Source organism: Saccharopolyspora sp. NPDC049357, assembly GCF_040677225.1.
Taxonomy (GTDB): Bacteria; Actinomycetota; Actinomycetes; order Mycobacteriales; family Pseudonocardiaceae; genus Saccharopolyspora.
The window spans coordinates 56,939-113,341 of record NZ_JBFAQJ010000014.1; the positions used below are offsets into that span (position 1 = coordinate 56,939).

The 56,403-nt window shown below is 70.1% G+C and carries 57 protein-coding genes (1 of these 57 running past the window's edge); 28 read left to right on the top strand and 29 right to left on the bottom strand.

The genetic code is table 11. From position 1 onward, the window contains the following. Positions 1-407 precede the first annotated feature (407 nt). Both AB0J91_RS14500 and AB0J91_RS14505 read right to left on the bottom strand, forming a co-directional pair. Positions 408-1,067, bottom strand: coding sequence for a response regulator transcription factor (locus AB0J91_RS14500; protein ID WP_363868269.1), 660 nt, complete (start codon positions 1,065-1,067; stop codon positions 408-410). Further along, on the bottom strand, positions 1,060-2,307 hold the full coding sequence (locus AB0J91_RS14505; RefSeq protein ID WP_363868272.1) for a histidine kinase: 1,248 nt from the start codon (positions 2,305-2,307) through the stop codon (positions 1,060-1,062). The genes AB0J91_RS14500 and AB0J91_RS14505 overlap by 8 nt, the downstream gene beginning before the upstream one ends. A gap of 162 nt (positions 2,308-2,469) precedes the next feature. Here AB0J91_RS14505 and AB0J91_RS14510 point away from each other — a divergent pair, with 162 nt between their 5' ends. The 3 genes from AB0J91_RS14510 to AB0J91_RS14520 all read left to right on the top strand — a co-directional run bounded on the left by AB0J91_RS14510 (position 2,470) and on the right by AB0J91_RS14520 (position 6,038). Continuing rightward, a complete protein-coding gene (locus tag AB0J91_RS14510) occupies positions 2,470-3,996 on the top strand; it encodes a glycosyltransferase family 39 protein (protein WP_363868274.1) in 1,527 nt (508 codons plus the stop codon). Positions 3,997-4,062: 66 nt separating this feature from the next. After that, complete coding sequence (locus tag AB0J91_RS14515; protein WP_363868277.1) at positions 4,063-4,560, top strand: PH domain-containing protein; 498 nt, start codon at positions 4,063-4,065, stop codon at positions 4,558-4,560. Beyond that, a complete protein-coding gene (locus AB0J91_RS14520; protein ID WP_363868280.1) occupies positions 4,557-6,038 on the top strand; it encodes a PH domain-containing protein in 1,482 nt (493 codons plus the stop codon). The genes AB0J91_RS14515 and AB0J91_RS14520 overlap by 4 nt, the downstream gene beginning before the upstream one ends. A gap of 52 nt (positions 6,039-6,090) precedes the next feature. Here the strand turns inward: AB0J91_RS14520 and AB0J91_RS14525 are convergent, their stop codons facing one another. Together AB0J91_RS14525 and AB0J91_RS14530 are read right to left on the bottom strand one after the other, a co-directional pair. Beyond that, on the bottom strand, positions 6,091-6,285 hold the full coding sequence (locus tag AB0J91_RS14525; RefSeq protein ID WP_363868283.1) for a DUF397 domain-containing protein: 195 nt from the start codon (positions 6,283-6,285) through the stop codon (positions 6,091-6,093). Continuing rightward, on the bottom strand, positions 6,286-7,134 hold the full coding sequence (locus tag AB0J91_RS14530) for a helix-turn-helix transcriptional regulator (RefSeq protein ID WP_363789702.1): 849 nt from the start codon (positions 7,132-7,134) through the stop codon (positions 6,286-6,288). It abuts the gene before it with no gap. 134 nt (positions 7,135-7,268) lie between these two features. Here AB0J91_RS14530 and AB0J91_RS14535 point away from each other — a divergent pair, with 134 nt between their 5' ends. Then, complete coding sequence (locus AB0J91_RS14535; protein WP_363868285.1) at positions 7,269-7,391, top strand: hypothetical protein; 123 nt, start codon at positions 7,269-7,271, stop codon at positions 7,389-7,391. A 246-nt stretch (positions 7,392-7,637) separates the two neighbouring features. Here the strand turns inward: AB0J91_RS14535 and AB0J91_RS14540 are convergent, their stop codons facing one another. Further along, complete coding sequence (locus AB0J91_RS14540; RefSeq protein ID WP_363868288.1) at positions 7,638-9,371, bottom strand: pyruvate dehydrogenase; 1,734 nt, start codon at positions 9,369-9,371, stop codon at positions 7,638-7,640. Between the two features lie 213 nt (positions 9,372-9,584). Between AB0J91_RS14540 and AB0J91_RS14545 the strand changes: the two genes are divergently transcribed. Both AB0J91_RS14545 and bcp read left to right on the top strand, forming a co-directional pair. Further along, positions 9,585-9,716, top strand: a complete 132-nt coding sequence (locus tag AB0J91_RS14545) for a hypothetical protein (RefSeq protein ID WP_363789699.1) — start codon at positions 9,585-9,587, stop codon at positions 9,714-9,716. A gap of 31 nt (positions 9,717-9,747) precedes the next feature. Then, a complete protein-coding gene (gene bcp, locus AB0J91_RS14550; RefSeq protein ID WP_363789698.1) occupies positions 9,748-10,221 on the top strand; it encodes a thioredoxin-dependent thiol peroxidase in 474 nt (157 codons plus the stop codon). 203 nt (positions 10,222-10,424) lie between these two features. Here bcp and AB0J91_RS14555 read toward each other — a convergent pair whose 3' ends face one another. The 6 genes from AB0J91_RS14555 to AB0J91_RS14580 form a co-directional block, all read right to left on the bottom strand. Further along, positions 10,425-11,183, bottom strand: a complete 759-nt coding sequence (locus AB0J91_RS14555) for a sulfite exporter TauE/SafE family protein (RefSeq protein WP_363868292.1) — start codon at positions 11,181-11,183, stop codon at positions 10,425-10,427. Positions 11,184-11,240: 57 nt separating this feature from the next. Continuing rightward, positions 11,241-11,846 (bottom strand): RdgB/HAM1 family non-canonical purine NTP pyrophosphatase, encoded by a 606-nt coding sequence (gene rdgB, locus AB0J91_RS14560; protein WP_363868295.1) that lies wholly within the window; start codon positions 11,844-11,846, stop codon positions 11,241-11,243. After that, positions 11,843-12,598 (bottom strand): ribonuclease PH, encoded by a 756-nt coding sequence (rph, locus tag AB0J91_RS14565; protein WP_363868298.1) that lies wholly within the window; start codon positions 12,596-12,598, stop codon positions 11,843-11,845. Before rph ends, rdgB begins: the two co-directional genes overlap by 4 nt. Positions 12,599-12,744: 146 nt before the next feature. Further along, positions 12,745-13,515, bottom strand: coding sequence for an MBL fold metallo-hydrolase (locus AB0J91_RS14570; protein ID WP_363868300.1), 771 nt, complete (start codon positions 13,513-13,515; stop codon positions 12,745-12,747). After that, entirely contained in the window at positions 13,512-14,327 is an 816-nt protein-coding gene (murI, locus tag AB0J91_RS14575; protein ID WP_210971966.1) for a glutamate racemase, read from the bottom strand. The genes AB0J91_RS14570 and murI overlap by 4 nt, the downstream gene beginning before the upstream one ends. Beyond that, positions 14,324-14,965 (bottom strand): rhomboid family intramembrane serine protease, encoded by a 642-nt coding sequence (locus AB0J91_RS14580; RefSeq protein ID WP_363868303.1) that lies wholly within the window; start codon positions 14,963-14,965, stop codon positions 14,324-14,326. The genes murI and AB0J91_RS14580 overlap by 4 nt, the downstream gene beginning before the upstream one ends. A gap of 178 nt (positions 14,966-15,143) precedes the next feature. Here AB0J91_RS14580 and AB0J91_RS14585 point away from each other — a divergent pair, with 178 nt between their 5' ends. After that, a complete protein-coding gene (locus AB0J91_RS14585) occupies positions 15,144-15,986 on the top strand; it encodes an SMP-30/gluconolactonase/LRE family protein (protein ID WP_363868306.1) in 843 nt (280 codons plus the stop codon). A gap of 115 nt (positions 15,987-16,101) precedes the next feature. Here AB0J91_RS14585 and AB0J91_RS14590 read toward each other — a convergent pair whose 3' ends face one another. The 4 genes from AB0J91_RS14590 to AB0J91_RS14605 all read right to left on the bottom strand — a co-directional run bounded on the left by AB0J91_RS14590 (position 16,102) and on the right by AB0J91_RS14605 (position 19,003). After that, positions 16,102-17,052 (bottom strand): cysteine synthase, encoded by a 951-nt coding sequence (locus tag AB0J91_RS14590; protein ID WP_363868309.1) that lies wholly within the window; start codon positions 17,050-17,052, stop codon positions 16,102-16,104. Positions 17,053-17,066: 14 nt separating this feature from the next. After that, a complete protein-coding gene (locus tag AB0J91_RS14595; RefSeq protein WP_363789690.1) occupies positions 17,067-17,345 on the bottom strand; it encodes a MoaD family protein in 279 nt (92 codons plus the stop codon). A 68-nt stretch (positions 17,346-17,413) separates the two neighbouring features. After that, positions 17,414-17,869, bottom strand: a complete 456-nt coding sequence (locus tag AB0J91_RS14600) for a M67 family metallopeptidase (protein WP_132679350.1) — start codon at positions 17,867-17,869, stop codon at positions 17,414-17,416. Between the two features lie 102 nt (positions 17,870-17,971). Further along, entirely contained in the window at positions 17,972-19,003 is a 1,032-nt protein-coding gene (locus AB0J91_RS14605) for a P1 family peptidase (protein WP_363868312.1), read from the bottom strand. 114 nt (positions 19,004-19,117) lie between these two features. Here AB0J91_RS14605 and AB0J91_RS14610 point away from each other — a divergent pair, with 114 nt between their 5' ends. From AB0J91_RS14610 to AB0J91_RS14625, 4 genes are read left to right on the top strand one after another with little or no spacing between them, the layout of a single operon-like run. Continuing rightward, on the top strand, positions 19,118-20,416 hold the full coding sequence (locus tag AB0J91_RS14610) for an MFS transporter (RefSeq protein WP_363868315.1): 1,299 nt from the start codon (positions 19,118-19,120) through the stop codon (positions 20,414-20,416). 41 nt (positions 20,417-20,457) lie between these two features. Next, positions 20,458-21,120 carry a response regulator transcription factor gene (locus tag AB0J91_RS14615; protein ID WP_363868318.1) on the top strand — a complete coding sequence of 221 codons (663 nt, stop codon included), beginning with the start codon at positions 20,458-20,460 and terminating at the stop codon, positions 21,118-21,120. Continuing rightward, on the top strand, positions 21,113-22,459 hold the full coding sequence (locus AB0J91_RS14620) for a HAMP domain-containing sensor histidine kinase (protein ID WP_363868321.1): 1,347 nt from the start codon (positions 21,113-21,115) through the stop codon (positions 22,457-22,459). Before AB0J91_RS14615 ends, AB0J91_RS14620 begins: the two co-directional genes overlap by 8 nt. Then, entirely contained in the window at positions 22,459-23,352 is an 894-nt protein-coding gene (locus tag AB0J91_RS14625) for a TAXI family TRAP transporter solute-binding subunit (protein WP_363868324.1), read from the top strand. The genes AB0J91_RS14620 and AB0J91_RS14625 overlap by 1 nt, the downstream gene beginning before the upstream one ends. Before the next feature lie 118 nt (positions 23,353-23,470). On the opposite strand, the gene AB0J91_RS14630 is transcribed toward AB0J91_RS14625, so the two are convergent. Both AB0J91_RS14630 and clpS read right to left on the bottom strand, forming a co-directional pair. Next, positions 23,471-24,034: a DUF2017 domain-containing protein gene (locus AB0J91_RS14630; protein ID WP_363868327.1), complete on the bottom strand. Its 564-nt coding sequence runs from the start codon at positions 24,032-24,034 to the stop codon at positions 23,471-23,473. Continuing rightward, a complete protein-coding gene (clpS, locus tag AB0J91_RS14635; protein ID WP_132625503.1) occupies positions 24,035-24,328 on the bottom strand; it encodes an ATP-dependent Clp protease adapter ClpS in 294 nt (97 codons plus the stop codon). 164 nt (positions 24,329-24,492) lie between these two features. Between clpS and AB0J91_RS14640 the strand changes: the two genes are divergently transcribed. The 8 genes from AB0J91_RS14640 to AB0J91_RS14675 all read left to right on the top strand — a co-directional run bounded on the left by AB0J91_RS14640 (position 24,493) and on the right by AB0J91_RS14675 (position 32,911). After that, a complete protein-coding gene (locus AB0J91_RS14640) occupies positions 24,493-25,779 on the top strand; it encodes a nicotinate phosphoribosyltransferase (protein ID WP_363868330.1) in 1,287 nt (428 codons plus the stop codon). A 45-nt stretch (positions 25,780-25,824) separates the two neighbouring features. Then, positions 25,825-26,397, top strand: a complete 573-nt coding sequence (locus AB0J91_RS14645; protein ID WP_363868333.1) for an isochorismatase family protein — start codon at positions 25,825-25,827, stop codon at positions 26,395-26,397. A gap of 209 nt (positions 26,398-26,606) precedes the next feature. Beyond that, complete coding sequence (locus AB0J91_RS14650) at positions 26,607-28,586, top strand: ATP-dependent DNA helicase (RefSeq protein WP_363789758.1); 1,980 nt, start codon at positions 26,607-26,609, stop codon at positions 28,584-28,586. A gap of 91 nt (positions 28,587-28,677) precedes the next feature. After that, positions 28,678-29,256 carry a biotin transporter BioY gene (locus AB0J91_RS14655; protein ID WP_363789680.1) on the top strand — a complete coding sequence of 193 codons (579 nt, stop codon included), beginning with the start codon at positions 28,678-28,680 and terminating at the stop codon, positions 29,254-29,256. Position 29,257: 1 nt separating this feature from the next. Beyond that, positions 29,258-30,532: an AMP-binding protein gene (locus AB0J91_RS14660; protein WP_363868336.1), complete on the top strand. Its 1,275-nt coding sequence runs from the start codon at positions 29,258-29,260 to the stop codon at positions 30,530-30,532. Continuing rightward, positions 30,529-31,638, top strand: a complete 1,110-nt coding sequence (locus tag AB0J91_RS14665; protein WP_363868339.1) for a thiolase family protein — start codon at positions 30,529-30,531, stop codon at positions 31,636-31,638. The genes AB0J91_RS14660 and AB0J91_RS14665 overlap by 4 nt, the downstream gene beginning before the upstream one ends. Continuing rightward, positions 31,635-32,309 (top strand): ABC transporter ATP-binding protein, encoded by a 675-nt coding sequence (locus AB0J91_RS14670; protein WP_363868342.1) that lies wholly within the window; start codon positions 31,635-31,637, stop codon positions 32,307-32,309. The genes AB0J91_RS14665 and AB0J91_RS14670 overlap by 4 nt, the downstream gene beginning before the upstream one ends. Beyond that, entirely contained in the window at positions 32,306-32,911 is a 606-nt protein-coding gene (locus AB0J91_RS14675) for an energy-coupling factor transporter transmembrane protein EcfT (protein WP_363868345.1), read from the top strand. Before AB0J91_RS14670 ends, AB0J91_RS14675 begins: the two co-directional genes overlap by 4 nt. 125 nt (positions 32,912-33,036) lie before the next feature. On the opposite strand, the gene AB0J91_RS14680 is transcribed toward AB0J91_RS14675, so the two are convergent. The 3 genes from AB0J91_RS14680 to ctaD form a co-directional block, all read right to left on the bottom strand. Then, complete coding sequence (locus AB0J91_RS14680; RefSeq protein WP_363868348.1) at positions 33,037-33,894, bottom strand: aminoacyl-tRNA hydrolase; 858 nt, start codon at positions 33,892-33,894, stop codon at positions 33,037-33,039. A 39-nt stretch (positions 33,895-33,933) separates the two neighbouring features. Continuing rightward, a complete protein-coding gene (gene serB, locus AB0J91_RS14685; RefSeq protein WP_363868351.1) occupies positions 33,934-35,160 on the bottom strand; it encodes a phosphoserine phosphatase SerB in 1,227 nt (408 codons plus the stop codon). Positions 35,161-35,498: 338 nt separating this feature from the next. Beyond that, positions 35,499-37,289, bottom strand: coding sequence for a cytochrome c oxidase subunit I (ctaD, locus tag AB0J91_RS14690; protein WP_363789674.1), 1,791 nt, complete (start codon positions 37,287-37,289; stop codon positions 35,499-35,501). A gap of 367 nt (positions 37,290-37,656) precedes the next feature. Here ctaD and AB0J91_RS14695 point away from each other — a divergent pair, with 367 nt between their 5' ends. Then, entirely contained in the window at positions 37,657-38,187 is a 531-nt protein-coding gene (locus AB0J91_RS14695) for a DUF305 domain-containing protein (protein ID WP_363868354.1), read from the top strand. Between the two features lie 144 nt (positions 38,188-38,331). Continuing rightward, positions 38,332-39,204 (top strand): SDR family oxidoreductase, encoded by an 873-nt coding sequence (locus tag AB0J91_RS14700; protein ID WP_363789672.1) that lies wholly within the window; start codon positions 38,332-38,334, stop codon positions 39,202-39,204. 271 nt (positions 39,205-39,475) lie between these two features. Here the strand turns inward: AB0J91_RS14700 and AB0J91_RS14705 are convergent, their stop codons facing one another. The 6 genes from AB0J91_RS14705 to AB0J91_RS14730 all read right to left on the bottom strand — a co-directional run bounded on the left by AB0J91_RS14705 (position 39,476) and on the right by AB0J91_RS14730 (position 46,890). Continuing rightward, positions 39,476-40,138 (bottom strand): VanZ family protein, encoded by a 663-nt coding sequence (locus AB0J91_RS14705; RefSeq protein WP_363868357.1) that lies wholly within the window; start codon positions 40,136-40,138, stop codon positions 39,476-39,478. Positions 40,139-41,015: 877 nt separating this feature from the next. Beyond that, entirely contained in the window at positions 41,016-41,759 is a 744-nt protein-coding gene (locus AB0J91_RS14710; protein WP_363868360.1) for a succinate dehydrogenase/fumarate reductase iron-sulfur subunit, read from the bottom strand. After that, entirely contained in the window at positions 41,759-43,672 is a 1,914-nt protein-coding gene (locus AB0J91_RS14715; RefSeq protein WP_363868484.1) for a fumarate reductase/succinate dehydrogenase flavoprotein subunit, read from the bottom strand. Before AB0J91_RS14715 ends, AB0J91_RS14710 begins: the two co-directional genes overlap by 1 nt. 7 nt (positions 43,673-43,679) lie before the next feature. Then, positions 43,680-44,480, bottom strand: a complete 801-nt coding sequence (locus AB0J91_RS14720) for a hypothetical protein (protein WP_363868364.1) — start codon at positions 44,478-44,480, stop codon at positions 43,680-43,682. 195 nt (positions 44,481-44,675) lie between these two features. Then, positions 44,676-44,963 (bottom strand): hypothetical protein, encoded by a 288-nt coding sequence (locus tag AB0J91_RS14725; RefSeq protein ID WP_363868367.1) that lies wholly within the window; start codon positions 44,961-44,963, stop codon positions 44,676-44,678. A 115-nt stretch (positions 44,964-45,078) separates the two neighbouring features. Beyond that, positions 45,079-46,890, bottom strand: a complete 1,812-nt coding sequence (locus AB0J91_RS14730; protein ID WP_363868370.1) for a hypothetical protein — start codon at positions 46,888-46,890, stop codon at positions 45,079-45,081. Between the two features lie 234 nt (positions 46,891-47,124). On the opposite strand from AB0J91_RS14730, the gene AB0J91_RS14735 reads away from it, so the two are divergent. The 4 genes from AB0J91_RS14735 to AB0J91_RS14750 all read left to right on the top strand — a co-directional run bounded on the left by AB0J91_RS14735 (position 47,125) and on the right by AB0J91_RS14750 (position 51,814). Continuing rightward, positions 47,125-49,383 (top strand): xanthine dehydrogenase family protein molybdopterin-binding subunit, encoded by a 2,259-nt coding sequence (locus tag AB0J91_RS14735; protein ID WP_363868374.1) that lies wholly within the window; start codon positions 47,125-47,127, stop codon positions 49,381-49,383. A gap of 56 nt (positions 49,384-49,439) precedes the next feature. Beyond that, positions 49,440-49,913: a (2Fe-2S)-binding protein gene (locus AB0J91_RS14740; protein WP_363789665.1), complete on the top strand. Its 474-nt coding sequence runs from the start codon at positions 49,440-49,442 to the stop codon at positions 49,911-49,913. Further along, positions 49,910-50,731 carry a xanthine dehydrogenase family protein subunit M gene (locus AB0J91_RS14745; protein ID WP_363868377.1) on the top strand — a complete coding sequence of 274 codons (822 nt, stop codon included), beginning with the start codon at positions 49,910-49,912 and terminating at the stop codon, positions 50,729-50,731. Before AB0J91_RS14740 ends, AB0J91_RS14745 begins: the two co-directional genes overlap by 4 nt. Positions 50,732-50,986: 255 nt before the next feature. Beyond that, positions 50,987-51,814, top strand: a complete 828-nt coding sequence (locus tag AB0J91_RS14750) for a DUF72 domain-containing protein (protein ID WP_363868380.1) — start codon at positions 50,987-50,989, stop codon at positions 51,812-51,814. A gap of 146 nt (positions 51,815-51,960) precedes the next feature. Here the strand turns inward: AB0J91_RS14750 and AB0J91_RS14755 are convergent, their stop codons facing one another. Both AB0J91_RS14755 and AB0J91_RS14760 read right to left on the bottom strand, forming a co-directional pair. Beyond that, complete coding sequence (locus AB0J91_RS14755) at positions 51,961-52,692, bottom strand: protein phosphatase 2C domain-containing protein (RefSeq protein ID WP_363868383.1); 732 nt, start codon at positions 52,690-52,692, stop codon at positions 51,961-51,963. Next, entirely contained in the window at positions 52,693-53,145 is a 453-nt protein-coding gene (locus AB0J91_RS14760) for a MarR family transcriptional regulator (protein WP_363868386.1), read from the bottom strand. It abuts the gene before it with no gap. Positions 53,146-53,290: 145 nt separating this feature from the next. Between AB0J91_RS14760 and AB0J91_RS14765 the strand changes: the two genes are divergently transcribed. Further along, positions 53,291-54,478 carry an MFS transporter gene (locus AB0J91_RS14765; RefSeq protein ID WP_363868389.1) on the top strand — a complete coding sequence of 396 codons (1,188 nt, stop codon included), beginning with the start codon at positions 53,291-53,293 and terminating at the stop codon, positions 54,476-54,478. A gap of 47 nt (positions 54,479-54,525) precedes the next feature. Here AB0J91_RS14765 and AB0J91_RS14770 read toward each other — a convergent pair whose 3' ends face one another. After that, positions 54,526-54,972 (bottom strand): hypothetical protein, encoded by a 447-nt coding sequence (locus AB0J91_RS14770; RefSeq protein ID WP_363868392.1) that lies wholly within the window; start codon positions 54,970-54,972, stop codon positions 54,526-54,528. 227 nt (positions 54,973-55,199) lie between these two features. Here AB0J91_RS14770 and AB0J91_RS14775 point away from each other — a divergent pair, with 227 nt between their 5' ends. Next, positions 55,200-55,955, top strand: a complete 756-nt coding sequence (locus AB0J91_RS14775; RefSeq protein ID WP_210971936.1) for an SDR family oxidoreductase — start codon at positions 55,200-55,202, stop codon at positions 55,953-55,955. Positions 55,956-56,102: 147 nt separating this feature from the next. Next, positions 56,103-56,403, top strand: partial view of a LysR substrate-binding domain-containing protein gene (locus AB0J91_RS14780; RefSeq protein ID WP_363868396.1) — the beginning only. Its footprint extends 578 nt past the window's final position; the window shows 301 of its 879 coding nt (coding positions 1-301); the start codon lies at positions 56,103-56,105; its stop codon lies beyond the right edge, outside the window.

Below are 56,403 nucleotides of genomic sequence, written 5' to 3' on the forward strand. Positions count from 1 at the left end.
CCGCGGGTTCTCAGACGTTCTCTGGGGAGGACGCCGCGACGCCGCGTAATTCACATACTCAAGGAGTGGCGCCCGGACCCAGAGGACGTCTGAGGTTCCGCCACCCGCACCACCGAGCAAAAGGACCCCGGCCCAGGGCCACAACAAAAAGATGCCCTCGGCGCACCCCGATTGCGCCGAGGGCACCCTCGTTGCGGCCGGACCCCTCCGACCGGTGCGCCATCGATCCCCGAACCGACGGCGCTGACGCGTTCCCGGCCCCGACAACCGTTCGGAACGCGTCACCTATGGTGTACCGATCTTGGGTGGAATATTCCAGAGCCAATCGGTGGAGCTCACTCGATTGATCGTTAAACCTGTTGGCCCAATCCACCCGGATGGCCTAACGATCATGGAGGTCCCGGGCGTCACCGGGGCACGAGGCCCGCGTCGTAGGCGAGGAGCCCGGCCTGCAAGCGGTTCTCGCACTCGAGCTTGACCAGCATTCGCGACACGTAGCTCTTCACCGTCGCCTCCGAGAGGTGCAGCCGCGCGGCGATCTGCGCGTTGGACATGCCGCGACCGAGGCAGGTGAGCACCTCGATCTCCCGCTCGGTGAGCTCGCGGGTCAGCCCGACAGCGCGTTCCCGGGCGCTCTGCTCCCCACCGGTGGCGGCCAGCAGGCGCCGCTTCGCCTCCTCCGAGAGCACCGTGTGCCCGTCCGCGGCGACCCGCACCAGCCCGATGAGGTCCTGCGGCGGCGTGGACTTGACCAGGAACCCGACCGCCCCGGCTCGCAGCGCGCGCAGCACGTACTTGTCGGCGTCGAACGTCGTCAGCGCGACCACCGCGGGTGCGTCGGGCATGGTGCAGATCCGCTCGGTGGCGGTGAGCCCGTCGACGCCGGGCATCCGCAGGTCCATCAGCACCACGTCGGGCCGGTGCCGCACGACGGCTTCCACGGCGGCGGCACCGTCCCGCGCCTCGTCGACGACCTCGATGTCGGGTGCCGATCCGAGGATCGTGCTCAGGTGCGCGCAGACCATCGGCTCGTCGTCGACGACGAGCACCCGGATCGTCTCAGGCATCGGCGGTCTCCTCGGTGGGCACGTACCCGGGCAGTATGGCCTCCACCTCGAACCCGTCGCCGTCGGTGGCGCCGGAGCGGAACGTCCCACCGACGAGCTCGACGCGCTGCTGCAACCCGAGCAGCCCCACTCCCCCTCCGCTGTCGGCGAGTTCGGGCACGGGCCCGGTGGGCGCGGTGTTGCGGACGCTCACTCGCACCCGGTCGTCGCTGTAGAGCACGCGGACGTGCACGTCGGCTCCGGGCGCGTGCTTGTGCGCGTTGGTCAGCCCTTCCTGGACCACGCGGTAGGCGGTCCTGCCGACGGCCGGGGTGACCGGCCCGGGGTCTCCCTCCGCCGTGAACCGCACGGACATGCCCACGGCCTCGGACTGACCGATGAGCTCGCGGAGATCCGGCACGTCGCTGGGCGTGTCCGCGCCGGCATCGCTGCGCTCGTCGTCGCTGCGCCGCAGCACGCCGACCAGGTCGCGCAGTTCGGCGAGCGCTTCCCCACCGCTGGAGCGCAGGTCCTCGGCCGCGCGGTGCACCGCCGGGTCGTCGCTGACCACACCGAGCGCACCGGCCTGCAGCACCATCAGGTTGACGCGGTGGGTGACCACGTCGTGCATCTCCACGGCCAGCCGGGCGCGCTCGTCGGCGCGGGCCTGCTCGGCGAGCAGTTCGCGCTCGTGCTCGGCGCGTTCGGCGCGTTCCCGCAGCGCATAGGCGAGCCTGCCGCGCTCCGCGGCGTAGAGCCCGAGCACGATCGGGAAGATCGTCCAGGCCACACCGGTGATCACCACGTCCGGGTGGGGCGTGTGGCCCAGCCGCAGGCCGACCGCGGTCACCACGGCGATCAACGCCCAAGCGAGGTAGCGGTGTCCGCGCCCGTGGACGATCACCGCGTAGAGCACCCAGGGCGTGACACCGGGAACCCAGGGATCGGTGGACACGTTGATCTGCAACAACGGCCCGGGGCCGAACTGGATCAGCAACATCTGCGCGACCGAGAGCAGGGCGACGCCCCACAGCAGCACCATCGAGCAGCGGCGGCGCACCAGCAGCCCCAGGCACAGCAGGTCGTTGGCGACGTCGCTGAACCACAGCCCGCCGATCCAGTCGTAGGTGCCCGGCAGCGCGTCGGTCGGGTAGTAGCCCGCCAGCACGCGCGGGAACACGAACAGCGCGACGACCAGGCAGATGTCGAAGACGGCCTCTCGCTGGGTGTTCCAAAGAAGCTGCCAGAGCGGTCGTTTCACCAGGCCCACGTTAGGGCCGCCGAGCCCGGTTGCGAAGCCGGACCCCACCGCACGTCGCCCAGGTCTAGACGAAAGTTGCACCGGGCGTGAGCGGGCACAACCTTCGTCGCCCGAGCACTCGACCAATCGCGGTGTTGATCAGAGCACGATCCGGGTTGACTGGTGGCACAACGACGGTTCCTGGGGGAATTCATGCTCATCGATCAACCGGGCACCCGGCGCACAGCGCCGCGCGCGCTGCACCCGCTGGCGAAGTGGCCGGTGTTCGGCATCGCCGGTGTCCTCGCCGTGGCGCACGCGATCGCGGGCGCCTTCGGGGACTACTGGGTCGACGAGGCCTACATGCTCGCGGCCGGCAAGTACCACCCGAACTGGGGCTACGTCGACCAGCCGCCGCTGACGCCGATGATCGCCGCCGCTATGGACTTCATCGCGCCGGATTCGATGTTCGTGCTCCGGCTGCCCGCCGCGCTCGCCTCCGGCGGTGCGGTGGTGCTGATCGCGCTGCTGGCCCGCGAGCTGGGGGCGGACCGCCGCGCGCAGAGCATCGCGGCGCTCGCCGGCGCGACCGGGCTGTGGAGCAACCTGATCGGGCACTGGGTGGCTCCCTACACCTTCGAGCCGCTGCTGTGGACGGCTCTGCTGCTGCCGCTGGTGCGCTGGCTCCGGCAGCACGCGCAGGGCGTCGCCGACGACCGGCTGCTGCTGGCGTTCGGGGTGCTGCTGGGCATCAACCTGCAGCTGAAGTTCCAGGTCGTGGTCCTCTGCGCGGCACTGCTGGTCAGCACCCTGGCGGTGGGCCCGCGGGCCGTGCTGACCCGGCCCATGCTGTGGACGGGCGCCGGGATCGCCCTGCTGATCGGTTCGCCGACGCTGATCTGGCAGGCGCTGAACGGGTGGCCGCAGCTGGCGATGTCGTCGATCGTCGCGCAGGAGTCCCCGATGCTCTCCGGTGGTCGTGGCGGGACCGCCGTGCAGCTCGTCCTCTTCGCCGGGGTGCTCGGGACCGCGCTGGTGCTGGCCGGGCTGTGGCTGCTGCTGAGCAAGTCGTGGCTGCGCCCGTACCGGATGTTCGCGATCACCACGATCCTGCTGTGGGTCTTCTTCGTCGTCACCGCCGGTCGGCCCTACTACCTGATCGGGATGTACGGCCTGCCGATCGCGGCGGCGACGGTGAGCCTGCAGCGGCGCAGGGAGGCCAAGCCGCCCCGCTGGGGGTGGGCGGCTTGGCCCGTCTACGCGATCTCGCTGGTCACGGCCGGATTGCTGATCCACTCCGGCGCGGAGATCAACAGGGGGTTCTCGGCCGCGATCACCAAGGTCGACAGCGACCGGATCAGCGACACCATCGCCCAGGACGTATCCCGGGCCTACCTGTCGCTGCCCGCCGAGCAGCGCACCCGCACGGCGGTGATCGGCGAGAACTACATCTCCGCCGCGATGCTCGACGTCGGCGGCGCGCACCACCCGCTGCCCGACGTGTTCAGCCCGCACCGCGGCTACGGCTACTTCGACGAACCGTCCGACGAGATCGACACGATCGTCTACTACGGACACGACGCCGAAGAGCTCCGCCCGTACTTCACCGACATCCGGCCCGCGACCCCGGGCGAGAACCTCAAGGGCTGGATCGCCACCGGCAAGACCCAGCCCTGGTCAACGATCTGGCCAGCGCTGAAATCCCTCTAAACCGCACTTACCTGCGGGAGATTCGGAACAATCCGGGGGGAACAGCCCACGAAAGGGGCCTCGACGATGCCTGAAGACGGACTGCGGCTCCGCCCGCCGCGCAACCGGGTGGAACGCCGGGCGATCGCCTGGTGGACGGCGCAGGCGCTCGCGCTGGTGCTGCCGCCGGTGATCGTGCTGGTGGTGCTGGGGATCCTCATCGCGCCGGCCCGCTTCTGGCTGCTGCTGCCCGCGGTGCTGATCGCCGTGCTCGGCGCGGTCTACACGGCGGTCATGCCGCAGTGGCGCTACCGGGTGCACCGGTGGGAGATCACCGACGACGCCGTCTACACCTCGGCGGGGTGGCTGCGGCAGGAGTGGCGGATCGCGCCGATGTCGCGGATCCAGACCGTCGACACCGTGCGCGGGCCGCTCCAGCAGCTGTTCGACCTCTCCAGCGTCACCGTCACCACCGCGTCGGCGGCCGGACCGCTGAGCATCGACGGCATGGACCGCGAGCAGGCGGCGGCCGTCGTCGAGCAGCTCACCACCGCGACCCAGGCGACGCCGGGAGACGCGACGTGAGCGCCGTCGACGGGCAGTGGCACCGGCTGGACGCCAAGTCGATCCCGGCGGCGGGAGCGGTCGTGGCAGCGCCCGCTCTGGCCACGCTGCTGGTCATGGTCATCGCGGGCGCCGGGACCACGCCGGTGCTCATCACGTTCCTGATCGGTCTGGGCACCGCGCTCCTCGTCGCGGGCGCCGCCGCCTACCAGTGGGTGTTCTACCGGTACCGGATCACCGAGGAGCGCTTCGAGCAGCGGCTCGGCGGCCTGTTCCGCAACCACCGGTCCCTCGCGCGCGACCGCATCCGCACCGTGGACCTGACCGCGGCGCCGCACGAGCGGCTGTTCGCCCTCACCACGGTCAAGATCAGCACCGGCGCTCAGGGCACCGAGGCCACCATCCGGTTGCAGTCGATCAGGCGCTCGGCCGCCGAGGCGTTGCGCCGCGACATGACCCTCGGTGGGTCCACTGTGGAGGAATCGCCGGACGAGGGCGTGCTGTCGCGGCTCGAACCGAAGTGGCTCGGCTACTCGGCGCTGACCGTGTCGCTGATGCTGGTGGTCTGGGGTGCCATCGGGTCGGCGGTCGGCTCCTTCGACCAGCTGCTGCGCAAGTGGGGCGTCTTCGACGCGCTCGGCGGCGCCGTCGCATCGCTGGGCATCGCGGTGTTCGTGCTCGTGGTGGCCGCGATCGCGCTGGTCGTCGGGGTGGTCGGGGCGTTCCTGCTGTCGCTGGAGATGTGGTGGGGCTTCCAGCTCACCCGCGAACCGGGCACCCTGCGGGTCAAGCGCGGCCTGCTGACCACCCGGTCGCTGTCGCTGGAGGAGCGCAGGCTCCGCGGCGTCGAGCTGTGCGAACCGCTGCCGCTGCGGCTGGCCGGCGGCGCCAAGCTGGCGGCGGTGGCGACCGGATTGCAGGAGCAGAAGCAGGACAACAAGCAGCCGGACAGCAAGGTCCTGCTGCCGCCCGCGCCCCGCGCGGAGGCCTGGCGGGTCTCGGCGGCTGTGCTGCGCGATCAGCCCTTCGACATCGCCCTCACCCCGCACCCGAGGGCCGCGCTGCGGCGCCGGATCGGCTGGGCGCTGTTCAGCGCCCTGGCCGTCGCGGTCGTGGTGGCGGTCCCGGCGGTGCCGGGCTGGCTCCCGGTCACCTCCGCCGTCGCCCTCGTGGTGCTCGCGCTGCTGGCGGGCCTGGGCTTCGCCGTCGACGCCCACCGCGCTCTCGGGCACGCGATGGACGATCGATATCTGGTGGCGCGCAACGGAAGCGCGGTTCGCCGCACCGTCGCGCTGCAACGCGAGAACATCATCGGCTGGCGGATCTCCCGCACGGTGTTCCAGCGCCGCTCGGACCTGATGACCGTCGGTGCGACCACGGCGGCCGGATCGAGCCTCTACCGGATCTACGACGTCCGCACCGGTGACGGCTTGGCGCTGGCGGACGAAGCCGTCCCGGGGCTGCTCACACCGTTCCTGGAACGCGTTGCAGTGGAATAGGTTTCGAACCCTGGCGGGGAGCGCCCCCCGAATCAGCGCGCTCCCCTCTGGTTCAGTCCAGGTCGAACCGGCCGTTCTTGAGACCCCCGACGAACTCCTGCCACAACTGCGAGGCGAACTCGATGCGCCCCGCCCCCCGGTTCTTGGTGTCCCGCACACCCACGTGATCGGACCCGAAGCCGATCTCAACGCACTGGCCCTGCCCCTGGGAGCGGGAACTGGTGCGCCAGCCGGATATTTCCGCCATCTAAAGCTCTCCTATGCGTTGTTGGATGAAATCGACCGAACCTTCCGGGTCTACCGCATGCGCTCTCAAATGGTCCATCATCGTGGCGTAGTTCGTCAGCTCGATCTCGCGCTCCAGGTACAGCCCACCCACATGGGTCTCCAGATACACCACGTCCGGGTCAATGTGGTTGGAGTAGCGCAGGATCACGAACGGACCCGCCTGCGCCGGATGCGCTCCGGCGCCCAGCGGCATCACCTGCAACGTCACGTTGGGCAGCTGCCCCAGCTTGAGGATGTGCTCCAGCTGCCTGCGCAGCACGCCGTCACCGCCGACGGGACGGCGCAGCGCCGCCTCGCCGACCACCGCCCACAGCTCCAGCGGGTTGTCGCCGGTGACCCGCTCCTGCCGCTGGATCCGCAGGTCCACGCGCCGTCCGATCTCCGCGTCGTGCGCGCGGATGAGCGTGGATTTGGTGATGGCGTAGGCGTATTCACGCGTCTGCAGCAATCCGGGGATCGCCTCCGACTCGTAGGTGTCGATGCTGGACGCCTCCGCCTCAAGACCCACGTAGGTCTCGTACCACTCGGGCAGCACGTCGCTGTAGGAGTGCCACCAGCCGCGCTTGCGGGCGTCGCGCGCGAGGTTGATCAACTGCTCGCGCTCGGCGTTGTCCACCCCGTAGAAGTCCAGCAACGCGGACACGTCGCCGACCGACGGGGATCTCTTCGCGGTCTCGAAGCGGCCGATCTTCGCCTGCGTGCAACCGAGATGGGTGGCCGCCTGCTGCTGGGTGACCTCCGAATGCGCGCGCAGCCTGCGCAATTCGGCGGCCAGCCTCCGGCGACGCACCGTGGGACTGACTGTCATGGCCTCTATCCTGCCCGGCCCACCACAACGAGTCACATCGTGATCACCCGTACGACATCTTCACGGGAAGCTTCTGCGGCGGGATGCTTGTCGGGGCGGCCCGCGCGGAGGGCCGGACCGCCAGGTCATGGGGGGTGACATTCCAGGTGTATCTGCTGATGGTCGTGTCGGTGCTGGTCTGGGCCGTGTTCTTCGGAATGGGCCTGCTGCTCTGGCTACGAGCAGGCCACCTAACCCCCCGCCGCAACCGAGACTGAAGCAATCTGTGGACATCCGTGGTCGTCCTGCGTAGCGGTGCGAGTAGCGGAACCTGAGACGCCGCCTGGCTCCGGGCGCCACTCCTGATGTATGCCAATCCACGGCGTCGCGGCGTCCTCCCCAGACGACGCCTCAGAACCCGCGGCGGTGCCTGTTGCGAGAGTGGTTCTCACTGCTCGCGGCTTCGCCGCTTGCAGGTCCCGGGGTTTTCGTTGTCAGGGCTGACCACAGACATCGAATACCGGTCAGGGTCTCGGTACGTTGCGTAGGTTGCTTCTGGCTAGCTGCACCATCTTTCCGACGCCTCCCGAGAGGACCGTGCGGCTGACGGCGAGGGCGAAGCCCTTGACCTGCTCGCCGGTGATGTGCGGCGGCAGCGACAGCGCGTTCGGGTCGGTCACCACGTCCACCAGCGCCGGGCCCGGACGCGACAGCGCGTCGGAGAGCGCGTCGCGGACCTCGCCGGGCTTCTCCACCCGGACCGAGTTGATCCCGGCCGCGCGGGCGATCGCGGCGAAGTCCACGCCGTCGTGATCGGTGCCGAAGTCCGGCATCCCGTCGACCAGCATCTCCAGCTTCACCATGCCCAGCGACGAGTTGTTGAACACCACGGTCTTCACCGGCAGCCGGTGGGTCCGCAGGCTCAGCAGGTCGCCCAGCAGCATCGCGAGGCCGCCGTCACCGGACATCGACACCACCTGGCGGTCCGGCGCGGCCAGCTGCGCTCCGATGGCCTGCGGCAACGCGTTGGCCATCGACCCGTGCACGAAGGACCCGAGCACCCGGCGACGCCCGTTGGGCGTGATGTAGCGGGCCGCCCACACGTTGCACATCCCGGTGTCCACTGTGAACACCGCGTCGTCGGCGGCCAGGTCGTCGAGCACGTCGGCGACGTACTCGGGGTGGATGGGCACCTGCGACTCGACGTTGCGGGTGTAGGCGTCGACGACCTTCTCCAGCTGACCGGCGTGCTCGCGCAGCATGCGGTCCAGGTAGGAGCGGTCGGTCTTGGCTCTGACCTTCGGCAGCACCGCGCGGATCGTCTCGGCGACGTCGCCGTGGACCGCCAGGTCCAGCACCGTGCGGCGGCCCAGGTGCGTCGGCTCGATGTCGACCTGCACCGTGTTGGCCTGCGGCAGGAAGTTGTCGTAGGGGAAGTCGGTGCCCATCAGCAGGACCAGGTCGGCCTTGTGCATCGCCTCGTGGCAGGCTCCGTAGCCCAGCAGTCCGCTCATGCCGACGTCGTAGGGGTTGTCGTACTGGATCCACTCCTTGCCGCGCAGCGCGTGCCCGACCGGCGCCTTGATCTTCTCCGCGAGCTCCATCACATCGGCGTGCGCACCGCGAGAACCCGCTCCGCAGAACATCATCGGCCGCTCGGCCCGGTTGATCTTCTCCGCCAGCGCCGCGACCTGCTCGGCCGAGGGCAGCAGCGTCGGCGGGTCCCAGTCGACCACGCCGTGGCCGGTCGGCTTGGCCGCCGACTCCTCGGCCACATCACCCGGCAGCACCAGCACCGACACCCCGCGACGGCCGACCGCGGTCTGGATCGCCGAGCGCAGCAGCCTCGGCATCTGCGCGGGCTGGGAGAGCAGCTCGCAGAAGTGGCTGCACTCGTTGAACAGCTCCTCCGGATGCGTCTCCTGGAAGAAACCGGTGCCGATCTGCGCCGACGGGATGTGCGAGGCCAGCGCCAGCACCGGCGCGCCGCTGCGGTGCGCGTCGTAGAGCCCGTTGATCAGGTGCAGGTTGCCCGGACCGCAGCTGCCCGCGCACACCGCGAGTCGGCCGGTGACCTGCGCTTCGGCACCCGCGGCGAACGCCGCCGCCTCCTCGTGCCGGGTGTGCACCCACTCGATGCCCTCGGTTCGGCGGACGGCGTCGACCACCGGGTTGAGGCTGTCGCCGACGATCCCGTAGATGCGCTTCACACCGGCCTGCACGAGGACTTCGATGAACTGTTCGGCGACGGTCGGCATGCGCTTCCTCCGTGAACCACGATCGAATCGGCCACCCTCCCGTCTACGCGGGGCACATCACCCCCGCAACCCGGTAGCCCGATCGAGCGAACCGGGTAACGTTCCACGCGATACCGGCGATCACCACCATGTCCGCCTCGAATGCGGATTTCCCGCTCTGCGAAAGGAATTTCGACGGTGTCCGTCCGCGTCTACACAAGGTGCGCCATTGCCGTGACGACTTCGGCGCTGGCCGGACTGATCCTCGGCGGATTCATCGTCGCCCAGCAGCAGCCGGCTCAACCGGCCATCGAGCAGGTGTCGCAGCTCACTCCCGCCGCGGGCGGCGCGGCGCTGCCCGAATGACCCGTCCGGCCCATCGGCTAGCGTCGCGGGCATGAGCGAACAGAACCGACTCTCCGACGGCGACGCCGCGCCCGAGTTCTCGCTGCCGGACGCCGACGGCAACACCGTCTCGCTGAGCGATTTCCGCGGCCGCTCCGTGGTCGTCTACTTCTACCCCGCCGCGAGCACCCCGGGCTGCACCAAGGAGGCCTGCGACTTCCGCGACAGCCTCGCCGAGCTCAACGACGCCGGTTTCGACGTGCTGGGCATCTCCCCGGACAAGCCGGCGAAGCTCGCGAAGTTCCGCGACGCCGAGGGGCTCACGTTCCCGCTGCTGTCCGACGAGGACCGCGCCGTCATGACCGCCTGGGGCGCCTTCGGCGAGAAGAAGAACTACGGCAAGATCGTCCAGGGCGTCATCCGCTCGACCTTCGTCGTCGACCCCGACGGCAAGATCGCCAAGGCCCTCTACAACGTCAAAGCCACAGGCCACGTCGACAGGCTCCGCAAGGAGATCCTTCCTTAGCGATCACCTTGCTCGGCGTGTGCGGGTAGCGGAACCTCAGACGTCTTCTGGCTCCGGGATCCGGGACTTGTGTATGACCAGTACACGGCGCTACGGCGGTCCTCCCCAGAAGACGTCTGAGAACCCGCGGCGGTGCGAGTTTGAGTCCCTCACTTGAAACGGCGGCTACCGCCGCCGAGCAGGACGAGTCGAGGAACAGCAGGTCAGTCCAGGACCATGTAGATGGCCACGCCCGCTGCGATGACCACTACCAGGTAGCGGAGCAGGGTCGATGGGAGGCGTTGGGCGAGCTTGCCGCCGGCGTAGCCGCCGATGACCGTGGTGGGGACCAGCATCGCCACCGCGATCCAGTCCACCGGGGCGATGAGCGCGTAGACGACGAGCGTGGCGGCGCTGCCGATCATGCCCAACCAGCTCTTGAGCGCGTTGAGCCTGCGCATGCTGTCGGTCGCGGCCAGCACCAGGATCGCGATCAGGATCACGCTGCGCGCTCCGCCGAAGTACCCGCCGTAGATCGAGGCGAGGAAGATCCCGACGGTGAGCAGCACCGTGCGGTCCGGGGCGCCCTCGGCCGGTGAGCCGAGCCACTTGCGGATGGTGTTCTGGAAGGCCATCAGCACCGCCGACAGCCCGACCAGCGCCGGGACCACGGCGTCGAAGACCTCGCCCGGCAGCACCATCAGCAGCGCGCAGCCGAGAGCCGAACCCGCGCACGCCGCGATCGAGGTGGTCCACAACCGGCGCGGACTGCCGGTGAGGTCGTCGCGCTGGCTGACCGCCGCGCCGACGAAACCGGGTCCCTGCGCCACCGAGTTGGTCACGTTGGCCACCAGCGGCGGCATCCCGGTCGCCAGCAGCGCCGGGAACACCAGCAGGGATCCGCCACCGGCCACCGCGTTCACCGCGCCGGACAGGAATCCGACGACGACGAGCAGGACCAGTTCAAACCAATCGGTGAACACGCACCGAAGTTAACCGGCGATCCCGGTCAGACCCCCACCGGGGCGAGCGACATCACGTCAGCCGGCGAGCTCGCGCAGCGACGGGAGCAGCAGGCGCAGCGCCCGGCCGCGGTGCGAGTCGGCGTCCTTCTCCTCCGGGGACAGCTCCGCGCTGGTGCGGGTCCCGCCCTCGGGGACGAAGATCGGGTCGTAGCCGAAACCGTTGGTTCCCCGGGATTCCCGGATGATCGTGCCGCGCCACTCGCCGCGCACCACGGTCTCGCCGCCGTCGGGCAGCACGAGCGCGGCGGCGGAGACGAACGCCCCGCCGCGCCGCTCGTCCGGCACGTCCTTGATCTGCCCGAGCACGAGGTCGAGATTCGCCTGGTCATCGCCGTGCGCACCGGCCCAGCGTGCCGAGAGCACTCCCGGCATCCCGTTGAGCGCGTCGATCTCCAGGCCCGAGTCGTCGGCGACGGCGGGCAGTCCCGTGGCCCGAGCCGCGTCGGCGGCCTTGGCGAGGGCGTTGTCCTCGAAGGTGGCACCGGTCTCCGGAGCCTCCGGGAACTCCGGCACGTCGGCCAGCCCCACGACCGCCAGGCCCGTGACGCCCTCGGCTTCGAGGATGCGGCGCAGCTCGACGAGCTTCTTCTGGTTGCGGGTGGCCAGCAGCAACCGGCTCATGCCGCGCCCCCGGGCAGCTCACCCGGGTACGGCTCGGCGAGCGCGGATTCCTGCAGGCGAGCGAGCTCACCGCATCCGGCCAGCGCGAAGTCGAGCATCTTGTCCATGGTCGACCGCGTGTAGGTGGCGCCCTCGCCGGTGCCCTGCACCTCGACCAGCGTGCCGTGGTCGGTGGCGACCACGTTCATGTCGACCTCGGCGCGCGAGTCCTCCTCGTAGGGCAGGTCCAGGCGCACGCGGCCGTCGACGACGCCCACGCTGACCGCCTGGATCGCGCACGACAGCGGCTTCGGGTCGGACAGCCGACCGGCAGCGCCCAGCCACGTCACCGCGTCGGCCAGCGCCACGTAGGCGCCGGTGATCGCGGCGGTGCGGGTTCCGCCGTCGGCCTGGATCACGTCGCAGTCCAGGGTGATGGTGTTCTCGCCCAGCGCCGCCATGTCGATGCAGGCGCGCAGGGACCGGCCGATCAGTCGGGAGATCTCGTGGGTGCGGCCGCCGATGCGGCCCTTCACCGACTCGCGGGAGCCGCGCGTGTTGGTCGCCGAGGGCAGCATCGCGTACTCGGCGGTGACCCAGCCCAGTCCGGAGCCGGTCCGCCAGCGCGGAACGCCCTCCTGCACGCTGGCCGCGCACAGCACCCGGGTACGGCCGAACTCCACCAGCACCGAACCCGCAGGCCAGTCCTGGTATCCCCGCGTGATCTTCACATCGCGAAGCTGATCGTCACTACGCCCATCCGCTCTAGCCACGGCTCAACCCTAAGCCCAGGCCCCGACCGACCGTCGAAGGCCCCGGCCGCACCGGCACGCCCCGCCGACGAGGGAGCCGTTCCAATTTCGCGCGAAATTCGAGTCCGGAATCTCGCACTCGAATTTCGCGCGAAATTGGAATGCCCTCACACCTCGTAGGTGGCGCCCGCCTGGACGAGCTGGGTGGGGCCGTCGAAGGTGGCTCGGGCCTCGGCGTGGATGGCGCTGTGGTCGGTCCAGGGCACCAGGTGGGTGATCAGCAACCGCTCGGCGGCCGCGGTCTTGGCGACCTCGGCGGCCTGGCGGCCGGAGAGGTGGACGTTCACCGGAGCGTCCTCGTGGTGCTCCCAGGACGCCTCCGCGAGCAGCACGTGGGCACCGGCCGCCAGCTCGTCGAGCTGGCCGCACGGCCCGGTGTCGCCGGTGTAGGCGAGCACCCGGCCCTCCGCCTCGACGCGGAATCCCCAGGTCGGGCACAGGTGCGCGACCTCGACCGCGCGGATGGTGAACGGCCCGACGGTCACCGGCTCGGTGCCGACCGGGCGGAAGTCGAAGACGTCGGACAGGTCGGTCTCGGCGAGCTCAGCGGCCGTGGGCGCGTACAGCGCGGCCAGCCGCTCCGGGGCGTTGTCCGGGCCGAACACCGGCAGCCGCCGGGCGCGCGGGTCGTACGGCGGGTGGGGCCGGTAGCGCCGGTAGACCGTCAGCGCGCCGAAGTCGGCGCAGTGGTCGGGGTGCAGGTGGCTGAAGAACAGCGCGTCGAGGTCGAACGGGTCGATGAAGCGCTGCATCGCGCCGAGCGTGCCGTTGCCCAGATCCAGCGCGATGCGGGTGTCACCGGATTCCAGGAGGTATCCGGAGGCGGGCGAATCTGGCCCGGGAATGCTCCCGGCGCAGCCGAGGACCGTCAGCTTCATGCGACAGAGCCTGACACGCGAAGCGGCAGTACGGCATCGGCCGAGGGAGCCGGACCGAGAAAGCGGCGGGCCAATCGGGCGAAGCGCTCGGGTTCGCCGGTGACCCGGAACTCGTGCTCGGGCAGGTTGTCCGGTTCGGCGAGGCGGTCCTGCTCGGTGAGCACCCTGACGACGTCCTTGGCGGTCTCCTCCGCGCTGGACACCAGCGTCACCTGCTCGCCCATCGCGAGTTGCAGCACACCGGTCAGCAGCGGGTAGTGCGTGCACCCCAGCACGAGGGTGTCGACGCCGGCCTGCTGCAACGGGTCGAGGTAGTTCTGCGCGAGCCCCAGCACCTGCCGCCCGCTGGTGATGCCGCGCTCGACGAAGTCGGCGAACCGCGGGCAGGCCGCAGTGGTCAGCTCGATGTCCGGCGCCGCGGTGAAGGCGTCGTCGTAGGCCCGGGAGCGGATGGTGGCGTCGGTGCCGATGACGCCGACGCGCCGGTTGCGCGTGGTGGCCACGGCCCTGCGAACCGCCGGCAGCACGACCTCCACCACGGGGATGGAGTAGCGCTCGCGGGCGTCGCGCAGGCAGGCCGATGAAGCGGTGTTGCAGGCGATGACCAGCATCTTCACGCCCTCGTCGACCATCGCGTCGGTGATCGCCAAGGTGCGGGAGCGGATCTCGGCCAGCGGCATCGGCCCGTAGGGGGCGTTGGCGGTGTCACCGACGTAGTGGACGGTCTCACCGGGCAGCTGGTCCATGATCGCTCGGCTCACGGTCAGCCCGCCTACGCCGGAATCGAAGATCCCGATCGGAGCGTTGGTCACCCGGCCAGTGTGCCAGGCTCCGCGCCCGAAACCCGCCGCCTAGTGCTGCGCGCCACCAGCCACGTGGCCATCGCCCCACCGACCGCGCCGAAGAGGTGGCCTTCCCAGGAGATGCCGGGCTGGCCGGGCAGCACGCCCCAGAGCATGCCGCCCCAGTAGAAGAACAGCACCACGGCGACCAGGATCTGGGCGATGCTGCGCTGGGCGAATCCGCGCAGCAGCAGGAACACCATCCAGCCGAAGATCACGCCGGAGGCGCCGACGTGGTAGCCGGAAGCTCCGATCAGCCACGTCCCGAGGCCGGCGACGATCCACACCATGGCGGTGACGCCGATGAACTGGCGGATCCCGCCCGCGAGCAGCAGCCAGCCGAGCACGAACAGCGGCAGCGAGTTGCTGATGAGGTGCTGCCAGCCGAAGTGCAGCATCGGCGCCCAGAGGATGCCGTCGAGACCGTCGACGGTGCGCGGGAGGATGCCGTTGGCGTCGAGGTCCATCGCCGGAGTGGGCGCCGGGGTCGCCGCGTCGTAGAACTCGATGCCGAACAGCACCGCGATGCAGACGAGCATGCCGAACGCGGCCCGCAGCGGATTCGCGGGCAGCACTCGCGGACGTGGGCGTTCCATCGGGCGTGTCACGCCTTCGAGCGTAGCGCCAGGAATGACCCCGGGGATCGGGATCGACCCTGATTCCGACCGCGCCGCGATTGAGCATCGAGTGGGTTTCGGATCATCGGGGTTTCCGCCATCTGGCCCCATCGGATGATCTTCGCGGTAAGGTTCGGCCCCGTTGCGTCCGGTGGTCGAAAGGTGAAGTGTGCACGCCCAGGTCGACATCGCAGTTCAGGCGACGGCGCGTTCCGGACAGGCGCCGACCTGGGACGTAGGCACCGAAACCCTGCTGTGGACGGATCCGCGGGCGGGCGCGGTGCACCGCTACCGCCCAGGCCACGCGAACGCGACGATGACGTTGCAGCAGCGGACCGGCGGCGCGAAGCCCCGCAGCCGAGGCGGCCTGGTGCTGCACCTGCAGGAGGGCATCGCGCTGTTCGACGCCCACGGCGAGCAGCGCACCTGGCTGGTCTACTGGGCCCGCGAGGGCGTGCAGGCCGGCGCCACGATGGTCGACCGCAAAGGTCGGCTGTGGGCCACGACGATGCGCGAGGACGAGTCCGGCGAGGGCTGGCTGGCGCGGGTGAACCCGGACGGCTCGGCGGGTGTGATCATCAAGGACCTCAGGGCCGGGTTCGGGCTGGCCACCAGCCCGGACGACTCCCGCTTCTACGTCGCCGACGCGGGCACCAGCCGCATCGAGGTCCTCGACTTCGACGTCAACGCGGGCCTGATGGGCAACCGGCGCACCCTCTGCGAGGTTGGCGGCCAGCCTTCCGGCCTGGCGGTGGCCACCGACGGCTCCCTCTGGACGGCGGTCCGCGACAAGGGCGAGCTCCACCGCTACACCCCCACCGGCGAGCTCGCGGAGACGATCCCGCTCCCGGCGCAGCGCCCCACCAACCTCTGCTTCGGCGGCCAGGACCTCCACGACCTCTACATCACCACGGCCCGCGAGGACCTCCCGTCCCCCACCAGCACGGACGGCACGGTCCTCACCCTCCGCACGACCGCGGAAGGCCTGCGAGCCTTCGCCTTCACAGGCTGACCCCCACCCCAGGCCGACCCGGTCCTGACCCGGATTACGGCGGTATTCCGGGTTGCGGTGGGCCGGGTGCGAAAAACCCCGCCTCCTTTGGGGAGGCGGGGTTCTTCGGTGGTGGTTACGCCCAGAGTTGGCCTTCGAGGCGTTGGGCTGCTTCGTCGATGGTGCCGCTGTAGGCGCCGGTGGAGAGGTACTTCCAGCCGGCGTCGGCGACGACGAAGGCGATGTCCGCGGACTCCCCGGCCGCGGCCGCCTTCTCGGCGATCGTCAGGGCCGCGTGCAGGACCGCGCCGGTGGAGATCCCGGCGAAGATGCCTTCGCTCTCCAGCATCTGGCGGGTCCGGCGCAGGGCGTCGTAGGACCCGACGGAGAACCGCCGCGTGAGCACGTCGGGATCGTAGAGCTCCGGCACGAAACCCTCGTCGAGGTTCCGCAGCCCGTAGACGAGCTCGCCGTACCGGGGCTCGGCTGCCACGACCTGAACGCCGGGCTTGTGCTCGTGCAGGTACCGGCCCACGCCCACGAGGGTCCCGGTGGTGCCGAGGCCGGCCACGAAGTGGGTGATGCTCGGCAGGTCCCGCAGGATCTCGGGCCCGGTGCCCTTGTAGTGGGCGTCGGCGTTGGCGGCGTTGCCGTACTGGTAGAGCATGACCCAGTCGGGGTTCTGCTCGGCCAGTTCCTTGGCCATCGCCACGGCCTGGTTCGACCCGCCGGCCGCGGGCGAGGAGATGATCCGCGCACCGTATGCCTGCAGCAGCTGGCGCCGTTCCTCGGAGGTGTTCTCGGGCATGACGCAGACCAGGCCGTAGCCCTTGAGCTTGGCGGCCATGGCCAGCGAGATGCCGGTGTTGCCCGAGGTGGGTTCGAGGATGGTGCAGCCGACGGTGAGCCGGCCTTCCTTCTCGGCGGCCTCGATCATGTTCAACGCCGCCCGGTCCTTGATCGAACCGGTCGGGTTGCGGTCCTCCAGCTTCGCCCACAGCCGCACGTCGGGCGCGGGCGAGAGGTGCGGCAGCCCGACGAGCGGGGTTTCACCCAGCGCGTCGAGCAGCGAGTCGAATCGAGCCACGGGGTCCTCCCGCGTCAGCTCATGCCGCCGGCGACGGCCGGCAGGATGGTGACGTTGTCGCCGTCGGTGACCTGGGCTTCCAGCCCACCGGCGAAGCGGACGTCTTCGTCGTTGACGTAGACGTTGACGAACCGGTGCAGGTTCCCCTCCTTGACCAGGCGGTCCTTGAGGCCGTTGTAGTTGGCGTCGAGGTCGTCGATCACCGCGGCGAGGTTGTCGCCCTTGGCCTCCACGGACTTCTGCCCGTCGGTGTGGGTCCGCAGGATGGTGGGGATGGAAACGTTGACTGCCATGGGGAATCCTCCTGTCCACAAAGGACTACATAGGGAACGCGAACAACGGTCTTCGGGCGAGCCGCGGATCAGTCGCGGTCGGGAACCTCGTCGCTACCGGTGTGGGCGAACATGTACGACTCCACGACCTCCACCGGCTCCTCGGTGACCTGGCCATCGAGGATGCGGTAGGAGCGCAGCTCATGGGTCTGCGGGTCCCGCGTGGACACGAGCACGTAGTGCGCGTTGGGCTCCGAGGCGTAGGAGACGTCGGTGCGCGACGGGTAGGCCTCGGTAGAGGTGTGCGAGTGGTAGATGACCACCGGCTCTTCATCGGCGGCGTCCATGCCCCGCCACACCTTCAACTGCTCGGCGGAGTCGAACCGGTAGAAGGTGGGCGAACGCTCGGCGTTGATCATTTCGATCAAGCGTTCCGGACGGTCGGACCCTTCCGGTCCGGCAATCACGCCGCACGCCTCATCCGGGTGGTCCCGTCGGGCATGCGCGACCATCGCATCCACGAGGTCGCGTCGGATCACCAGCACAGCAACCATCCTAGTAGGTGGGGCACCGGCCTCCCAGCATCTGGAAACCGCGGGCGAACCGGTGCGGGTTCGTCGTTTCGGCAAACGACGTTCCACGATGATTCATTCCCGCGCGGAGGGGTAGAGCCGCGTGTAGCACGTCACCTCCCCGACCGGCTCGGCCGCGAGCATCCCGCGGACGATGGCGCGTTCGACGACGTCGGCGGCCACCGCGCTGAGCTGGTCCAATCGTCCTGCCCAGCCCGGCTCCCCCGGCTCCGGGAGGGCGTGACCGGTGCCCGTGGCCAGGCCGAACACGGTGTCGCCGTCGACGAGCAGGTGCGCGGGCCGGACGGCGCGTGCCAGCGCGTCGTGACCGGCCACTGCCAGGCGCCTGCACTCGGACTTGCTCAGCTTCAGATCGGTGGCCACGACGCCGAGGGTGGTGTTGAGCGGCCGCTCGACTGGTCCGTTACGGCCGGGTCGCCCCTCGTAACGCGGCCGCGCGGCTTCCACTTCGCGGGAATCGGGTGCGCGGAGCCCCGGGGTGGACGTCCAGGGCAGCCCGGTGTCGGGATCGATGGCCGATCCGGCGGCGTTGACCACCACCAGCGCGGCGACGGTGGTGCCGTCGGGCAGCACGGCGCTGGCGGTGCCCACACCGCCCTTGACCGGCCCGACCACGGCTCCCGTCCCGGCCCCGACGTTGCCCTGGCGGGTCTCGGTCCGGGTGGCGTTGTCGCAGGCCCGGTAGCCGAAGTCGGCGTCGGGCCGGTTGCCCCAGTCGTTCATCGGCACGTCGAAGATCACCGCCGCGGGCACCACCGGAACGACCTGACCGGGTCCGCCGACGGGGACGCCGTGGCCGCGCTCGCCGAGCCAGCGCATCGCGCCGTCGGCGGCGGCCAGCCCGTAGGCGCTGCCGCCCGCCAGCACCACGCCGTTCACGCGCTGCACGAGGTGGCTGGGTTCGAGCACGTCGGTCTCGCGGGTGCCCGGCCCTCCCCCGCGCACGTCGACGGCGGCGGTGGCACCGCCGGGCGCGATCACGGCGGTCGCACCGGTCGCCCAGTGCTCGTCGAGCCGCTGGTCATGGCCCACCAGCAGGCCCTCCACGTCGACCAGCGCGTCCAGTTCACCCGGCTGCAACGGCATCGCGCACCTCCCGTCGATCACGTTAGCTCGATGTAAAGGAAGCGCGCCGACCGTTGTCCTGCCGTCTCCGCCTGTTCATCGTCACTTCTCAGCTCGCAAGACCTGGAGGCTGAGATGACGACTGCAAACCGCGATGTGGCGGTTCGCTCCGAACGCCGAGTGATCGGCAACGTCGTGCGAGGTTCCATCGGAAACCTCATCGAGTGGTACGACTGGTACGCCTACACGGCGTTCAGCATCTACTTCGCCGCGACGTTCTTCCCGAAGGGGGACTCGACCGCGCAGCTGCTCAACACCGCAGCGGTGTTCGCCGTCGGGTTCCTGATGCGCCCGCTGGGCGGGTGGATGCTGGGCCGCTACGCCGACCGCTTCGGCAGGCGCGCGGCGCTGACCCTGTCGGTCACGCTGATGGCGTTCGGCTCGCTGATCATCGCGCTGACCCCGGGTTTCGACTCGATCGGCCTCGCCGCTCCGATCCTGCTGGTGGCGGCTCGCCTGCTGCAGGGCCTCTCGGTCGGCGGCGAGTACGCGACCTCCGCGACGTACCTCTCGGAGGTCGCCACCGAGGGCAAGCGCGGTTTCTACTCCAGCTTCCAGTACGTGACGCTGGTGTCCGGTCAGCTGGTCGCGCTGGGCGTGCAGATCATCCTGCAGCAGCTGCTCACCGGCGACCAGATGGACGCCTGGGGCTGGCGGATCCCGTTCGTCATCGGCGCCGTCGGCGCGCTGGTCGTGCTGTGGCTGCGGCGCGGCATGGACGAGACCGAGAGCTACAAGTCCTCGTCGGAGTCCGGCGCCGAGCAGGGCACGGTCAAGGCGCTGCTGCAGTACCCGAGGGAATGCCTGCTGGTGGTCGGCCTGACCCTCGGCGGCACGGTGGCGTTCTACACCTACACCACCTACCTGCAGAAATACATGGTCAACACGGGAGGAATCGACAAGCCCACGGCCGCGTGGATCAACTTCTTCGCCCTGCTGGCGTTCGGCGTCCTGCAGCCGCTGGCGGGTGCGCTGTCGGACCGGATCGGCCGTCGCAAGCTGCTGATGTTCTTCGGCGTCACCGGCACGCTGCTGACCGTTCCGCTGATGACCGTGCTGGGCGGCACGCAGAACCCCTACGCGGCGTTCCTGCTGATGATGGGCGGTCTGATCATCGTCACCGGCTACACCTCGATCAACGCGATCGTGAAGGCCGAGCTGTTCCCGACCAACATCCGCGCCCTCGGCGTCGGACTGCCCTACGCGCTGACCGTGGCGATCTTCGGCGGCACCTCGGAGTACGTGGCGCTGTGGCTCAAGCAGGCGGGCATGGAGAGCGTGTTCTTCTACTACGTCTCCGGCTGCGTGCTGATCTCCCTGCTGGTCTACCTGCGGATGCGGGAGACCTCGAAGGATTCCCGGATGGGGAGCTGATGACCGGCACCGGCCATACTCTGCCCTCGGAGGTGTGGCCGGTGCGGGTTCTGCTCGTCGAGGACGACGACGGCGTGGCTGACGCGCTCGTCGACGTCCTCGACTCCCACGGACACCGGACGACGCGCGTCAGCCGCGGTTCGGATGCCCTGCTGCGGCACCGGGACCACGACCTGGTGCTGCTCGACCTCGGCCTGCCGGACACCGACGGCCTGGAGGTGCTGCGCAAGCTCCGGCGCATCGGCCCGGTGCCGGTCGTGGTGCTCACCGCGCGCGGCGAGGAGCGGATGGTCGTGCGCGGCCTGCGCTCCGGCGCCGACGACTACCTGGTCAAACCCGTTCGGATGGCCGAGCTGCTGGCCCGCATCGAGGCCGTCGTCCGGCGCGGCAGGCGCCCCTCCCCCGGTTCCGAGCAGGTCGAGGTCGCCGACGTGCGGATCGACCTCCGAACCCGGCGGGTGCAGGTCGCCGGATCCGAGGTGGAGCTCACGCCCAAGGAGTTCGACGTCCTGGCGATCCTGGCTGCCGAAGCCGGCACGGCGGTGAGCAGGCAGCGGCTGATGGACGAGGTGTGGGGCGACGCCTACCTGGCGGTCTCGCGGTCGCTGGACGTGCACATCGCGCAGCTGCGCGCCAAGCTCGACCGCCCGGAACTGCTGGTGACCATCCGCGGCTTCGGCTACCGGCTGGGCGACGATGCGTAAGCGGCTGCTGCTGGTGCTGCTGACGTTCTCGGTGCTGGCGGTGGCCGGCTTCGCGGCGCCGCTGCTGCGCGCCACCGCCGCCGAACGCACCCAGCAGCTGGTGCTGGCCCGCAACGCCGACCTGGACCGCTTCGCCGGGCTGGCCGATCACGCCTTCGGCACCGGTGACGCCGCGGTGCTGCGCGCCGAGGCCCGCCGCTACACCGATCTCTACGGAGAGCCCCTGGTCGTGGTCGACGCCGCCCGCGCACCCGTGGTGGAGACCGGCGGGGTGCGCGCCGCCGACGTGGCCGGGCCGATCGACAAGGCCCTGCGCAACGAGCCCGCCGGGGCGGTGCAGTGGCTGCGCCCGTGGTCGCGGGAGCAGCTGGTCCGCTACCGCCCGGTCGGCGACGGGACGCGGGTGACCGGTGCGGTCGTGCTGGAGGCCTCCGTGCGGCGGGCCACCGCCGACATCGCCGCGCACTGGGCGCTGATCGCATCGGGCGCGTTGACCGCGCTGGTGGTGTGCGGGCTGCTCGCGCTGGTGCTGGCGCGCTGGGTGCTGCGGCCGCTGGCCGACCTGGGCGCCGGGGTCCGGGCGATCAGCGCGGGGTCCCGGCGTTCCCGCGTCCCGGTCGATGCGGGCCCGCCTGAGCTGCGGGAGCTCGCCGCGTCGTTCAACCGCATGTCGGAGGCGGTGGCCGAGGCCGACGAGCGGCAGCGGCGCCTGGTCGCCGACGCCTCGCACCAGCTGCGCAACCCGATGGCGGCGCTGCGGCTGCGGGTCGACGCGCTGGAGCGGCGCATCACCCCCGACGGCGAGGGGACCTACCGCTCCACCGTCGGCGAGGTCGATCGGCTGGAAGCGCTGCTGGACCGGTTGCTGGCGCTGGCCAACGCCGACCAGGCACCGGCGTCCGGCGAGCCGGGGGACGTGGCGGCGGCGATCGCCGACCGCGTGCGGGCGTGGCGCTCCGCGGCCGAGGACGCCGGGATCTCGCTGACCGCACCCGAGGCGATACCCGCGCGGGTGGTTCTGTCCACTGAGGACTTGGCGCAGGTGCTGGACGTCCTGCTCGACAACGCGGTGAAGTACGCGCCCGGCGCCTCGGTCGAGGTGAGCTGGGACGGGCGCGCGCTCACCGTCGCCGACACCGGACCCGGGTTGTCGGATGACGAGATCTCTCTTGCGCCGCAACGCTTCTGGCGGGCCGATCACCACCGCGGCAGCCGGGGCAGCGGGCTCGGGCTGGCCATCGCCGGGCAGCTGCTCGCCGCGCACGGCGGCGAACTTCGCATCGGGCGCACGCGACCGCACGGGCTGACCGTGCACCTCGACCTGCCGGAGGTGCGGTGATGCGACGGCGCGCGTTCCTCGGACTGGGCCTGCTGACCGCGTGCGGACGCACCGAGCCGGTGCGCGAGCTGCGCATCGCCTCGGGTGAACCCGGCGGTTTTTACACGGCTTTCGGCAGGCTGCTCGGCGCCGAGATCGCGGCCGCGGAACCCGACGTGCACCCGGTGGTGCTGCCCAGCCAGGGCAGCGTGGACAACCTGGAGATGCTGCGCGACGGCCGCGCCGACCTGGGCATGGTGCTGGCGGACGCCGCGCACGCCGCCCTCGCCGGGGAGCTCGGACCGCAGGTCCCGCTGCAGGCCGTCGGCCGGGTCTACGAGAACTACACGCAGCTCGTGGTGCCCGCCGACTCCCCGGTGCGCGACCTCTCCGAGCTGCGTTCGGTGTCCATCGGCGCTCCGAGGTCCGGCACCGCGCTGATGGGGGCGCGCCTGTTCGCCGACCGGCCCGAACTGCGCACCGAGATGCTCCCGCTGCTGGAGGCGGTCACGTCGCTGGAGCAGGGCCGCATCGAGGCTTTCCTGTGGTCGGGCGGACTTCCGACTCCGCTGCTGAAGACCCTCGACGACCGGATCGGGATCCGCCTGCTCCCGCTGAACGCGGCGGCCGCCCGCTGCACCCCCGTCTGCGACCAGCTCCAGGTGCCGCCGGGCGCGTACCGGAACACCTCGGGGACGGCCACCATCGGCGTCCCGAACATCCTCGCCTGCACCCCGAACCTGCCCGATGACCTCGCGGCGGCGGTGGTCCGGGTGCTGGTGCGCCGGGCTCCGTTCCTGGTGCCGCGCGAAACCGTCGGGACCCAGTTCCTGGACGTCCGCAACCTCATCGGAACCGGCGAGGTCCCCCTCCACCCCGGCGCCACGGCCACCTACCGCGACCTGCACGGCTAGCACGTCGGTTCCCCATGGCGGTTTTGGTCTGAATCGACCCGGCAGACCGGCATCAATCCCGGGCGGTTCGGACCAAAACCGCCCGCTGGTGAGGCTTCCGCGCCGAAAGCCCGCGGCCTCAGCCGAGCAGCGCCCCCACGAGGGAGTCCTGGACCCAGGTGAGCCACTGGTAGACGCCGAGGTGCTCGCGGCGGAGGTCGTCCTCGGGGAGTTCCTCGGGCATGTCGTCCTCGACGTCCAGCGCCGTGCCCAGCGCCAGGCGGACGTCGTTGAGGGCGGTCAGCCAGTTGTCGGCCTGCTCGCTGGTCAGCTTGACCTTGCCGCCCATCGGCGGGCAGGTCTCCAGGACGAGCTGCGCCGCGCCGGTCTTGGCCTCCAGCAACGCCGGTTCGTGCAGCGAACGCATCGCGCCGGCGGCGTCGGTCTCCTCCTCGTCGGTGTCCCCGGTGACCGGGTCGCGCCGGTAGAAGTCCGGCAGCAACCGCGCGACCACCCGATCCTCCGGAGGCGTGGACGGTCCGGTGCGGATACCGGTCAGCTCGGCGAGCTCATCCTTGGGGGCCTCGTCGGCGCGGGCGGTGAGCATGTCCTTGATCTGCCCGACCAGCCCGCGGATGACGGCCGCCTCCTGCTGGGAGAGCTCGGCCTGCACGTGACCGTTCTTGGGGGTCCAGCCGTCCACTCACGAATCCTTCTGCATCGTCGCCCACAAGCCGGCGGAATGCAGCTTCGCCACATCGCCCTCGACCTTCTCCTTGGAACCCGAGGAAACCACCGCCTTGCCCTTGTGGTGCACGTCCAGCATCAACTTCGTAGCGTGATCCCGGGAATACCCGAAGATCTTCTGGAGCACGTAGGTCACATAGGACATGAGGTTGACCGGGTCGTTCCAGACCACGGTCACCCACGGCTTGTCCGTCGTGCCTTCGGCGTCCTGCTCGAGTTGCGCGCGCTCGATTTCAGCGGGCGAGGTCATGCCCCCATCGTCGCACGACCCCATAACACCCGTGCCCACCGCACGAACAAATCTCGACAACAGCTCTGGTCGTGGTCCTCCTGCGCAGCGGAACCTGAGTCACCGCCGCCACTGCTCGCGCACGCCGCTCGGATCCCCCACACGCACCACGTAATCTCGTGCTCATGAGCTCTAGCACCGCGCTGCTGACCGACCACTACGAGTTGACGATGTTGGCCAGCGCTCTGCGTGACGGGACCGCGCACCGCGAGTGCACGTTCGAGGTGTTCACCCGGCGGCTGCCCAACGGGCGCCGCTACGGCGTGACCGGCGGTATCGGCCGAGTGCTCGACGCGGTGCAGAACTTCCGGTTCGGCGAAGCCGAGATCGCCCAGCTCGCCGAGCACGACGTGGTCGACGACCTCACCTTGGAGTGGCTGCGCGACTACCGGTTCAGCGGGCAGATCGACGGTTACCCGGAGGGCGAGCTGTTCTTCCCCGGCTCGCCGCTGCTGACGGTGCGCGGCACCTTCGCCGAGGCCGTCGTGCTGGAAACCGTGGTGCTGTCGATCCTCAACCACGACAGCGCCATCGCCGCCGCTGCCGCGCGCATGGTCTCGGCCGCCAACGGACGGCGGATCATCGAGATGGGCTCGCGCCGCACGCACGAGGAATCGGCTGTCTCGGCGGCGCGCATCGCCTACCTGGCCGGGTTCACCGCCACCTCCAACCTGGAGGCAGGGCGCCGCTACGGCATCCCCACCGCGGGCACGGCCGCGCACGCCTTCACGCTGCTGCACGACTCGGAGCAGTCCGCGTTCGAGTCGCAGATCGCGGCGCTGGGCACCGGCACCACGCTGCTGGTCGACACCTACGACATCAGCCGGGGCATCGACCTGGCCGTGCGGACGGCCGGGACCGGGCTTGGGGCGGTGCGCATCGACTCCGGTGACGTGGGCGTGCTGGCCCGCCAGGCGCGCGAGCAGCTCGACCGCCTCGGTGCCACCAACACCCGGGTCGTGGTCTCCGGCGACCTCGACGAGTACGCCATCGCCTCGCTTCGCGCGGAGCCCGTGGACGGCTACGGCGTCGGAACATCGCTGGTCACCGGCTCGGGGGCGCCCACGGCGGAGATGGTCTACAAGCTGGTGGAGGTCGACGGCCGCCCGGTCGCCAAGCGCAGCTCGCACAAGGAGTCGCGCGGTGGCCGCAAGGCCGCGATCCGCCGCTACAAGGAGACCGGCACGGCCGTTGAGGAGGTCGTCCACCGCGTCGAGGTCGAGCCGGCGCTCGGACCGCACGACCGCCACCTGCAGATCCCGCTGATCCGCGACGGCAAGCTCGTCGACGACCTGCCGACGCTGGAGCAGGACCGCGAGCGGCTGCGCCGTGCCCTGGTGACCTTGCCGTGGGAGGGCCTGAAGCTGTCCCACGGCGAACCGGCCATCCCCACGACCTTCCTCGGAGCCTGACATTACGAAAGAATCGGGCATCGAATCCGCACGAGGGGAGGCGCGATGAGCAGGGCGTTGATCATCGTGGACGTGCAGAACGACTTCTGCGAGGGCGGAGCGCTCGCGGTCGCCGGGGGTGCCGGGGTCGCGGCCGCGATCTCGGAGTTCCTGGCCGACTCCGAGCACGAGCACGTCGTGGCCACCCGCGACTACCACGTCGACCCGGGAACGCATTTCAGCGACGAACCTGATTTCGTGAGCTCCTGGCCGAAGCACTGCGTGGCGGGCACGGCGGGCGCCGCGTTCCACCCCGAACTGGACGTCAGCCCGGTGACCGCGGTGTTCTCCAAGGGCCAGTACAGCGACGGCTACTCCGGTTTCGAGGGCGTGGACCGCACCGACATGGACCTGCTGACCTGGCTGCGGGAGCGGAACGTGCACGAGGTCGACGTCGTCGGCATCGCCACCGACCACTGCGTCCGCGCCACCGCGCTCGACGCGCTGAAGGCGGGCCTGGACACCACCGTTCACCTCCAACTCACCGCCGGCGTGTCGCGCGCGACCGTCGAGCAGGCCCTCAACGACCTCGACGAAGCCGGTGCCACCCTCCTGGGAGAACCCGTGGTGGTCTCCTGACTCGTAGCGTCGGGGGTCGGCGGTAGATTTCCCGGGTGCCCACCTCTGTCCCGCGATGGTCCGACCCGGTCGCGTTCGAATCCGATGACGCCGACGAGCTCCCACCGGAGCTGGTCGCCGACCTGGAGCGCGCGAACCGGGCCGACTCCGAAGAGCCCTCGCTGCCGCTGGGCAGAGCCCGCGAGGACATCCCCGACCTCGCGACCCTGATGAAGGTCGCCGTCGAGGCCGTCGGCGGCGTGCCGCGCGAGGGCCAGGCGCAGATGGCCGAGGCCGTGGAGCACACGATCACCACCGGTGAGCACCTCGCCGTGCAGGCGGGGACCGGCACCGGCAAGTCGCTGGCCTACCTGGTCCCGGCGATCCGGCACGCCGTTGCCGACGGCACCACCGTGGTCGTGTCGACCGCGACGATCGCGCTGCAACGGCAGCTGGTGGACCGCGACCTGCCGCGGCTGTCCGACGCGCTGGCCGAAACCCTGGGCCGCAAGCCGACGTTCGCGATCCTCAAGGGACGCCGCAACTACCTGTGCCTGAACCGCATCCACGGCAACGCGCCGTCGGAGCCGGACGAGGACGCGCTGTTCGACGCCTTCGCCGCCTCCGCGCTGGAACGCCAGGTGCAGCGGGTGCAGGAGTGGTCGACCGAGACCGAGACCGGTGACCGCGACGAGCTGGTTCCCGGCGTGACCGATCAGGCGTGGCGGCAGCTGTCGGTCACCGCGAAGGAATGCCTGGGTGTGCACCGCTGCCCGGTCGGCACCGACTGCTTCGCCGAGCGCGCCCGCGCCACGGCCGGTCGCGCGGACATCGTGGTCACCAACCACGCGCTGCTGGCCATCGACGCCCTCGACGACCGCCCGGTGCTGCCCGAGCACGACGTCGTGCTGGTCGACGAGGCCCACGACCTGGTGGACCGGGTCACCTCAGCCGCCACCGGCGAACTCACCGCGAGCGCGGTGAAGCTGGCCGCGCGGCGCTGCGGCCGGGCCATCGACGAGGAGACCGCCGACCGCCTCGACGAGGCCGCCGAAGGTCTGGAACTCGTCCTCGAAGACTCCTCGCCGGGCCGGTTGGAGGAGCTCCCGGAAGCCCTCGGCCGCGCGGTGACCGTGGTCCGCGACTCCGCGTGGGCCTGCATCTCGGCGCTGGGCCCGGAGCGCAAGGAGGACGTCGAGGGAAGCACCGCCCGCAAGCTCGCGCACGCGCTCACCGAGGACGTGCACGACACCGCGGTCCGGCTGCTGGAGGCCTTCGACGAGGCCCAGCAGCACGACGTCGTGTGGGTCTCCAACGAGCCGAACCGGCCCAAGGCCGTGCGGGTGGCGCCGATCGGCGTCGGCGGCCTGCTGCGCGACCGGCTGTTCGGCCAGCGCACGACGGTGCTGACCTCGGCGACGCTGTCGCTGGGCGGATCGTTCGACACGCTGGCCCGCCAGTGGGGCCTGCCCCCGCAGCAGCAGGTCGAGTCCGCGGCGGGGATGGCCACCGCGAAGGAGGCCCCCTCGGACGGCGGGACGCTGAAGTGGACCGGGATGGACGTCGGGTCGCCGTTCGAGCACCAGCGCAGCGGCATCCTCTACATCGCCCGCCACCTGCCCCCGCCCGGCCGCGACGGGCTCCCGCCGCAGGTCCTCGACGAGATCACCGAGCTCGTGCAGGCCGCGGGAGGCCGCACGCTGGGCCTGTTCTCGTCCCGCCGCGCCGCCGAGCAGGCGGGTGAGGAGCTGCGCAAGCGGCTGTCGACGCCGGTGCTGTGCCAGGGCGACGACACCACGGCGCTGCTGGTCAAGCGCTTCGCCGAGGACCCGGAGACCTCGCTGTTCGGAACCCTGTCGCTGTGGCAGGGCGTGGACGTGCCGGGCGACTCGCTGCAACTGGTGATCATGGACCGGATCCCGTTCCCCCGGCCCGACGACCCGCTGGCCTCGGCACGCCAGCAGCGGATCTCCGAGCACGGCGGCAACGGATTCCTCACCGTCGCCGGGACGCACGCGGCGCTGCTGCTGGCCCAAGGCGCCGGTCGGCTGCTGCGGTCGCCGAACGACCGGGGCGTGATCGCGGTCCTGGACCCGCGCCTGGCCACCGCCCGCTACGGCGGTTTCCTCCGGGCGTCGCTCCCGCCGTTCTGGACCACCCACGACCCCGACGTGGTCCGGGGCGCGCTCAAGCGCCTCACCGCGGGCTGACCGAGCGGGTTGTGCTGCCCACAGTCGCTCACGCCGCGCGCTCGACTGCGGGTAGGTTCATCCGGTCCCCTCGACCCTTGGGAGCGTTGCCGTGTCCGAACGCCCGTCCTCGCCGGCCGCGAACCTCGCGCGCACCGTGGTGTTCGCCGCCTTCATCGCCGTGCTCGGGATCTTCCCCGGCTTCTACCTCGCCGGTGCCGCGGTGCCGGTCGTCCTGCAGAACGCCGGACCGCTGCTCGCGGGCAGCATCCTCGGCGCCCGGCGCGGAACCGCGTCGGTGCTGCTGTTCGCGGCGCTGACCGCGATCGGTCTGCCGCTGCTGTCCGGCGGGCGCGGCGGCATCGCCCCGTTCCTGGGCCCGAGCGGCGGGTTCCTGCTGGGCTGGATCCTGTCCGCGCTGGTCGTGGGCCTGATCGTGCAGCGCGCGGCGAAGCCGGGGCTGCCGGTGCTGCTGCTGGCGAACCTCGCGGGCGTGGCCGCCGATTACCTGATCGGCATCCCCTACTGGGGCCTGATGATCGGTGATCTGCCGTCGGCGGCGGTGCAGTCGCTGGTGTTCCTGCCCGGCGACGCGGTGAAGCTGGTGGCGGTGTCGCTGGTGGCGGTGGCCGTGCACCGGGCCGTCCCGCAGGCGCTGGCAGGTGCGGCGCGGCGGCCGGCCGAGAGCTGACGTGCTGCCGATCCTCGGGCGCGAACCCGCTTCGCGCGTCGGTGACCTGACCGGGCCGGAGCTGGCCTCGGCCGCGCACCGGGTCGCCCGACGGCTGCCGCCGGGCTCGCGGGTGGCCATCTCCGGATCGGACGAGACCGCCAGGCTGATCCACTTCCTGGGCGCTGACCTGGCCGGATGCGCGTCCCTGCTGGTCGACCCGGACTGGCCGGACCTCGACGCGGTGCTGGACGACGCCCGCCCGGAGGTGTTCCTCGACGCCGACGCGCCCCTGGGCGAGGACCTGGGCACCGAGGTGCCGGTGGGCGACGAGTCGACGTGGTTCTACCTGCCCACGACCTCGGGGAGCACGGGACGGCCGAAGGTGCTGGCGCGGTCGCGCGGCTCGTGGCTGCGCAGCTTCGCCGCCCTCGGCCTGCCGCTGGAACCCGCCGACCGGGTGCTGATCCCCGGTCCGCTGAGCTCGTCGCTGTTCCTCTTCGGCGCCCTGCACGCTCTCAACGGCGGCGCTGACCTGCGGCTCCTGGGCCGCTGGTCGGCGTCGGCCGCCGCCGAAGCAGCGCGCGACGCGACGGTGGTCCACCTGGTCCCGGCCCAGCTGTCGGCGCTGCTGGCCGTGCTGGAGCACGACCCGCAGCTGCGGTCGCAGTGCGCGCTGCGGCTGGTGGTGTGCGGTGGCTCGAAGGTCGATCCCGCGTTGCAGGAGCGCCTGGCGGAAGCGGTGCCGGGCTGCCGCCTGGTCGAGTACTACGGTTCGGCCGAGATGTCGCTGATCGCGGTGCGCCACGACGAGCGGCTGATGCCGGTGGTCGACGTCGCGGTCCTCGACGGACGCCTGCTGGTCCGCTCCGACCTCGCCTTCGACGGCTACCTGGAACGCGGCGAGCTCGTCCCCGCGTCCAGCGATTGGACCGGTGACCAGGCCGTTCAGCATCCCGACGGCGCGCTGGAGATCCTGGGCCGCGCCGGTGCGGTGATCGACACCGGTGCCCGGTTGGTCGCGATCGAGGCCGTGGAGGCGGTGCTCCGGGAGGTCGACGGCGTGCTGGACGTGGTCGTCGCCGCCACCCCTCATCCGCGCTTCGGCTCGCTGGTCACCGCGGTCGTCGAGGGCGACGCGCGACTCCCCGACCTGCGCGCCCACGCCCGCGGGAAGCTGCACCCCGCCGAGCGCCCGCGCCGCTGGCTGTCCGTCGACGCGCTGCCCCGCACGGCGTCCGGCAAGCCCGCCCGCGCGGTGATCGCCGACCGGCTGAGCAGCGGGGAGCGGCTGTGAACCCGGTGCTCATCGCGGCCCGCCGATCCCCGATCGGCGAGGCGGGCGGTCTTCTCCGCAACGTCGAGGCCGACCGTCTCGCAGCCCCGGTGCTGCGCGCGGTCCTCGACGACGCCGGGATCGAGCGCGTGGACGACGTGCTGCTGGGCAACGTCCTCGGGCCCGGTGGCAACCCCGCCCGGGTGGCCGCGCTGCGCGCCGGACTCGGCGAGGCGACCCCGGGGATGACGATCGACCGCCAGTGCGCCAGCGGGCTCTCGGCCATCACCACCGCCGCCTCGATGGTCTCCGGTGACGAGTTCTTCCTGGCAGGAGGCGTGGAGAGCCCGTCAACGGCGCCGTGGCGGGCGTGGCGGCCGAGGAACGCGACCGAGCCGCCGCGCTTCTACCAGCGCGCCCCGTTCGCCCCCTCCGACATCGGCGATCCCGACATGGGACCGGCCGCCGACCTGGTCGCCGCCGAAGCCGGCATCGGCCGGGAGCGCCAGGACGCCTTCGCCGCCCGCAGCCACGCGCGCGCCGTCGCGGCACAGGACGCGGGTCGCTTCGACGCCGAGCTGGTGCCGATCGGCTCCGCGACCAGCGACGAACGCCCCCGCCGGGGCTTCACCCCGGAGCGCCTGGCCCGGTTCCGCCCGGCCTTCACCCCCGACGGGACGGCGACCGCCGCGAACTCCTGCGGCATCAGCGACGGTGCCGCGGCGGTGCTGGTCACCAGTGAGGAGCAGCGCGCGAAACTGGGGGTGCCGGGACTGCGGCTGATCGGGTGGCAGACCTCGGGCGTGGACCCGAACCGGCTCGGGCTGGGCGCGGTGCCCGCGATGCGCGCGCTGTGCGAGCAGCGCACTCCGGAAGTCGTCGAGTTCAACGAGGCGTTCGCCGGTCAGGCCCTCGCGTGCCTGGACGCGGCCGGCCTCGATGATGAGCTGGCCGGACCGGACGGCGGCGCGATCGCGCTCGGGCACCCGTGGGGCGCGTCGGGCGCGGTGCTGGTGGTCCGGTTGTTCAGCCGGATGGTCCGGCAGGACGGGCCGCGCATCGGCATGGCCGCGCTGTCCTCCGGCGGCGGGCTGGGCGTGGCGACGATGTGGGAGCGAGTCGGTTGATCGAGTTCGAAGGCGTCGGGCACAGCTACGACGGGCGCGCGGTGCTGGACGACGTGGATCTGCGGCTGCCCGAGCGGCGGGTGGCCTTCGTCGGCGCCAACGGTTCCGGCAAGTCCACGCTCGCCCGGATGATCAACGGTCTGGTCCGGCCGAGCCGGGGCCGGGTGGTCGTCGACGGGCTCGACGTGGCCCGCAACGGCCGCGAGGTCCGCCGCCGCGTCGGGTTCGTCTTCACCCACCCCGACAGCCAGATCGTCATGCCCACCGCCGGTGAGGACGTCGCGTTCTCGCTGCGCAAGCAGGGCCTGTCCAAGGCGGAGCGGCAGCAGCGCGCGGTCGAGATGCTGGCCCGGCACGGGCTGGAGGGCTACGCCGAGCATCCCGCGCACCAGCTCTCCGGCGGGCAGAAGCAGCTGCTCGCGCTGTGCTCGATGCTGGTGCTGGAACCGGACGTCCTGGTCTGCGACGAACCCACGACCCTGCTGGACCTGCGCAACAAGCGGCACTTCGCCGAGGTGCTGTCCGGGCTGGAGCAGCAGGTCGTGCTGGTCACCCACGACCTCGACCTGCTCGCCGGTTTCGACCGCGTCATCGTCCTGGATCAGGGGCGGGTCGTCGCCGACGACGTCCCGGAGACGGCGGTCGGCCTCTACCGGGAGCTGATCGGGTGAACCCGCTGGGCCTCTACGAGCCGGGGACCAGCCCGCTCCACCGCTTCGGCGCGGGCTGGAAGCTGCTGGCGCTGCTGGTCTTCGCGATCGTCACGTTCGTCCTGAGCGCCCCGGCTTCGCTGGCGGTGTGCGTGCTGGCGGCGGTCGGCGGCTACGCGGTCGGGCGGATCCCGCTGCGCCGCGTCTGGCAGATCGGCCGGTTCCTGATCCCGCTGGTCGCGATCGTCTTCGCCCTCCAGTGGTGGATGCTCGACCTCGCCCGTGCCGAGACGATCAGCCTCCGGCTGCTGGCCAGCCTCGCGGCGGCGAACCTGTTCACGCTGGTCACCAGGGTCGACGACCTGGTCACCTCGGTGGAACGAGCGCTGAGCCCGTTCGCCCGGTTCGGCGTGCGCCCGGAACGGGTCGGGCTCCTGGTCGGTCTGACGGTCCAAGCCATCGCGGCCCTGTCCACGATCGCCACCCAGGTCCGCGAGGCCCAGCGAGCGAGGGGCGCCGACCGCTCCCTCCCGGCCTTCGCCATCCCCTTCCTGGTCAGAACCCTCCGCCACGCCGACGACCTCGGCGAAGCCCTCGCAGCCAGAGGCCTCGGCGACGACTGACCGCACCCTCCTGCTCCGAGGTGGGGATTCGAATTTCGCGCGAAATTCGAATCCGAACTTTGCCACTCGAACTTCGCGCGAAATTCGAATCCCCCAAGCGGGCGCGCCTTGCAAGCGTGCTCTGCTCAGAAGCGGTCTTCTCGACCGAGGAGGTCGATGCTCCGCTGTCCTGGAGGAAGTTCGACGGTGGGCTGCACCCGAGCCAACGGCCACTGGGCGAGGACGGTGACGGTGCCGGGGTCGACTTCGGTGAAGCCCGCGTCTCTGACCATGGCGACTCGGGATTTGCGCCAGGCCGTTTCGGGGTCGTCCCCGGGGTGCAGGTCCGCCCAGGTTTCCGGGGACGCCTGGCGGACCGCGCACGGGTAGCCGTCGGCCGCCCAGGACTCCAGGTCGGCGTCGAGTCCTTCGCCGTGCAGCTGCGCTGCGAGGATCATCGTGGCGTGCCCGACCTGAGCTGCGGATTTGCCCGCGCTCATGGGGACGTCGGGGTTGAGCCACAGGACCGGGGCGCCGGCCCGGACCGGTCCCGGTTCGTCGGGTTCGAGTTCGCTGCCCGAGATCTGCAGGCGGCTGAGTTCCTTGGGCATGTCCGCGACCCGCATCGGCAGCAGCGCGCGGACCTCGGCGCCACCGACCTCGACGGTGATGCCGGGCAGCGCCTGCACCGCCTCCCAGTGCGCGCCCCGGGCGCGGCGGGTGACCTTGCGGATGCGGCCGGAGATCCAGCCGTGCATCGCCTCGTGCCACTCCCCCTCCGGCGCGCAGCGCTCGTCGAGGCAGACGGCGAGCGCCGCCGCGGCGGCCGCCTCCAGCAGCGCCGTGCGGGCCGGGGGTTCGCGGCGCTCGATGCGCAGCACCATCGGCATCAGCACGACGTCATCGGGATCCTCGTCCGAGGTGTCGGCGGTGGCCTCACCCGGTAGCGCGAGCCACTGGGCGTAGCGGGAGAGGAGCGGGTCGAGCACGGATAGCGGCAACACGATCTGCTCAACTCCCGCCACGCCGCAGGTGTTCCGGAATCACTGGTCGAGTGGCACCCGTCGCAGGACGCCGTCCTCGGCGTCGGCGGACTCGATCTCGGCGCGCGTCACGCCCAGCACGAACAGGACCGTGTCCAGGAACGGGTAGGACAGCGCGGTGTCGGCGACCTCGCGCAGCGCCGGCTTGGCGTTGAACGCCACGCCGAGCCCGGCGGCGGTGAGCATGTCGATGTCGTTGGCGCCGTCACCGACGGCCACGCACTGCGCGGCGGGAACGCCGAAGGACTCGGCGAACTGGCGGAGCGCCTTGGCCTTGCCCGGCCGGTCGACGATCTCGCCGATGACCTTGCCGGTGAGCTTGCCGTCGACGACCTCCAGCTCGTTGGCCGCGCTGAAGTCCATCCCCAGCTCGTCCACCAGCTGGTCGATGATCTGCGTGAACCCGCCGGAGACGACTCCGGTGTGGAAGCCGAGCCTGCGCAGCGTGCGGATCGTGGTCCGCGCACCGGGGGTGAGCTCCAGCTCGGCGGCCACCTCGTCGAGCACGGTGGCGGGCAGCCCCTCCAGGACCGCGACCCGCTGGCGCAGCGACTCGGCGAAGTCCAGGTCACCGCGCATGGCGCGCTCGGTGACCTCGCGGACCTGGTCCTCGCAGCCGGCGCGTCGGGCCAGCATCTCGATGACCTCGCCCTGGATCAGCGTGGAGTCGACGTCGAAGACCACAAGCCGCTTGGCGCGGCGGGACAGACCGGTGCGCTCGACGGCGAGGTCGACGCCGGTGCTGGCCGCTAACGCGGCCATCGCCTCGGTGAGCTCGGCGTCGTCCTCCGCGTTCGGGGCCGTGACCTGCAGTTCGAGCCCGGTCACCGGGTAGTCGGCGACGCGGCGGATGGAGTCGATGTTGACGTTGATCTCCGCCAGCGCCCGGGACACGTCGCTGAAGTTGCGGGCGGTCACCGGCTGCCCGAGCACGACGACGGCGTGCGTGGAGCCGAGCTTGGCCGCGTCGATGTCCTCCGCGCCGATCTCGACGTCGACGACCATGCCGACCGTCGCCATCGCCTGTTCGACGGCCTCCTGCAGCCTCTCCGGGTCGATCTCGGTGGACACGAGCACGCCCAGCACGAGGCGGCCGCGGATCACCACCTGTTCCACGTCGACGATGTCCACGCCGTGGCGTGTCAGGGCGGCGAAGAGCACGGACGTGACACCGGGCTTGTCCTTGCCGGTAACGGTGATCAGCACGGTGGTCGCATGAGAGCTCACGACTGCGGTTGTTCCTCTCTAACCGAGAAAGGTGGACGTGGTGTCGTACCAGGAGGCGGCGCTGGCCGCTGCTTCAAGTGCGGGACTCAGCCCGCACCGCCGCGGGTTCTCAGACGTTCTCTGGGGAGGACGCCGCGACGCCGTGTATTGGCATACATCAGGAGTGGCGCCCGGACCCAGAGGACGTCTGAGGTCCCGCTACCCGCACCGCCAAGCAAACCTCCCCGCGACAACACCAAAAAACGCAACGAGCCCCGGCAGGCTTTTGGCCCGCCGGGGCTCGCCGTCGAGCTAGCCCTACCCTGGCACAACCGTGCCGTTCGGGGCTATCGACGAGGTCACTTCTCGGTGGTGTCGTCCCGGTCCGAGTCGTCCTTGGTCTTGGGCGGCTGAGTCAGGGTGGCGGTACCGCCAGCGCCTTCCTCGTGCTTGTGGGCCAAGGTCTTGCCGGTGAGGGACAGGTGAGCCTCGAGCCGCATCCGCTCGGAGATGTGCGGGTAGTGCAGCTCGAACGCCGGACGCTCGGAGCGGATCCGCGGCAGCTCCTTGAAGTTGTGCCGCGGCGGCGGGCAGGAGGTCGCCCACTCCAGCGAGTTGCCGTAGCCCCACGGGTCGTCGACCTCGGCGACCTCGCCGTACCGGTAGCTCTTGAAGATGTTGTACAGGAACGGGAGCATCGAGGCGCCCAGGATGAACGCGCCGATCGTGGAGATCGTGTTCAGCGCGGTGAAGCCGTCGGACTCCAGGTAGTCGGCGTACCGGCGCGGCATGCCCTCGTTGCCCAGCCAGTGCTGGACCAGGAACGTGCCGTGGAAGCCGATGAAGGTCAACCAGAAGTGCAGCTTGCCGAGCCGCTCGTCCATCATCCGGCCCGTCATCTTCGGGAACCAGAAGTAGATGCCGGCGAAGGTGGCGAACACGATCGTGCCGTAGAGCACGTAGTGGAAGTGCGCGACCACGAAGTAGGTGTCCGACACGTGGAAGTCGACCGGCGGCATGGCCAGCAGGACACCGGTGAGACCACCGAAGAGGAAGGTGACCAGGAAGCCGACGCTGAAGATCATCGGCGTCTCGAAGGTCATCTGCCCCTTCCACATGGTGCCGATCCAGTTGAAGAACTTCACACCGGTCGGGACCGCGATCAGGAACGTGGTGAACGCGAAGAACGGCAGCAGCACGGCGCCGGTGGCGTACATGTGGTGCGCCCACACGACGACCGACAGCGCGGCGATGCCCAGGGTCGCGTAGACCAGACCCGAGTAGCCGAACAGCGGCTTGCGGCTGAACACCGGGAAGATCTCCGAGACGATGCCGAAGAACGGCAGCGCGACGATGTAGACCTCGGGGTGGCCGAAGAACCAGAACAGGTGCTGCCACAGGATGACGCCGCCGTTGGCCGGGTCGAAGACGTGGGCGCCCAGGTGGCGGTCGGCCATGAGACCGAACAGCGCGGCGGTCAGGATCGGGAACGCCATCAGGATCAGCACGCTGGTGACCATGATGTTCCAGGTGAAGATCGGCATCCGGAACATCGTCATGCCCGGTGCGCGCAGGCAGACCACGGTGGTCAGCATGTTGACCGCACCGAGGATCGTGCCCAGACCGGAGACGGCCAGACCGGCGATCCACATGTCCGCGCCGTGTCCCGGCGAGTGCAGCGCGTCCGACAGCGGGGTGTAGGCGAACCAACCGAAGTCGGCCGCACCACCCGGCAGCAGGAAGCCGCTGACGACCATCAGGCCGCCGAACAGGTAGAGCCAGTAACCGAACGCGTTCAGCCGCGGGAACGCGACGTCCGGCGAGCCGATCTGCAGCGGAAGGATGTAGTTCGCGAAGCCGAACAGGATCGGGGTCGCGTACAGCAGCAGCATGATCGTGCCGTGCATGGTGAACAGCTGGTTGTACTGCTCCTGCGACAGGAACTGAAGTCCCGGAACGGCCAACTCACCGCGGATCAGCATCGCCATCAGGCCGCCGACCAGGAAGAACGCGATCGAGGTGACCAGGTAGAGGATGCCGATCTGCTTGTGGTCCGTGGTGCGGAACATCCGCGCCAGGAACGACCCCTTAACCGTTTTGCGCACCGGATAGGGGCGCGTGGCGATCGGCTGTGGCGCGACGGCCGTCACGGTGCCTCCTGCACTCCCTTTGAAGCCTTCTCGGACCCGGACGGATCCGCCCCGACCCGGGTTGGGTCGGTGACCGCATGCGCGGCCCGGCAGGAGCCCTGCCGGGGAGCCGGTCGCAATGCCGCCGACTGCGGATACTAGTCCCGGGGTCCGGCCGGAGTTCGGCCGGGCCGTAGCCACCCTATTCATCGCGCCCTCGATCGTCACCCGCGGTGAGATCCATCAGACACACGGCGACCAGGACGACGTCGGGCGAACCGCCCACGAGGCGGACAGATAACCTACGTGGCAACAGGTCCGGCAGCCCGCCTGCGTTCGCACTGGGCAGCCCTGGGACGACGTCCACCAGATCCTGGAGGGGAAGCACGTGCGGAAGAGCACGATCATCGGCGCTGTGCTGGTCGGCGGTATCGCACTCGCGGGCTGCACACCGGCCGAGTACGACAGCAACCAGCCGCCGGCCCCGGGCACCCCGCCCGCCGACGCGCCGAAGATGGCCGGTCATGCTTCGACCGGCGAGCACGGCGCGAGCGGCCCGGCCGCTCAGCTGCTGAGCAACCGCCAGCAGGTGCTGGCGCTGGCGGAGCTCGGCGTCACCAAGGCGACGAGCCCGCAGGCCAAGGAGGTCGCGGCGGAGCTCCAGCGCTCGGCGACCGAGCAGATCGCTGAACTCGGGCAGCACGCGGGCTCCGGGCACACCGAGTCCGCCGACGCCTCGCTGTCCGCGCTGAGCGGCCCGGCCTTCGACGCGCAGTGGAAGCAGAAGGCGCTGGCCCTGGTCAACGAGGCCGCGACGCTGGCCAAGTCGGCCCAGAACGACGCAGAGCTCAAGGAGCTCGCCACCGAGCTCGTGACCGAGCAGCAGGAGATCACCGCGAAGCTCAACGCGCTGGCCTGATCCTCCGCCTCGATCCAGGAAGGGCACCCGCGATCCGTCGCGGGTGCCTTTTTCTTCGTTCTTCCCGCCACAACCTACCGGAAGTAAGCTACTGCAAGTAAGCTACTGCGGAGTAGATAAGCGGGCTGACTCGAGGGAGAGCAGATGCCGAACGTGTCCGGCAAGGTCGTCCTGATCACGGGAGGCGCCAGGGGTATCGGCGCCGAGACCGCGCGCGAGCTCGCCAAACGCGGCGCCAAGCTCGCCCTGGTCGGCCTGGAGCCCGAGGAACTGGCCAAGGTCACCGCCGAGCTCGGCGAGGGCCACTTCTGGGCCGAGGCGGACGTCACGGACCCCGACTCGCTGCAGGCCGCCGTCAACGCCGCGACCGCGAAGTTCGGCCGCATCGACGCCGCCATCGCCAACGCGGGCATCGCCCCGCTGGGCAGCGTCCGGGAGAGCGACCCGCGCGGCTTCCTCAAGACCATGGACGTCAACGTCAACGGCGTGTTCCACACCGCCCGCGCGGTGATGCCGGAGCTGGCCGCGAGCAAGGGCTACCTGCTGGTGGTGTCCTCCCTGTCGGCGTTCGCCCCGATCGGCGGCATGGCCGCCTACACCGCGAGCAAGGCCGCGTCCGAGGCGTTCGCGTCGGCGCTGCGCATGGAGGTGCTGCACCTGGGCGTGTCGGTGGGCTCGGCGCACCCGTCGTGGATCGACACCGACCTGGTGCGCGAAGTCGCAGGCGACCTCAAGACCTTCACCGAGATGCGCAAGCGCCTGCCGTGGCCGATGCGCGCGATCACCACCCCGGACGCGTGCGCGCGAGCCTTCGCCAACGCCATCGAGCGCCGCAAGCGCCGCGTCTACGTCCCGCGCGGCGTCATGCTCATGCACTGGCTGCGCAACCTGCCGGGTTCGGCGCTGGTGGAGCTGTTCATGCGGCGGCAGCTGATCAAGCTCATCCCGCAGCTGGAGCAGGAGGTTCGCGACCTCGGGCGGTACATGAGCGAACGGAACCAGAAGCTCAACGCCTAGTGGTTTCCGTGGTCGTTTCGCTGGTCGGTGCGGGTAGCGGAACCTGACACGCCTTCTGGACTCCGTGCGCCACTCCTGATGCATGCCAATGCACGGCGTCGCGGCGTACTCGCCAGAAGACGTGTCAGAACCCGCGGCGGTGCGAGTTGCGAGGGTGGTTCTTCACGCCTCGCGGCTGGGCCGCTTGCACAGGATCGCTCCTGCCAGCGTGCCCGCGTGCCCGCTGGGCCGGTGGCCGGGAGCGCGACGGGAGAAGTCCCGGCTACCGGGGTCAGCGGGTGCGTTGCAGCGGGCGCCGCTGCTGCGGCGGACCGACCAGGCTGGGCGGCTGGCGGAAGGGGTCCCGGCCCGCGAGCGCCGGGCGCTTGCTGAACACCGGCTGCTGCGGCAGGACCGGACGCCTGCGCGGGAGGCTCTGGCGGCTCTGGGCCGCCGCCTGGCGGCACTGCCGCTCGTGCTCTATGCGGGCGATGAGCAGCCAGACCGTCGGATCGCTGTCGCCGGTGGGCCGGTGCTGCGGCCGGCTCGTGGGGCTGATCCAGTACGGCAGCCGCACCAGCATGCCGCCGAGCACGGCACCGACGGTGTTGCAGACGATGTCATCGGTGGAGCAGACGCGGCCGCTGATCGCGACGAACTGGATCGCCTCGATCGAGGACGAGCACAGCAGGCCGCCGAACGCGATCTTGGCCAGGTTGTCGAACCACGGAACCCGTTGCGGCACCAGCACGCTCAGCGGCAGCAGCAGCACGAGGTTGCCGGCCAGCTGGAGCCACGGCTGCGAGTCGCCGGGTGCGGCGGCCAGCGCCTCCGAGACGTCGTTGCCGATGTCGGGCCGGAAGGGCTCCAGGGTCGGCACCTGAGGCGTGAAGACCAGGTACCCCACGACCAGCACCGAGTAGGCCAGGGCGCCGTCGATCAACGGCTGCCGCATCACGAACGGCTCGGTTGAATAGCCGCGAAGCAATCCTGATCCGAATCCGACGGCGACCGCGATCAAGAGCAGTGTCGTCACCACCGGAACGAATCCGTCGAATGCCACGAGAATCTGCTGCACGTCCGCCGCACTTCCTCTGGCAGCCAGCGCCAGAACCACGAGGAACTCGGTAAATCCGCAACGGATCTCCCGAATGCCTGGAAACCGTTGGGAATTGTCATTTCCAGCGGTCGGCGTTGACCGAAATCTTCTGGGGGTCTGCATCGGCCGGTGGCGGCCGGACGCCGCCTCGGGGTTTCGCGACGTCCGGCCGCCGGCCCCTGTCACCGAGCCGGCGACAGGGCGGGGATTCGCGAGGTGGGAGGCCATTCGGCGGAGTTCTGGGCCCTCGTCGGGGTACGGGTCCCATCCGCTGTCCGGCCGACCTCGACGCGGTCCCCGCGACTGGTCGGTTGATGTCCATCTGAATCGACTCCGTTCGCAATGGAACGTAACCGGCGAGGCCCGTTGAAAGGCAGCCATGGCAAGAACACGCCATAGCGCTCAAGGCTCTCCACAATGGACGCGAATCGGCGGGAGAAACCGCCGCGAACTGCGATTCTCCGGAGGCAGAGCGAGATATTCGCGTGATCCGCCCGAAAATTCACAGCTTTGCCACCGCGCGGGTATTCGTGAATTCCGCGTAACCGCACGTGAACACGATGACAAGTACCGTGAATAATGGGGAATCGCCGGGTGAACCCCCAGCCCCGTGCGAAAACCCGGACGGCGTTCGCCGACTCAACCTACACGGCCGGAACCTCCCGCGCAGCGACTCCCGCAGAACCGAAGCGGCCCACCGGTGTTCACCGGTGGGCCGCTTCGGAGCCGGAGATCAGTCCTTCTTCTTCCTGAAGAAGCGGAGGATCGGGTCGTAGCGGGTGTCGGCGACTCGTTCCTTCAGCGGGATGAGGGCGTTGTCGGTGATGTGGATGTTCTCCGGGCACACCTCGGAGCAGCACTTGGTGATGTTGCACATCCCGAGCCCGTGGTCTCCCCTGGCCTGCTCGGGTCGGTCGCGGGCCTCGTCGAGCGGGTGCATCTCCAGTTCAGCGACACGCAGCAGGAAGCGGGGACCGGAGAACGCCTCCTTGTTGTCCTCGTGGTCGCGGATGACGTGGCAGGTGTCCTGGCAGAGGAAGCACTCGATGCACTTGCGGAACTCCTGCGAGCGCTGCACGTCGACCTGCTGCATCCGGTACTCACCGGGTTCGAGATCGGCGGGCGGCGTGAAGGCCGGAACCTCGCGGGCCTTGGTGTAGTTGTAGGACACGTCCGTGACCAGGTCCTTGATCAGCGGGAACGTTCGCATCGGGGTGATCGTGATGGTCTCGTCCTCGGTGAAGGTGGACATCCGGGTCATGCACAGCAGCCGCGGACGCCCGTTGATCTCCGCCGAGCACGAACCGCACTTGCCCGCCTTGCAGTTCCAGCGGACCGCCATGTCCGGGGCCTGGGTCGCCTGCAAGCGGTGGACGATGTCGAGGACGACCTCGCCCTCGTTGACCTCGACGGTGTAGTCCTGCAGCTCGCCGTCGGCGGCGCCGCGCCACACCCGGAAGTGCGCCTTGTACCCCATCACAGCTCCTTCGCCTGGACGTCCGAGAGCTCGTCCTCGGTGTAGTACTTGCGCAGTTCCTCCAGCTTGAACAGCTCCAGCAGGTCCGGCCGCATCGGGACCTGCGGCTGCTCGGTGACCTCGACGCCGTCTCCGGACTGCCGGCAGACCAGCAGCTTCTGGCGCCACCGGGCTTCCATCGCCGGGTGGTCGTCGCGGGTGTGGCCGCCCCGGCTCTCGGTGCGCAGCAGGGCCGCGCGGGCGACGCACTCGCTGACCAGCAGCATGTTGCGCAGGTCGATGGCCAGGTGCCAGCCGGGATTGAACTGCCGGTTGCCCTCCACCTCCAGGTGTTCGGCTCGCGCCACCAGCTCGCGCAGCCGGTCCAGCGCTTCGCGCATCTCCTCGCCCCGCCGGATGATGCCGACGAGGTCGTTCATCGCCTGCTGCAGCTCCGAGTGCAGCGCGTAGGGGTTCTCGCTGCGGCCGTCGGCGGGGTTGAACGGGTCGGCGGCGCGCACGGCCGCAGCGTCCACATCGGACTCGCTGATCGACGGCCGCGCCGAGAGCGCCCGCACGTACCCGGCGGCGCCCGCTCCCGCGCGGCGGCCGAAGACCAGCAGGTCCGACAACGAGTTGCCGCCCAGCCGGTTCGAACCGTGCATGCCGCCGGCGACCTCACCCGCGGCGAACAGGCCGGGCACCCGGGAAGCCGCGGTGTCGGGCTCGACCTCGACCCCGCCCATCACGTAGTGGCAGGTCGGTCCGACCTCCATGGACTCGGCGGTGATGTCCACATCGGCCAGTTCCTTGAACTGGTGGTGCATCGACGGCAGGCGCTTGGTGATGGTCTCGGCGGGCAACCGCGTTGCCACGTCGAGGAAGACGCCGCCGTGCTCGGAGCCACGGCCTTCCTTGACCTCGTTGTTGATGGCGCGCGCGACCTCGTCGCGCGGCAGCAGTTCGGGCGGTCTGCGGTTGTTGTCGGGGTCGTCGTACCAGCGGTCCGCCTCGGCCTCGCTGTCGGCGTAGTTGTCCTTGAACACCTCGGGGATGTAGTCGAACATGAACCGGCGGCCCTCGGAGTTGCGCAGCACACCGCCGTCACCGCGCACCGATTCGGTGACCAGGATTCCCTTCACGCTCGGAGGCCACACCATGCCGGTCGGGTGGAACTGCACGAACTCCATGTTGATCAACGACGCCCCGGCGCGCAGGGCCAGCGCGTGCCCGTCACCGGTGTACTCCCAGGAGTTCGAGGTGACCTTGAACGACTTGCCGATGCCGCCGGTGGCGAGGATGACCGCGGGCGCGTCGAAGAGCACGTACCGCCCGGACTCCCGCCAGTAGCCGAACGCCCCGGAGACAACGCCTGCGCCACCCGCACCCGAGGAGTCCTTGAGCAGCTCGGTGACCGTGCACTCCTGGAAGACCTTGATGCGCGCCTCGTAGTCGCCGAACTCCGCGTAATCCTCCTGCTGCAACGAGACGATCTTCTGCTGCAAGGTCCGGATCAGCTCCAGGCCGGTCCGGTCGCCGACGTGGGCGAGCCTCGGGTACTCGTGGCCGCCGAAGTTGCGCTGGCTGATCCGGCCGTCCGGGGTCCGGTCGAACAGCGCCCCGTAGGTCTCCAGCTCCCACACCCGCTGCGGCGCCTCGCGCGCGTGCAGCTCGGCCATCCGCCAGTTGTTCAGGAACTTCCCGCCGCGCATGGTGTCGCGGAAGTGCACCTGCCAGTCGTCGCGGGAGTTGACGTTGCCCATCGAGGCGGCGATGCCGCCCTCGGCCATCACCGTGTGCGCCTTGCCGAACAGGGACTTGCACACCACGGCGGTCCGCAGTCCCGCCGAACGCGTCTCGATCGCCGCGCGCAGACCCGCGCCACCGGCGCCGATCACGACCACGTCGTACTCGTGCCGTTCGATCTCCACAATCAGTCCTTCAGTTGAACAGTCTGGGATCGCTGATGACTCCGCCGGCCACCAACATCACGTACAGGTCGACCAGGGCCACCGAGGCCAGAGAGCACCAGGCCAGCAGCATGTGCTTGCCGTTGAGCCAGGTGATCTTGGTCCAGAGCCAGTAGCGCACCGGGTGCTTGGAGAAGTGGTTGAGGCGTCCGCCGATGAGGTGCCGGCAGGAGTGGCAGGACAGCGTGTAGGCCCACAGCAGCACCACGTTGACCACCATCAGCAGCGTGCCCAGCCCGGCTCCGACACCGCCGTCGGTGCCCTTGAAGGCGATCACGGTGTCGTAGGTGAGCACCGCCGCGACCAGCATCGCCGCGTAGAAGAAGTAGCGGTGCACGTTCTGCATGATCAGCGGGAACCGGGTCTCGCCGGTGTAGCGGCTGTGCGGCTCGCCGACCGCGCAGGCCGGGGGCGACGCCCAGAACGCCCGGTAGTACGCCTTGCGGTAGTAGTAGCAGGTCAACCGGAACCCGAGCACGAACGGCAGCACGAAGATCGGCGGCGGGATCAGCCATCCCAGGTCCGGGAACGGTTGGCCGAAGTGGCTGGACCCCGGCACGCAGGCCGCGGACAGGCACGGCGAGAAGAACGGCGCCAGGTAGTTGTGCTCCGGTACCCAGTACCACCGGTTCATGAACGTGCGGATCAGGCCGTAGACCACGAAGGCCATCAGGCCGAGGAAGGTCATCAGCGGTGGAAGCCACCAGCGGTCCGTGCGCAGCGTGCGCGCGCCGATGCGGGCCCGGCCTGTGGAGCTAGCGAGTGCGGACATTCGTCGACCTCGTTGTCAGGAGTCGTCCGACGTGCTCAGCATGAGGCCGCTCATTGTGGATCAGGTCGCACCACGCCAGGTAGTCCCCCAAAGGGCGCAACTTCGCCTGAGGAAGATGCGAGATCACCTTCCTCGGCGGTGCGGGCCGAGCCCCGCACCTGGATCGGCGGTCACCGCCGCATCCGATCGCTCGGATCAGTGCCGGAACTGGCCCCCGAGCCCCTCGTCGTCGGCGTCCTGCCACAGCGACGGGTCGTAGGGGGTGTCCGGAACGATCACCACGTCGCGGGCGTCCTCGCCGGTCCGCGGGGTGGGGACCACGGCTGACAGCTCGGCGGCGTCGATGTCGAGCCGCTCGATGTCGTTGTTGATCCGGCGCACCACCGCGGCGTCGCCGTAGCGCTGCCGCAGCGCTCCTGCGCTGGTCCGCAGCTGCGCCAGCACCCGTTGGAACTCGGCCAGTTCGGTCGTCGTCGGGGCCATCGCGAACACCTCTCGCGCCTAGGTGGTGGGACCTCCGCCTAGACTCTGCCCGCCACGACCAAATGTGACAAGTACCACATCAGACGATCACCCGGCCCTTCCCCCGAACGGGCTACTACGGGGATTCGGTCGCCAAGCCGGACGCGGCCCGAGTTCGTTCGGCGCACGGCGGGCCCGAGATGGCCCGGCCGATGCGCTGACCGCCCCAGCCCAGCGCCAGGACGTAGGCCAGCGAGAGGAGCACCACCACCGCCGAGGCGGCGGGCCAGAGCCAGTCCGGGACGCTGGGTGCCGCTTCGCGGCGCAGCAGCTGGTACTCCGGCAGAGCGTCGCGGGTGAACTGCGAGGGCGTCGCGACGCCCGGCGTGTTCCGGGCCTCGTCGGCGGGCAGGTACACCGGCGTCGCGAGGATCGCGCGGCCGGAGTGCAGCCGGATGATCGTCTTCCACGGCCCGTGCACCGGCATCGGCTGGTTGGTGCGGTAGACGCCGGGCTCGATCTCGGTGAGCCGGTCGACGTGCAGCGAACCGCCGTGCCAGCCGGTGATGGTCAGCCAGGTCGGATGCTGGGCGATCGGGGTCGGCTCGATGCGCACCACGGCCTGATCCGTGAGCTCGTCGACGGCGACGCTGGCGCGCACGCCGTCCGGCGAGGTTCCGACCAGCCCGTTGACGACGGCGACCGCGATCCCGGTGACCGCCAGCCCGAACAGGGCGTTGCGCGTGCGCGCGGGCGGGAGCTCACCGCGCAACGCCCGCACCAGCAGTGCCCCGAGCAGACCGCCGCAGACGCCGCCGGTCAGCGACATCAGCACGCCCTCCGGCAGCATGTCCGGCGACCACGGCAGCCGGTAGGCCGCGGCGGTCCACAGGTATTCGCTGGTGTAGCCGATGGTTCCGATCAGGAGCCCGGAGAACACGCCCAGCGCCAGCGGTCTCCGGGTCAGCGCGGTCGCGGCCAGCTCCACGCACAGCGCCTCGATCACGTACATCGGGATCGCCGCGGTCGGTCCGCCGAGCACCGGCCCGACGAGCAGGGTTATGCCGCCGCGGGTCAGCACGAACAAAGCCACCGCGAGCATCGCGCCACCCGGCCCGACCCACAGCCGCGCGGCCACCAGCGCGCAGCCGGCGGAGACGGCGATCAGCAGCGGCTGGAAGACCATCCGGAACTGCGGGACTCCGAAGTCCCACTCCGCCTGGAAGACCGACAACCCGACCAGCAGCGCCCCGCAGAGCAGTCCGCGTCGGACGTACAGCGCGCGCATCGTCTCGGCGCGGCCGGTCCGCACGAACCTGCCCTCGCGTTCCAGCAGCGCCATGGCGACCAGCGACAGCGAGACGCCGCCGATGACCATCAGTCGCGCGGGCCCCCACAACGTGACGTCCTGCCCGAAGAGCCGCTGCCACACGGCGTCGAGCGGGAATCCCAGCAGCGAGAAGAAACCGGCGAGCCCCAGCAGGAGTCCGCTGGTCGGCGCCTCCCAGCACTTGGTGATGCGCAGCGCGGCGCGGCCCGGGTGCTCGCCGACCGGCAGCACCATCGCGAGCGTGCCCGCGACGCAGAGCCCGAAGATCCCGAACAGGATCGGGTAGTGCGCGATGTTGGACAGCGGCCCGGATCCGCGTCCCTGCGTGATGCGCAGCGCGATGTCCCAGTAGAGGCCCAGCAAAGTCACCAGCAGCGAGGTCAGCGCCAGTCGCAGCGGGAGCGCGGCCCAGCCGGGAAGTCCTCGCAGCAGCCAGGAGTGCTCGGATCGTTCGGCGAGGCGGGCGAGCACCGTGATCTTCCCGGTGCGGTGGCCGTATCCGAGCGCGATCAGCAGTGCGGCCAGCAGTCCGGCACTTCCCGCGGCGATGAGGATCTGGACCAGGTCCGCGCCATCCGCCGGGACGGGGCCCGACGGCTGCTGGATGAACGAGGTCATGTCGTGATCGAACACTAAACCTTCGACAATGTCAGGCCGTACTGTGACATTCAACGTTGTCAGAGTGCTGGTTCACCCGAACGGTGGAATCTTTCGGTGACCCTTCCGCCACGCAGAATCCACGACACGCCGACTTCTTCAGGCGTCAAGTCTTGTGGCTCACAGTCCGGAGCACAAGACTCTCGGTCAGTTCCCGAACTATTGTGATCTGATCCTGTTGACTGCGAGGCAGCTTTGAGCATTCTCGGCACCCGGGTCCAACGTGTCGAAGACCCACGCCTTCTCACAGTCGGCGGCACCTACGTGGACGACCTGCGTGAACCCGCCCTGCAAGGCGCATTGCACGTCCTCTTCGTCCGCAGCCCGCTGGCGAACGCCACCATCACCGAAGTGGACGTCGACGAAGCCAAGGCGGCTCCCGGCGTGCACGGGGTCTTCACCGCCGACGACGTCGACCTCCCGCCGTACCCCTCGGGCGGCAGCCTCTCCGGCCCCACCCCACCCGGAATGGACCGACCCCACCTGGCCAAGGGCGTGGTGCGCTACGTCGGCGAGCCGGTCGTGGCGGTCGTCGCCGAAACCCTGGGCCAGGCCCAGGACGCGGCCGAGATGGTCTCGATCGACTACGACCCGCTCGACGCGGTGATCGACCTCGACGAGGCGCTTTCCGACGAGAAGCTGGTGTTCCCGGAAGCGGGCACCAACGTCATCGGCACCGCCGGTGAACTCGACGACTCGCTGTTCGCCGACTGCGAGGTCGTCGTCACCAAGCAGATCCTCAACCAGCGCGTCGCCGCCGCCTCGCTGGAAGGCCGGTCGGCCGCCTGCGCGTGGGAGGGCGAGAAGGTCACCTTCTGGCTGTCCAACCAGAACGCTCAGTCCTGCCGCGACGAGCTGATGACCAATCTCGGCCTGCCGCAGGAGAAGCTGCGGGTGATCACGCCCGACGTCGGTGGCGGTTTCGGCGCCAAGATCGGCTCCGAGCAGGAGGCCGCGCTGCTGTCGCTGGTGTCCAAGCAGGTCGGCAAGCCGGTCAAGTGGGTGGAGACCCGCAGCGAGAACCTGGTGGCGATGACCCACGGCCGCGCGCAGCGCCACGTGGTCACCATCGGCGGCCGTCGCGACGGAACGGTGCAGGCCTACCGGCTGGAGATCGTCCAGGACGTGGGCGCCTACCCGCGGATGGGCGCGTTCCTGCCGGTGTTCACGCAGATGATGGCCAGCGGCGTCTACGACATCCCCAAGGTCGAGTCGCGGGCGCAGACGGTGGTCACCAACACCACGCCGATCGGCGCCTACCGCGGCGCGGGACGCCCGGAGGCCACCGCCGCGATCGAGCGCGCGATCGACCTGTTCGCCGCCGAGATCGGTGCCGACCCGGCCGACGTGCGACGCGCGAACCTGGTCAAGCCGGAGCAGTTCCCGTACCAGACGCCGGGTGGGATGCTCTACGACTCCGGCGAGTACATCAAGGGCCTCGACTCGGTGCTGGATGCCGCCGACTACGCCTCGCTGCGCGAGGAGCAGGCCAAAAGGCGCGCGGACGGCGCCACCAAGCAGCTGGGCATCGGCCTGGCCAGCTACGTGGAGATCACCGCGCCGAACAACACCGAGGGCGAGACCGGGCACGTCGAGATCCGCCCGGACGGCAGCGCTCTGGTGCTCACCGGCAGCTCCGCGCACGGCCAGGGCCACTGGACGTCGTTCGCGATGCTGGTGTCCGAGCAGCTGGGCATCGACCTGGACAAGATCGAGGTCGTGCACGGTGACACCGACCTGATCCCCAAGGGCGTCGGGACGATGGGCTCGCGATCGCTCCAGCTGGGCGGCACCGCGGTCCACCGCGCCGCCGTCGACGTCAAGGACAAGGCCCGCAAGCTGGCCGCCGAGATGATCGAGAGCGACGAGGCCGACATCGAGCTCACCGACGGCAGGTGGCAGGTGCGCGGCGCCCCCAACGTCACGGTGTCGTGGGCCGAACTGGCGCAGAAGGCCGAGGAGGGTCTGGCCGCCGACGTGCACTTCGTGGAGGACCGGCCGACGTTCCCGTTCGGCAGCCACCTCGCGGTGGTCGAGGTCGACGTGGAGACCGGCAAGGTCGACTACCTGCGGCACATCACGGTCGACGACGCGGGCGTGATCGTCAACCCGATCCTCACCGAGGGCCAGCGGCACGGCGGCATCGCGCAGGGCGCGGCGCAGGCGCTGCTGGAGGAGGTCTCCTACGACTCCGACGGGAACCCGCAGAACGCCAGCTTCGCCGACTACGCGATCATCACCGCCGCCGAGCTGCCCAGCTTCGAGCTGCTGACGATGGAAACACCCACCACGCTGAACCCGCTGGGCGCCAAGGGGATCGGCGAGGCCGGGACGATCGGCGCCACCCCGGCGGTGCAGAACGCGGTGGTGGACGCCCTGTCCCACCTGGGTGTTCGGCACATCGACATGCCGACCACGCCCGAACGGGTGTGGCAGTCCATCAACCAGGCATAGAAAACCCGCTGATCTTGTTCAGGTAGTGCACCTGAGAAGCGTTGAGGAGTTCCTTCGTGCAAGTTTCGATCAACGTCAACGGCGAGCAGCGGAGCCACGAGGTCGAGGACCGCACCCTGCTCGTCCAGTACCTGCGCGACGACTGCGAGCTGACCGGCACCAACGTCGGCTGCGACACCACGTCCTGCGGCGCGTGCACGGTGCTGCTCGACGGCGAGTCGGTGAAGTCCTGCACCGTGCTCGCCGCGCAGGCCGAGGGCAGTGAGGTCACCACCATCGAGGGCCTGTCGGACGGCGAGCAGCTGCACCCGATGCAGCGCGCGTTCCAGTCCAACCACGGCCTGCAGTGCGGTTACTGCACGCCGGGCATGGTGATGGCCTCGGTGTCGCTGGTCGAGGAGAACCCGAACCCGACCGAGGCCGAGGTCCGGTCCGGTCTGGAGGGCAACCTCTGCCGCTGCACCGGTTACCACAACATCGTTCAAGCCGTGCTCGACGCGGCCAAGGAGAAGCAGGGGGCCGCGGAATGATTCCTGCCGCCTTCACCTACAAGCGCGCCACCACGGTCGACGAGGCGCTGAACCTGCTCGCCGAGCACGGCGACGACGCGAAGCTGCTCGCCGGCGGGCATTCGCTGCTGCCGCTGATGAAGCTGCGGCTGGCGGTGCCGGAGGTCGTCATCGACGTCGGCGGCCTGCGCGACCTGTCCTACATCCGCGACGAGGGTTCGCAGATCCGCATCGGTGCCCTGACCAGGCACCACGACATCGAGCACTCGGACCTGCTCAAGCGAGAGGCCCCGCTGCTGGCCCACGCCGCGGGCACCATCGGCGACCCGCAGGTCCGCCACCGCGGCACCATCGGCGGTTCGCTGGTCCACGGCGACCCGGCCTCGGACCTGCCCGCGGTCGCGCTGGCGCTGGACGCGGTCCTGGTCGCCCAGGGCCCGTCGGGCACCCGCGAGATCGCGATCACGGACTTCTTCACCGACTTCTTCGAGACCTCGCTCGGCGAGGACGAGCTGCTGGTGGAGATCCGGGTCGAGAAGAACTCCGCGCAGGGCTGGGACTTCCAGAAGTTCACCAAGCGCGCCATCGACTGGGCGGTCGTCGGCGTGGCCGTCGCGGGCAACCGCGTCGCCCTGGTCAACATGGGACCCACCCCGATGCGAGCGGCAGGCGTCGAGGAAGCACTGGCCTCGGGCGCCAACCCCGCCGAAGCAGCGGAACGCGCAGCCGAGAACACCTCTCCCCCGGACCAGCCCACTGCCAGCGCGGACTACCGCCGCCACCTGGCCAAGGTCCTCGTCCGAAGGGCCCTCGAAGCCTCAGCCAACCGAGCGGGCTGACCACCACCCGAAGGGCACCTCCGGCCCCCGCCGGAGGTGCCCTTCGGCGTCAGCGCGGGTGCAGGACCGGCTACGGGCAGACCGCAGGTTGATCCAGCGTGATGTCCTGCTCGCCGAAATTGACGGGCTTGGCGGCCGCCCTGGGGGCGGCCTGCTCACATGACCCTTGCGAGCTGCGGAAATACGGCTTTGGATCCGGAAGCGGGTTAGCGTGGAGTTGTGGTGGGTCGGGTCCGGGTCGGAACTTCGGGGTGGGTGTACGGGCCTTGGCGGGGGCCGTTCTACCCGGAGGGGTTGCGGCGCGTCGACGAGTTGGGGTTCCTGGCCGAGCGGATGAGCAGCGTGGAGCTCAACGGGTCGTTCTACTCGTTGCAGCGACCCGAGAGCTACCAGCGGTGGGCCGCTCAGACTCCCGATGACTTCGTGTTCTCGGTGAAGGGCAGCCGGTACATCACGCACATGAAGCGGCTGCGCGGTGTCGAGACGGCGTTGGCGAACTTCCTGGCCTCGGGTGTGCTGGCACTGGGCGGCAAGCTCGGTCCGATGCTGTGGCAGCTACCCCCGTCGCTGAAGTTCGAGCCGGAGCGGTTGGTGGAGTTCTTCTCGCTGCTGCCGCGCAGCACCGCGCAGGCGGCCGACCTCGCCGCGCGGCACGACGAGCGGTTGGAAGGCCGGGCGCTCACCGAGACCGACGCGGACCGGCCGATGCGGCACGCCCTGGAGGTCCGGCACTCCAGCTTCGCCACCGCCGAGGCCGTCGAACTGCTTCGGGAGCACGACATCGCCCTGGTCGTGGCCGATGCGGCCGGGAGCTGGCCGCATCTGGAAGACGTCACCAGCGACTTCATCTACCTGCGCTTCCACGGCGCCGAAGAGCTCTACGCCAGCGGCTACGGCGACGACGACCTCGCCCGTTGGGCGCGGTTGATCGACGCCTGGCGCCGGGGCGACTCACCCACCACCGACCACACCATCGCCGCCCCGGCCCCGGTGGCCGAAACTCGCGACGTCTACGCCTATTTCGACAACGACATCAAAGCCCACGCCCCTCACGACGCCATCACCCTCGCCGGTCTCCTCTGACCCCACCTCCCACCGACCCTCTCGGTCCCGCCGGTGGTGACCGGATTTCAGTGGAAATCAGGAACTCGATTTCAGTGGAAATCAGGAACTCGATTTCAGTGGAACTCGGAACCCCGATTTCCACTGAAATCCGGTCAACGGGTGGGTCAGGGCGTCCAGTGGACCGTTGTGGCGTCGTCGTGGGGTTTTGCTCTCGGGGGTGGGGAGTTGGTGGCTTCGGCTTGGCGGACCTGGGTGAGCAGGGTCGAGGGGCCTTCGGCGTCGAGGAGGTCTAGGAGGCCGGGCCAGTCGGTGAGGGCGAAGTGGTCGACGTGGCGGGAGGCGCCGTCGGTGAGGAGGGCCGCCCTGCGGAACGGGGGTGTCGTGCCGGTGACGGCGTGGTGGGCGGCTTCGGGAACCGTTGAGGCGACCCAGAACCCGTCCGGGGAGTTGCGGAGTTCGGCCACCGCTTCGCGGGTGTAGCTGGGGAGGCGGTCGATGCGCCCGTCGACGATCGGGCGGACTTCGCCGTCGACGTCGAGGACCAGCGGGCTGTCGGCCAGGACCAGGTGCTCCGCCTGGTCGCGGAGTCGCAGCAGCGTCACCGTCGAGGACGGGCTGTTGGGGTTGTTGAGGTCGCAGGTGTCGGCGTGGGCTCGGCGGACGCGGTCGATCGCCTCGGCCAGGACGTCGGCGAGCGGATCATCGCTGATCGTGAGCAGTTCGGCGAGCGCCCCGCCGAGACGCCGGACGAGCCAGACGACGTCGTGCGCGCAGCCGCTGTCGACGCCCGCCGGAGCGGTGGCGCCGTCGAGCACGAACGCCCAGTCGGGACCGATCGCGAAGTGGTCCTCGTTGCGGCGGCCCGGGGCCGGGATGGTCGCTGCCGTCGCGGGCATCTACTCGCCGAGATGAGGTAGCCGGTGCAGCGCCTCGACCAGCGGAGCGAGCTCGGGGACCTGCTCGGCCTCCGCGAGCGCCTTCTCCAGCGTCTCGTCGTGGGTGGGCCTGGCCTTCTCCAGCAGCGCGCGACCGTCGTCGGTGAGCTCGGTGTAGATGCCGCGCCGGTCGTCGCGGCACAGCACCCGGGTCAGCAGCATCCGGTCTTCGAGCCTGCTGACCAGGCGCGTCGTGGCGCTGCCGCTGAGAGCGGTGGCGCGGCCGAGCTGCTGCATCCGCATGTGCCAGCCGTCCTGCCTGCTCAGCGCGTCGAGCACGGTGTACTCGACCACCGACAGGCCGTGGTCGGCCTGCAGCGCCTTCTCCAGCGCGGTCTCGATCCTGCCGTGCAGGGCTGCGAGCGTGCGCCAGCCGCGCGCCCGGATCTCCACCGCGTCGTCGGCGATCCCCACTGCACACCTCCCCTGCCGGTGACGTCCGCCTCTTCCCCACTGTAGCGGTTTGCGCCGATATAGCGCGCCTGCAACTATTTATGACGCGCGTGCAACTACCTGCGCGCGCTATCTACCCACAAACGCACTTAAGGAGCGTACGGGGATGCCCGTTGCACTCGTGGCCCTCGCACTCGGCGGGTTCGGCATCGGCCTGACCGAGTTCGTCATCATGGGCCTGCTCCCGGAGGTGGCAGGCGACTTCGACGTCAGCATCCCGGTCGCCGGCTACCTGATCTCCGGGTACGCGCTGGCCGTGGCGGTCGGGGCGATCTTCCTGACCGCGGCCGTCACCAGGCTCCCGCGCAAGAAGGTCCTGGTCTCGCTGATGTTCCTGTTCATCGCGGGCAACCTGCTCTCGGCCGTCGCCCCGGTCTACGGGCTGATGCTGGGCGGACGGATCATCGCCGCGCTCACCCACGGCACGTTCTTCGGCATCGGCTCGGTGGTCGCCGCCGCCCTGGTCCCACCGAACCGCAGGGCAGGGGCCGTGGCGATCATGTTCACCGGCCTGACCACCGCGAACGTCCTGGGCGTCCCTCTGGGCACGTTCCTGGGGCAGGCGCTGGGGTGGCGCTCGACGTTCTGGGCGATCACCGCGATCGGCGTGCTGGCGCTGATCGGCATCCAGCTGCTGGTGCCGGGCGCGAAGGTCGACGCCGACGTGGCCCCGACGCGACTGCGGGCCGAGCTCACCGCGCTGCGCCACCCGCAGGTGTGGTGGACGGTGGCGATCACGATCCTGGCCTTCGGCGGCATGTTCGGCGCCTTCACCTACATCGCGCCGCTGGTCACCGAGGTATCCGGATTCGCGGCCGGCACCGTGCCGTGGCTGATGCTGGTGTTCGGCGTGGGTCTGTTCGCGGGCAACCTGTTCGGCGCGCGGATGGCCGACCGCGACCTCGACGCGACGATGCTGGTGCTGCTGGTCGGCCTGACCGTCGTGATGGCGGCTTTCGGGCTTCTCGCCGGGTTCAAGGTGATCACCGTCGTGGCGATCCTGCTGATGGGCGGCTTCGGGTTCGGCACCGTGCCGCCGCTGCAGACGCGGGTGATGACTTACGGAGGCGACGCTCCGACGATGGCCTCGGCGATCAACATCGCGGCGTTCAACGTGGGCAACGCGCTCGGCGCGTGGCTCGGCGGCCTGACCATCGCGGCCGGGCTCGGCTTCACCTCACCGCTGTGGGTCGGCGCCGCGCTGGCCGCCGTCAGCGTCGTCCTGATGGCCACCGCAGCCGCGACCAAGCCGAAAACGCGCGCGGACGAGGAGATTCCGAACCCGGTGGCCTGATCCGCGCCGGTGGCGCCGCATCACCGCGGCGCCACCGGTTGACCGGATCAGTAGTCGTCTTCGGGGAAGAACATCTCCTCGAGGTGGTCGGCCGTCTCGGCGACGAAGTTCAGCGGGTCGACGAACTCGTTGATGTCGAGGTTGAGCAGCGGGACGGCGTGCCGGAGCACGACGTGCTCGCCGATGACCACCGCACCGCACACCACCGAGGTCTGCCCCAGCTCGTCGAGGAGCTTGTGCAGGTCGACCTGGTCGGCTCGGCCGATCACCGAGACCACCTGGACCCAGTCCTCGGCGTCGTCGAGCCGCTCGCGGGCGACGATGACGATCTGGCTGCGGTCGTCCTCGTACTCGACGAGGATCCGGATCTCCTCCTCGCTGGACTCGATGATCCGGAACTCGGGCTCTTCCTCGAGCTCCTCGTCGTCATCCTCCTCCGGAGCCGGCTGGTACTCCGTGCGGATGAACTTGCTCAGGTCTTCCCAGGTAGCCACGTGGCCCTCCCAGCAACGGCACGGCATGTCGCGGCGAAGTGTAGGGGATCTTCGGCCGCCTCAGGGAGGTTTCCCGAGCGATGATCCGAACGAGGCCGACCGACTCCGCCGAAGGCGATGACCTGCGACTACCCAAGTCCTTTGTGGGCTCACCAGTTGTTCGTGTTTCCCCTCCGGCCGATCCCGGACCTAGCGTCGGGATCGGGAGTCGATGACGAGGAGGGACGATGGTTTCGAACGGTGTGCGGGACGCGGTCGTGCTGGTCGGCGGAGGCGCGAAGAACCTCGGCGGCCTGCTGTCGCGGACGCTCGCGGAGGACGGCGCGAAGATCGTCGTGCACTACCACAGCGAGTCCTCAGCGCCCGACGCGGAGAAGACCGTGCGAGCGGTGCAGGAAGCCGGTAGCCAGGCCGTCGCCGTGCAGGCCGACCTGACCGCGGTCGCCGACGTGCGACGGCTCTTCGACACGGCGGTGGACACCTTCGGCGGTCTCGACATCGCGGTGAACACGACGGGGATGGTGCTGCGCAAGCCGATCCTGGAGACCTCGGAGGAGGAGTTCGACCGGATGTTCGCGGTCAACGCGAAGGCCGGCTACTTCTTCATCCAGGAGGCAGGACGACGTCTCAACGACGGCGGCAAGATCATCAGCTTGGGCACCTCGCTGCTGGCCGCGTTCACCGACGGCTACTCCACCTACGCGGGCGGCAAGGCCCCGCTGGAGCACTTCACCCGGGCCGCCGCCAAGGAGTTCGCCGATCGCGGGATCTCGGTGAACGTGGTCGCGCCGGGTCCGATGGACACCCCGTTCTTCTACCCGCAGGAGACGCCGGAACGCGTCGAGTTCCACAAGTCCCAGGCGCTCGGCGGCCAGCTGACCAAGATCGAGGACATCGTTCCGATCATCCGGCACCTGGCCACCGAGGGCTGGTGGTTCACCGGGCAGACGCTGTTCCCCAACGGTGGCTACACCACTCGCTGACCGACGAGCGGGAGCCGGCGTGGGCGCGGAGGGGGCACCCACGCCGGCTCGTCGGGTCAAGGGCCTGCGCGCGTCACCGACCTGGGGATACGGTCAACACGTGCGCTGCAACCCGATTCCCGGGACCCGCTCGGCGGTCCGATCCTGATGACGCTCGACCTGCACAAGCTCGGTCACCTCATCGCGGTCGCGGAAGAGGGCGGTTTCACGCGGGCGGCGCGTCGGCTGCACCTGTCCCAGCAAGCGCTGTCCACCTCCATCCGCGCGCTGGAGCGCGAGGTCGGCGTGGAACTGCTCGACCGCGGCGGTTCGAAGCTGACGGTCCTGCCCGCCGGTGAAGCGCTGATCGCCGACGCGAGGCTGCTGCACGGCGCCGCCCGGTCGGCGCTGCTGCGCGCCCGGCGGATCGGCCGCGGCGAGACCGACGTGCTGCGGATCGGCCACACGC

Bases quoted from the DNA above. Each gene is read 5' to 3' on its own strand.
- AB0J91_RS14525 (WP_363868283.1), bottom strand. From the start codon at position 6,285: ATGGCGGAAATATCCGGCTGGCGCACCAGTTCCCGCTCCCAGGGGCAG.
- AB0J91_RS14570 (WP_363868300.1), bottom strand. From the start codon at position 13,515: ATGAAGCTGACGGTCCTCGGCTGCGCCGGGAGCATTCCCGGGCCAGAT.
- AB0J91_RS14720 (WP_363868364.1), bottom strand. From the start codon at position 44,480: ATGTCCGCACTCGCTAGCTCCACAGGCCGGGCCCGCATCGGCGCGCGC.
- AB0J91_RS14710 (WP_363868360.1), bottom strand. From the start codon at position 41,759: ATGGGGTACAAGGCGCACTTCCGGGTGTGGCGCGGCGCCGCCGACGGC.
- AB0J91_RS14705 (WP_363868357.1), bottom strand. From the start codon at position 40,138: ATGCGGCAGCCGTTGATCGACGGCGCCCTGGCCTACTCGGTGCTGGTC.
- AB0J91_RS14755 (WP_363868383.1), bottom strand. From the start codon at position 52,692: ATGCCCGCGACGGCAGCGACCATCCCGGCCCCGGGCCGCCGCAACGAG.
- AB0J91_RS14515 (WP_363868277.1), top strand. From the start codon at position 4,063: ATGCCTGAAGACGGACTGCGGCTCCGCCCGCCGCGCAACCGGGTGGAA.
- AB0J91_RS14605 (WP_363868312.1), bottom strand. From the start codon at position 19,003: ATGCCGTTGCAGCCGGGTGAACTGGACGCGCTGGTCGACGTGGAGGGC.
- AB0J91_RS14650 (WP_363789758.1), top strand. From the start codon at position 26,607: ATGAAGGTCGCCGTCGAGGCCGTCGGCGGCGTGCCGCGCGAGGGCCAG.
- AB0J91_RS14645 (WP_363868333.1), top strand. From the start codon at position 25,825: ATGAGCAGGGCGTTGATCATCGTGGACGTGCAGAACGACTTCTGCGAG.
- AB0J91_RS14640 (WP_363868330.1), top strand. From the start codon at position 24,493: ATGAGCTCTAGCACCGCGCTGCTGACCGACCACTACGAGTTGACGATG.
- AB0J91_RS14530 (WP_363789702.1), bottom strand. From the start codon at position 7,134: ATGACAGTCAGTCCCACGGTGCGTCGCCGGAGGCTGGCCGCCGAATTG.
- AB0J91_RS14745 (WP_363868377.1), top strand. From the start codon at position 49,910: ATGATTCCTGCCGCCTTCACCTACAAGCGCGCCACCACGGTCGACGAG.
- AB0J91_RS14700 (WP_363789672.1), top strand. From the start codon at position 38,332: ATGCCGAACGTGTCCGGCAAGGTCGTCCTGATCACGGGAGGCGCCAGG.
- AB0J91_RS14765 (WP_363868389.1), top strand. From the start codon at position 53,291: ATGCCCGTTGCACTCGTGGCCCTCGCACTCGGCGGGTTCGGCATCGGC.
- AB0J91_RS14610 (WP_363868315.1), top strand. From the start codon at position 19,118: ATGACGACTGCAAACCGCGATGTGGCGGTTCGCTCCGAACGCCGAGTG.
- AB0J91_RS14540 (WP_363868288.1), bottom strand. From the start codon at position 9,371: ATGCCGACCGTCGCCGAACAGTTCATCGAAGTCCTCGTGCAGGCCGGT.
- AB0J91_RS14625 (WP_363868324.1), top strand. From the start codon at position 22,459: ATGCGACGGCGCGCGTTCCTCGGACTGGGCCTGCTGACCGCGTGCGGA.
- bcp (WP_363789698.1), top strand. From the start codon at position 9,748: ATGAGCGAACAGAACCGACTCTCCGACGGCGACGCCGCGCCCGAGTTC.
- AB0J91_RS14620 (WP_363868321.1), top strand. From the start codon at position 21,113: ATGCGTAAGCGGCTGCTGCTGGTGCTGCTGACGTTCTCGGTGCTGGCG.
- AB0J91_RS14775 (WP_210971936.1), top strand. From the start codon at position 55,200: ATGGTTTCGAACGGTGTGCGGGACGCGGTCGTGCTGGTCGGCGGAGGC.
- AB0J91_RS14500 (WP_363868269.1), bottom strand. From the start codon at position 1,067: ATGCCTGAGACGATCCGGGTGCTCGTCGTCGACGACGAGCCGATGGTC.
- rdgB (WP_363868295.1), bottom strand. From the start codon at position 11,846: ATGAGCCGGTTGCTGCTGGCCACCCGCAACCAGAAGAAGCTCGTCGAG.
- AB0J91_RS14725 (WP_363868367.1), bottom strand. From the start codon at position 44,963: ATGGCCCCGACGACGACCGAACTGGCCGAGTTCCAACGGGTGCTGGCG.
- clpS (WP_132625503.1), bottom strand. From the start codon at position 24,328: ATGACCTCGCCCGCTGAAATCGAGCGCGCGCAACTCGAGCAGGACGCC.
- AB0J91_RS14730 (WP_363868370.1), bottom strand. From the start codon at position 46,890: ATGACCTCGTTCATCCAGCAGCCGTCGGGCCCCGTCCCGGCGGATGGC.
- AB0J91_RS14595 (WP_363789690.1), bottom strand. From the start codon at position 17,345: ATGGCAGTCAACGTTTCCATCCCCACCATCCTGCGGACCCACACCGAC.